The sequence below is a fragment of the Qipengyuania algicida genome, assembly GCF_009828025.1.
Lineage (GTDB): Bacteria > Pseudomonadota > Alphaproteobacteria > Sphingomonadales > Sphingomonadaceae > Qipengyuania > Qipengyuania algicida.
Map to the genome: position 1 here is coordinate 1 of NZ_WTYA01000012.1, position 56,460 is coordinate 56,460.

The window sequence follows — 56,460 nt, forward strand, 5'->3', positions numbered from 1 at the left end:
TGGGATGGCCATCCCACCAAGGCCGGTCCCTTACGGAACAGCACGCAAATAACACGGATCGATAATACAAGGAGCGCATCGCCAGATGCGCGGGACAGAGTGCGTCCAAAGCCCCGCTCGAATTGCGCGCGAGCCCGATGATCCGTCCGACCCCACTGCGGATCGCGGCGGCGGTCCTGGGGCGTCCAAGCAGGCTGAAGACCCCCGGGCGAGCATGAAAAAATGGAGCGGGAACCGCGATCCGGTTCCCGCTCCGCCGAGGCTCAGTAATCCTCGAGCATGCCCCCATGAACCGTGTGAACCACGCGCGACGCCAGATGCGCGGGCAGCGCATTGTAGTCGCCTTCGTCGAGCGCGAAGTATCCCAGTTCGGCATCCTCGACGACATGCTGGTCGAAGAAGCTGTGAAGCGCCCTTTTCTCGGCGGTTTCCAGAGCCTCGAAATAGTTGCGAGACGGCAGCGGGCAATGCGTTGAACAAGCCATGATATTCCTCCTGAAACTGTCGTGAGACGACAGGAGGTCGGCCGATGGTCCGGGGCCTTCCGGGTCACAGGATCGCTCCGCAGGGGCGACCGCGCGAGCGGCGGTGGGGGCAACGATTTTGGGCGCGGCCGGATGCAGTCCGGCGGCGGGCAAAATGGTGGGGCCCCGCACGTCCTTGAGGCGGAAGGGACCGGGCCATCATGCTGGAACAGCCGTGAGCCAGGACCCCACCCACCTTGCGTCAGGCAATAGCGCGCCACGTATCGAAGGAGGCCGGGAACGCCGGCGGACCGCGACCAGGTGGTGGGCACGCCGACTGAATTGTGAACGGGACTGTCGGCAGCATCGATCGACTACGGTCTTCCGCCGCAGCCCTGCCCATTCACGCTGCCAGGCGAGTTCCAGCCTGGTCTATCACGGCAAAAAGAGGCCCTGCCGCCGCGGGCAGGGCCTCTCGGAGAGGTGGATCGGTCGTTCAGTCGATCGGAGGTGCGTCCTGGTTGTCGCCGCCGCTGGCACGGGAGAGGAAGTCGACCTTGTCGGCGAGAATCTCGCAGCCGTAGCGCTTGATGCCGTCCTGGTCTTCCCACTGGGTGTAGTGCACGCGGCCCTGGACCGAAACCAGCTGACCCTTGGAGCAGTACTGGCCGACGGTTTTGGCGAGACCGTTGAAGCAGGTCACCCGGTGGAATTCGCTGTCCTTGGCGGTGTATCCGCTTTCGTCCTTGTAGGTCTTGCCGTCCTTGTCGCGCGCGGGACGGTCGGTGACCACGGTGATCCCGGTGACACTGGTGCCGCCCTGAGTTTCGCGGGCCTCCGGATCGCGGGCGATGCGGCCGGTGAGGATAACGAGATTGGTCATGATGATTTCTCCTTCAGCTTGCCAACCGGAACCCGTTTCCGGCTTGCGAACGTCGATGAGAAACAGGGCATGGGAGGGTCGCACCGCAGGCCGCATGGCCAAGGGAAACCCGTTCGCGACGGGTGGTGCGGGCAGCCCGCGCAGCGGGCAACACGGCCGGAAGCGAACGGGTTGCGATCCCTCAGCTGACCTGGTTCAGACAGGTTCGCATGAAAGCCGGATCGGGTTCGCGTTGCCCCTGAAGGCCGGTATTCGACCCAACCGTGGTGTCCGACCTGCCTCGCTGACCTCGCGTCCGGACCGTCGACCGGATGACGCCCGCCCGATCATCACGCTTCCCGAGCCTCTTCGCGACCAGGCAATCCGGACACGGGTGCGATTGCGGCGCCGGCTGCGCGGCGCTTTATACCTGCCTTCCCGACGCCTCGGCCTACGCGTCCTGGCCGGTGCTCCGACACCGCTATTGAAGGGCGAGTGCGGTGCTCAATGCCCGAGTGCCTGGCGGCCATACGATCGGCCATGCACTGTCACGCAAGTGGGTGCCCCCCGAGCAGCGAATTCAGCCTGGCCGACTCGAAACCTGGTCCGGAAAGAACAGGCAACCGCCTACAGCGAGAGGCCTTTCCCGCGGTGTCTCGCGCCGGGCCTCATTGATAGCACTGAACGTAACCGCGATAGCCGATCTCGTCCTTCGCCCGAGGCGGGACGACAATCATTTCCATCGCCTTCAGACCGGCATTTCCTTCTTCGTCGACAGGCCGCAGCGTCACAAGAAGCCCGGCGTCTTCGTAGCGCGCGTTTCCCGCGTTGGGCAGAACGACCAGCTTCCCATTGAGCTTAATGGCGCCGCGACCCTCGGGCTCGAACAGAAACGACGGGAAAGCCACTTCGGTCAGCTTGATCGCGCAGCGACCCTTCCGTCCGCCGAGCGCCGCGATGTCGGCATCGCTCATCGTCTCGGGTTTTATACTTGCGGTCGCGACGTTCCTCAGGGCCTCAGCAGCCCCCATGATCGGCGCTGGCGTCGGTGCGGGGTCGAGCCTTGCCTCGCGGTCGTTGCCGACCGCGGTGTTCTGGTTGCACGCTGCCAGCGGCAGCGCCAGCGCGGTGATGATAGCCAGCGTTCTCATTGTTGCACCTCCGCGGGCAGACGTTCGCTCGTACGCACGCCATTCTTTTCGATATCGGCGATGAGATACTTCATCTGGGCGATCTCGCGCCGCTGCGCGACGATGATGTCGTGGGCCAGTTTGCGGACGCGCGGGTCGCGGATATGGGCGCGCTCGCTGGTCATGATGGCGATCGAATGATGCGGGATCATCGCCTTCATATACTCGGTATCGGTCACCGTTGTCTGGCTGCGCACCAGCCACAGCGCCAAGCTGAAGACCACCGCAGCGGTGCCGAGGATGATGAAATTCTTGGTCGTATTCTTGTGCATCGACCACATGAACAGCAGCATGATCACCATCATCACCGCGCCCATGACGAAGGTCATCCAGAAGCGCGTCTCGCTCCAGAAGATGTGATCGACACTGTAGGTGTTGGCGTACATCAGGAAGAACATCGCGACGGTCGACGTCGCGATCATCATCATGAATCGGACATAACCCCCGCCCCCTCCGGATTTGTGCGATTGTTGATCTTTGGCCATTCACTCCTCCTGTTTGCTCATGGTTTGATAGACGTACTGGGCGGTGCAACTGATCAGGAGAAAGCCGGTGAGCGATGCAATTCCTGTGATCACCCGTAAATGCTGCGTAGGATAGACGTCTCCCAGCCCCACAGTCGTGACCGTGATCAGCGAGAAGTAGTAGTAATCCATCCAACTCATGGCCGGTTCCTTGTCGAAACCACCCAACCCAATACTTGCAGCCAAGGCGAAGCCGACCGCAAACAGTGCAGCCACGGCCAAGTGGCTCAGAAGGACCAGAAGCGATCCGCCGATCAGACGCGGTCCGCGTGGAGCACACCCGGGAGGCGAAACCCGCTTGGCCAGACCAAGCATTCCCAGATGAACCGACAGACCCAGGACAAACAGCGCAATGCCGATGAGAAGGGCAAGGATCATGCTGCCGCTCCGCTCGCCAATGTAGGAAGGCTAAGTCCGCGCAAGCGGAGGGCGTTCGCAATCACCGAAACCGAGGAGAGGCTCATCGCGGCGGCCGCGATCATGGGACTGAGCAGCAATCCGAAGAACGGGAACAGCACGCCGGCGGCGACCGGGATTCCAAGCGAATTGTAGGCGAACGCGAAGAACAGGTTCTGCCTGATGTTTCGCATGGTGGCGCGCGACAACACGATCGCCTGGACCACGCCGGTGAGGTCTCCGCGAACCAGCGTCACCCCGGCGCTTTCGATCGCCACATCGGTGCCCGTGCCCATGGCGATCCCGACATCGGCGGCCGCCAGCGCGGGCGCGTCGTTGATGCCGTCTCCGGCCATCGCGACCCGGCGACCTTCCGCCTTGAGCTCCTCGATCCGCCGGTGCTTGTCTTCCGGCGAGACATTGGCGTGAACCTCGTCGATGCCCATTTCGCGCGCCACGGCTTCGGCGGTCGCCCGGCTGTCGCCGGTCAGCATCACCACGCGGATTCCGCGCTGGTGAAGCGCCGCAATGGCCTGTGCGCTCGTCGGCTTGATCGGATCGGCGACGGCGAGGAGCCCCGCCGGCTGTCCATCGAACGCCACGAACATCACCGTGCGGCCCTGCTCGCGGCCCTCCCGGGCCGACGCGAGCCAGTCCTCGTCGGTAATGCCCACGCTGTGCATCAGCTTCTCGTTGCCGATTGCTACCCGCCGTTCGCCGACTGTCGCTTCGACGCCCTCACCGGTCGTCGACGCAAGGGCAGTCGCACTGGCAGGCGATATTCCGCGACCGCGCGCACCTTCGACAATCGCGTGCGCCAGCGGATGCTCGCTGCCCATTTCGACCGCGGCCACGGCGGACAGAAACTCGGCTTCGTCGATCCCCGCCATCGGGGTCACGGCAACGAGGTCCGGCTTGCCCATCGTCAACGTGCCTGTCTTGTCGACCACCAGCGTGTCGATCTTCTCGAGTGTTTCGAGAGCTTCGGCATTGCGGATCAGGATGCCGTGCTGCGCGCCCTTGCCCGTACCGGTCATGATCGACATCGGAGTGGCGAGCCCCAGGGCGCAGGGGCAGGCGATGATGAGGACGGCGATCGCGTTGACCAAGGCATAGGCGAGCGCAGGTGCCGGACCCCAGAATGCCCAGACCGCGAACGTGACCGCAGCGATGCCGATGACAACCGGCACAAACCAGCCCGCGACCTGATCGGCCAGCCTTTGTATTGGCGCACGGCTGCGCTGCGCCGCCGCCACCATCTGCACGATCTTGGACAGCATCGTGTCCTTGCCGACGCCCGTAGCGCGCATGACGAAGCCGCCGGTCTGGTTGACCGTTCCGCCGATCACGCGATCTCCGGCTGTCTTGGCAACCGGCAGCGGCTCGCCGCTGACCATCGATTCGTCGACTGCGCTTGCACCCTCCTCGATCTCGCCATCGACGGGGACCTTGTCACCGGGCCGGACCCGCAGCCGATCGCCGGTTCGAAGCTGGTCAAGCGGAACCTCGCGTTCATCGCCTTTGCTGAAGATCTTGACCGCATTGGGCGGAGCCAGTTCGAGCAATGCGCGCAAGGCGCTCGAGGTCGACCCCCGCGCCTTGAGTTCGAGGACCTGCCCCAAAAGAACCAGGGTCGTGATCACGGCCGCGGCCTCGTAGTAAACTCCTACCCGGCCCGAGTGGTCGCGGAACGCGGGGGGAAACAGGGCGGGAGCAAACGTCGCCACCAAGCTGAAGAGATAAGCGACGGCGACCCCGAACCCGATGAGGGTGAACATGTTGAGGTTGCGCGTCCTGAGCGATTGCCAGGCGCGCGTGAAGAAGGGCCATCCTCCCCAAAGAACGACAGGACTGGCGAGGAGCAGCTGCGCCCATTGCGCCCACGCAGGTTCGATCAATCGATCGAAGCTGATCCAGGGTACCATGTCGCTCATCGCGTAGGCGAACAATGGCAACGTGAAGAGCGCGCTGATCCAAAACCGGCGGCGCATGTCGACGAGTTCGGGATCGGGCCCTTCATCGAGGCTGACCGTCTCTGGTTCGAGCGCCATGCCGCAGATCGGGCACGATCCCGGTCCCGGCTGGCGGATTTCGGGGTGCATCGGACAAGTGTAGATCGTCCCTTCGGGCACATCCTCGACCGCATCGAGGTGCCCGCCCGACAAGTAGAGCTGCGGATCGATCAGAAACTTCTCTCGGCAGCGGCTTGAACAGAAGTAATGGCAGGCCCCCTCGTGCTCGGCGACATGCTTGGCGCCCTCGATCGTCACCGCCATGCCGCATACGGGATCAAGAGCGGTGCCGGGGGTCGAAGAGCCGCCCGAGGCCGCAGGATGATGATGATGATGATCTGTCAGGGGTCGTCTCGCTTCATTGTCTTGGATCCCGCTCAAGGAGCAAACGTTAATGGGTGTGCGCAGGTCCCGGGGCATCCACGTGAGCGGATTCGCCGGCCTTTCCCGGTGGATCCTCCATCTCCCGAGCGTCGCCCGATCTCTCCACATGGTGATCTGCGGCGCCGGCAGACTCCGACATTCCTTCCATCATTTCGTCGTGCTCGGCGGGTGCCCGCGCGATCGCAACGGCGTATTGCTCGGGTGTCATTCCGGGTAGCTGGCGAACGAATGCGACCATATCCCAGATCAGCTCGTCGCTGTGGGTCTTGCCCCAGGCGGGCATAGCGCTGAGCTTGATCCCGTGCTTGATCGCCCAGAACTGCTGCGCCGGGGTGTGGGCGCGACCGGCCACCGACAGCTCGGGAGCCGGCGGATAGAGTCCCTGGCTCATCTCGGAGGCTTCGAGACCGGGACCCAGATGACAGCCCGTGCACATCTCCGTGTAGAGACCGGCGCCGGTGGCGATCCGCTCTGGACTGTCGAGGTCGCCCGGAGCCTCGATCCCCTCCGCAGCGCGGGCGATCGAGTTCTCGCGCACGGTATCAAGGGCATTATGGACGAACCGCCAGTGCGGCGCATCGGCCCCGACGTTATAGATGCCTGAATAAACGAACACGCCGGCGAAGGCCGCCAGGACAAGGAAGACCAGCGCTACGAAAGTGACGCTCGGCAGGTGCCGTTTCAGGTCGTAAGGGTTCGTTTTGGCCAATTTTTGCTCCTTGTCCGCACCTGCGACTGTCCGGGACAATGCAGTTCGACTATGGCATCACTTGCCGCACGGAGCAGAGGAGAAGTCGTCTCTGGTCTGCTCTATTCCGACTTTCTGAACGCGCGTTCATCGGTGATACGTCGCCACCGCACCCACCCCTCAAAAATTAATCGAGGGTTGCAGCGCGGGGATGCGTATAGGTTTGACGAATGATCGAGAGTGCAGCCCATGAATGATAGCGCCTTGGACGACACGCTTGCCGGTCTGGCGGCAAGCGAAAGCGCGTGTTGTTGCAATCCCGACTTCTGCGCCTGCGTATGGCAGCGGGTCGGACGACTGCAGGAAGCGCGCGAGCGCAAGACCCGGCTCTGGCTGGGAGCGGGGGTGGCTGTCGTGGCGCTCGGCACAGGCTTCGGTACGGTTGGGGCGCCTTACTATACGCATCCGCAATCACGCATCTCGCTGGAGAGCAGCCAGCTGGCCCCGTCGGCCCTGCTGCATGTGTCGGAATGAAGATTACCGGCCGACTGACCATCCTTCTTCTTGCGCTGGCCCTGATCGCCGGCGGGCTTGGCGCGGGCATCGGGACCTGGCTGATCGCCGAAAACAAGGATCCGGTCGGCTTGCACGCCTTTGTCCATCAGGAGCTCGATCTTAGTCCGGGTCAGGAAGCGAAACTCGCCACGCTCGAGCAGCGCTTCGCGATCGAACAGCGCCGGCTCGAGCTCGAGCTCAAGTCCGCCAATGCGCAGCTGGCCGAGGCAATAGAGAGTGAGCATCGCTATGGCCCGCGTGTCGCCGTCGCAATCGACCGGGTCCATGAGAAGATGGGAGCGCTCCAGAAAGCGACCGTCGATCACGTGTTCGCGATGCGCGAATTGCTAGATCCCCGCCAGCGTGCAGCCTTCGACCGGGAAGTGACCGCCGCGCTGACGGCCGACCCTTCCGATTGAGAACGTGCCGAATGCCGACGACTTCGACGAAGAAAGGCTGATTGCTGCCGCGCAGCAAGGCGATCGCGGTGCCTTCGATCGCTTGATCAGACATCATGGTCCACGGCTGCTTCTCCTCGCGAACCGTATGCTTGGCAATGCCGCGGATGCCGAAGACGCGGTGCAGAATGCCATGGCTTCGGCATGGCTGGCGCTGTCCAGGTTCGACAGGATGCGGCCCCTTGCACCCTGGCTCACGACAATCGCGATCAACAAATGTCGCGACGTCGTGCGGCGCAGGCGGTTCATGCGCCTGCTGCCTTCCGGCGGCGACGAGGCGGTAAAGCTGATCGCCGATGATGCGCCGGACCAGGATCTGCAAATGGAGAAGCGCGAGCTACTCGATCGTGTGGCACGCGAAATAGCCCGCCTCCCGCTGAAGTTGCGCGAGCCGTTCGTGCTGGTCACTTTCGACGGGCGCACGCAGGCAGACGCTGCTGCTATCCTCGGGGTCAGTGAAAAGGCCGTCGAAACGCGAATTTACCGGGCCCGAATGCGATTGCGCGAGAAATTCTCCGAAAGATGAGGGATCGACTGCCTCCAGTCGTAAGGAGGTCGAACAGTCACAACGGAAAGTTGGTACATGCCCGCGCTCGATCGCAGACGGTTTCTCCATGCGAGCGCAACGTCGCTCGCCACCATCGGAGTCATGAGCTCCGTGCCCGCCTGGGCGCGAGGTGCCAGCCTGACGGGGGGGCTGATGCAGCAGGGCTTCGACGAGGTGTCGGGAGCAACCATCGACCTGACGATCGGCGCCGGCCCACGTTCGGTGCAAGGTCGCCGTGGACCGGGTATCGCCGTCAACGGCAGCGTTCCCGGCCCCCTCGTGCGGCTCACAGAAGGCAGCCCGGTGCGGATCAACGTCACCAATACGCTCGACGCCGACAGCTCGATCCACTGGCACGGGTTGCTGGTACCTTTTCAGTTCGACGGAGTTCCGGGGGTGAGCTTCCCCGGCATCAAGCCCGGACAGACCTTTACCTACGCTCTGCCGCCGATCCGCCAGGCTGGCACCTACTGGTGGCACAGCCATTCCGACCTGCAGGAACAGGCAGGGCATTACGGGCCGATCGTAATCGATCCCGCCGCGCCCGATCCGGTGCAGGCGGACCGCGATTATGTGCTTCTGCTGAGCGAGTTCACCTCGCTGATGCCGCACGCGATCATGGACAAGCTCAAGAAGGGCGAGGGCTATTTCAACTACCAGAAGACGACCTGGACCGATGACTACCCGCTGAGCGGCGCTGACCGGCGCATGTGGGCGAAGATGCGCATGATGCCCACCGACATCCTCGATGTGACCGGTTCGACATACACTTATCTGGCGAACGGGTTCGGGCCGAAGGAAGGGATGGAGTTCCTGTTCAACCCGGGCGAGCGGATCCGCATCCGGGTGATCAACGGCAGTTCGATGAGCTTCTTCAACGTCCGCATCCCGGGCGCGACCATGCATATCGTCGCCGCCGACGGCCAGAACGTGCGCCCGGTGCCGGTGGAGGAGTTCCAGATCGGCACCGCGGAAACCTATGATTTCATCGTGGAGCCGACCGGCGAGGCGATGACCATCGTCGCGGAATCGATGGACCGGTCGGGCATGGCGGTGGCGACCCTCGCCAGCCGTCCCGGCGCGCGCGCGCCGGTCCCGGCGCTGCGCGATCCGCCCCTGCTCACCATGGCCGACATGGGCATGAGCGGAATGGGCCATGGCGGAATGGCCGGCATGCAAGGTGGCGGCGGTGCGATGGCAGGAATGGACCATTCCGCCATGGGCCACGGAAACACCGATAGCGCTACAATACCGGCAATGACCACCGCGTCCGAGCCGATGGGTGGGATGGACATGGGCGGCATGAACATGCGGGACACTTCGATGCTGCCGCCTGACGTCAAGGTGGGACCGGGACTCGACATGGTCGCGATGAACCCGGTCGACCGGATGGGTGATCCCGGCATCGGGCTCGCCGGGCTGCCGCACAAGGTGCTCACTTACAAGGATCTCGTCGCGCTCGAGCCGAACGACGATCTGCGCACACCTTCGCGGCAAATGGAGATCCACCTGACCGGCAACATGGAGCGGTTCATGTGGTCCTTCGATGGCAAGAAGTTCAGTGCCGTGAGCGACGATCCCATCCGGTTTGCCAACAACGAACGGGTGCGGGTGAAGCTGGTGAACGACACGATGATGGCGCACCCCATCCACCTCCACGGGCACTTCTTCGAACTGGTCAACGGCTCGCCGGCCGATCGGCAGCCGCAAAAGCACACGGTGATCGTGCAGCCAGGCGGGAGCGCGATGTTCGACCTGACCGCGGACGAGCCTGGCGACTGGGCGTTCCACTGTCACCTGCTCTACCACATGCATGCCGGGATGTTTCAGATCGTCACCGTCGCCGGGGCGCCCGATACGCCGCACGACGAGCGCGGGGGAGAAAGCGAATGAAGCCGCTCCTCGCCCTACTGCTGCTGGGCGCCGCCACCCCGGCCATAGCCCAGCACACCGGGCACACCATGCCGATGGGCATGCCGATGCCTAAACCCACGCCGACGCCAACCCCGAAAGCGAGCCCCAAACCGGCTGCGCCAACAAAAAAGGCAACACCAGCCCCAGCCAGGAAAGCCGCTCCCGCCAAGAAACCCGTCACGCGACCGCAAACGGATCCAGCCGATTCCCGGGCCTCGCCGCCGCCCGCCGAAGGCGCGATGGACCACAGCACAATGGACCATGGCGCGATGGATCAGGGGCAATTGGATCAAGGCACGGCCGGGTCCGCCGACCCCTCGATGCCCGAAGACCATGCCAGGATGGACATGGGCGCAATGGACCATTCCCAGATGGACATGGGCGCGATGGCCATGCCCATTCCCGCAACCGCCCCGCCGGCTGCGGCCGGGTCGGGACCGCCGCGCGCCGCCGACGCAATCTGGGGCGCCGAAGCCATGCGCGCGTCCCGCGAGGCCCTTCGTGACGAGCAGGGAGGACAGAAATTCCTCTGGTTCATGGCGGACCGCGCCGAGTACCAGATGCGCGAGGGCAAGAACGGCTATCTATGGGATGTCCAGGGCTATTACGGCGGCGACATCGACAAGTTCTGGTTCAAATCCGAGGGCGAAGGAAGCTTTGACCAGAAAGCCGAAAGCGCCGAGGTCCAGGCCCTCTACAGCCGGGCAATCAGCCCCTGGTTCAATCTGCAAGCGGGTGTTCGCCAGGACTTTGCACCACGCGATCGCACCTACGCTGTCGTGGGCGTTCAGGGGCTCGCGCCCTATCTGTTCGATATCGACGCAGCGGCGTTCCTGTCCGACGAAGGTGATCTAACCGCACGCTTTGAAGGCGAACTTGACCAACGCATCACCCAGCGTCTGATCCTGCAGCCTCGGGCCGAAGTGAACCTGGCAGCCCAGGACATTCCGGAACTGGGCATCGGAGCGGGTCTCGATACCCTCGAGCTGGGTGTGCGGCTGCGCTACGAAGTCGCCCGCGAGTTCGCACCATATGTAGGCGTCGAGCAAAGCTGGAAGATCGGCAAGAGCGCGGATTACGCAAGGCTGCGCGGGGAGGATCCGGGCGTGACCAACTACGTCGTCGGCATCCGGCTCTGGTTCTGAGCGACACGTCGCAAGGATCGTTCGCCCAAAGTACGGGCCACCTCATCTATCCAAGGATTTTCATGAGAAAAGTGATGTCTGGAATACTCGCTATCATCGGCAGTGCGTCGCTTCTCACTGCTGGTCCGGCTTTCGCGCACGCCAAGCTGACATCCTCTAATCCTGCCGATCATGCTACGGTCTCCGCAGCGCCGAAGGTCATCTCTTTGACCTTCAACGAACAGCTCGTGCCGGCCTTCTCCAGGTTCGAAGTGACGATGCCCGAGCATGGAATGGCGGTTCCGGTGAAGACGTCGGTCGCAAGCGACGGTAAAACGATCGTCGGAACGCCTGCACGGGCTCTCCCGCGGGGCGCCTACAAGATTGTGTGGAGCGCGGCGACTGCCGACGGCCACAAGATGCAGGGCGAGCTGAACTTCAAGGTCGGCTGACATGATCGAGCCGGTGGTCGTCGGCCTCAGGCTCCTGCAATATCTGGGAGCGATACTTCTGATGGGAGCATCGCTCTTTTTCGTCTATTCCGGTAGTCCAGCAACTAACCGGGAGAGTAGACTAACGGCACCGCGCCGCCTTCTCCTGATTGTTGCCGCCGCGGTTCTCGCGGTCGCGAGCCTCGCCGCCATTGTAGCCCAGTCCAGTCTCTTCGCGGGTTCGCTGACGGGCGGTATCGATACGAACGCTTTGCGTGCAGTCGGGTTCGGAATGAAGCTCGGCTTAGCGGCGCTGGTGCGGGCAGGCGCGGCGACTGTAGCGCTGGGATTGCTCCTAATCCTGCCCTCCGGCCGCGTTACCTGGATGGCCACAGCCGCTCTTGGCTCAGTGGCCACGGTGAGTCTGGCCTGGCTGGGTCACGCGGCCGCTGCAGAGGGCTCTCTCGGTGCCGTCCATTTGGCCAGCGACGTTCTTCACGTTACCGCGGCAGCCGTCTGGATCGGTGCGCTGTTCGGATTGCTGCAGCTGCTCCTCGCCAGCCCGCAAGGCATTGGCGACCGCCAGGAGGTGCATGCAGCCTTGCATCGGTTTTCCGGCATCGGCTCGCTTGTCGTCGCGATCCTGCTGCTCACCGGTCTCGTCAACAGCTGGATGCTTGTCGGCCCCGACCATCTCGCCGGGCTTTGGACAACCCGCTATGGCCAGTTTTTGATCGTGAAGATCGTCTTGTTCGGCGCCATGATCGGCCTCGCCACCGTCAATCGTCTCCGGCTTACGCCCGCACTGGGTGACGCGATGAGCGCTGCAACTCCATCCCGCCACGCGACATCTGCGCTCCGGCGCAGCATCGCGTTGGAAACCATCCTCGGAGTAGCGGTGCTTTTCCTGGTTGCATGGTTCGGCACCATGGCGCCGCCTGCCTCGACGTAGCCACGGACGATTTCGCACAGAGCTTCATCTTGAGGTGGGGCCCGAGCGGAGAAGCGTGCCGCCGTTCGGGCCTCCAGAGGACTACTTCTTGTCGATGGACGTGATTTCACCACCGTCGTCGGTTTTGCGGAATGCGAACGTCACCTCGTCGCCCTTCGCCACCTTCTGGCGTGCCGCTTCATCGGCCGAGAAGGACATGGTCATGGCAGGCCAGGCCACTTCGGGGATCGGACCATGATCGATGGTGATCGTTTCAGTGCCCACTGCTGTGACAGTCCCTTCACCATTGCCCATCTGCTCGCCCTGGTCCGACGGCATCCTCGACATGTCCGCGCCGCCCGTTGCCGTCTGGCCGTCCGCCATCTGGCCCTCCGCCATTGGTATATCGGCGGTTTGCTCGCTGTCGTTGCCGGCATCGCAGGCGGCAAGCATTAGCGGTGCGACAAGCATCATCAGGCAGGTCGAGGTACGCATTCTTCTTCTCCTTCGGATGGTTCGGACGCTTTTGTCCGGGGGCGCCGCATCAGCAGGTAGGCGGCGGGAAGCACGAACATCGACAGCAGCGGCGCGGTGATCATGCCGCCGATCATCGGCGCGGCGATGCGGCTCATCACCTCCGATCCCGCGCCGGTGCCGATCAGGATCGGGAACAGGCCGGCAAGGATCACTCCAACCGTCATCGCCTTGGGCCGCACCCGCAGCAGCGCGCCTTCGCGGATCGCCTCGTCGACCTGCTCGGCCGAAGGGTTGGCCGGTCGTTCCTGCAGCGCGCCCTTCAGGTAGATCAGCATGACCACGCCGAACTCGGCCGAAACCCCCGCGAGCGCGATGAATCCCACCGCGGTCGCGACCGACTGGTTGTAGCCGAGCAGGTAGAGCAGCCAGAAGCCGCCGGTCAGCGCGAAGGGCAGCGTCCCCATGATCAGCAGCGCCTCGTCGAAGCGGCGGAAGATCAGGTAGAGCAGCAGGAAGATGATCGCGAGCGTCGCGGGTATGACGATCTTCATCCGCTCGGCCGCGCGGGTCAGATACTCGAACTGACCGGCGTAGGCGATGCTCACGCCCGCGGGGAGATCGATTTCGGCGCCGATCCTGCCCTGCAGATCGCTCACCACCGAGGTGAGGTCGCGCCCGCGCACGTCGACATAGACATAGCTGGTCGGCCGTCCCTGCTCGCTCTTGAGCATCGGTGGTCCGCTGCTGACACCGATCCGGGCCACGCTGCCCAGGGTGATCTGCTGCCCCGACGGTGTCAGGACCGGCAAGGCCCTGATTTCATCGACGCTGTCGCGGATCTCGCGCGGATAGCGAACGTTGACCGGATAGCGCGCCAGACCTTCGACCGTGCGCGCGACATTGGCCCCGCCGATCGCGCCGGACACGATCGTCTGGACATCGGCGATACTGAGACCGTAGCGGGCCGCCGCGAGGCGATCGATCTCGACATCCACATAGCGCCCGCCGGACAATCGCTCGGCGAGCGCCGAACTCACGCCAGGCACTTGCCTGGCGACCTGTTCGATCGCCTGCGCCACCCGGTCGATCTCCTTGAGGTTTTCCCCGGAGACCTTGACCCCGATCGGGCTCTTGATCCCGGTCGCCAGCATATCGATCCGGTTGCGGATCGGCGGCACCCAGATGTTGGCGAGGCCCGGCACCCGCACCGTCCGATCGAGCTCGTCGACCAGCTTGTCGGGGGTCATGCCCTCGCGCCACTGCGCGCGGGGCTTGAAGCGGATGGTCGTCTCGAACATCGTCAGCGGGGCCGGATCGGTGGCGGTGTCGGCGCGGCCCGCCTTGCCGAACACGGTGTCGACTTCGGGCACCGACTTGATCAGCCGGTCGGTCCGCTGGAGCAACGCCGACGCCTGTCCCGGCGACAGGCCCGGCAGCGCGGTCGGCATGTAGAGCAGGTCGCCTTCATCGAGCGGCGGGAGGAATTCTCCGCCCAGTCGGCTCAGCGGAATCGCCGCGGTCAGGAACACCAGCCCTGCCATGATCAGCGTGACCTTGGGCCTGCGCATGACCCAGTCCAGGCCCGGCCGATAGGCGCGGGTCAGCCCGCGGTTGACGGGATTGCGCTCCTCAGGCGGAATCTTACCGCGGATCATCCAGCCCATGAGCACGGGCACGAGCGTGATCGACAGGATCGCGGCACCCGCCATCGCGTAGGTCTTGGTGAAGGCGAGCGGTGCGAACAGCCGCCCTTCCTGGGCCTGGAGCGTGAACACCGGAATGAAGGACAAAGTGATGATCAGCAGGCTGTAGAACAACGCCGGCCCGACTTCCTTTGCGGCATCGCCAATGACGCGCCAGCGTTCATCGCCCGCAAGTACGCCATCGGGGTTCGCATGCGTCCAGCGTTCGATGTGCTTATGCGCGTTCTCGATCATCACGATCGCCGCATCGACCATCGCGCCGATCGCGATGGCGATGCCGCCCAGCGACATGATGTTGGCGTTCACCCCCTGGAAGCGCATCACGATGAATGCGGCGAGCACGCCCAGCGGCAAGGTCACGATGGCGACCAGAGCCGAGCGCACATGCCACAGGAACAGGGCGCAGATCAGACCGACGACGATGAACTCCTCCGCCAGCTTGTGCGTCAGGTTCTCGACCGAAGCATCGATGAGCTTCGACCGGTCGTAAGTGGTGACGATGTCGACGCCCTCGGGCAGGCTCTTCTTGAGCACCTCGAGCCTGGCTTCGACCGCGGCAATCGCCGAGCGTGCGTCGGCGCCCTGCCGGAGAATGACGACGCCGCCCGCGACCTCGCCCTGGCCGTTGAGCTCGGCTATCCCGCGGCGCAGCTCGGGCCCGATCTGGATCGTCGCGACATCGCCGAGCGTGACCGGAATCCCGCCTCCCGCGACCCGCAACGGGATGGCGCGGAAGTCGGCGAGATTGCTCAGGTACCCCGACGAGCGCACCATGTACTCGGCCTCGCCCATCTCGATCACCGACCCGCCGGCTTCCTGGTTGGCGGCGCGGATCGCCTTGACCACGTCGGCGTGGGTCACTCCCAGCGACGCCATCCGGTAGGGTTCGAGCACGACCTGGTACTGCTTGACCATGCCGCCGATGCTGGCGACCTCGGCGATGCCGGGAATGGTCTTGAGCTCGTAGCGCAGGAACCAGTCCTGGAGACTGCGCAGGCCGGCCAGATCGTTGCCGCCGGTGCGGTCGACCAGCGCGTATTCGTAGATCCAGCCTACACCCGTGGCGTCGGGGCCGAGCGCGCTCGTCACGCCTTCGGGCAGCCGCCCCTGTACCTGATTGAGATATTCGAGCACGCGCGAGCGCGCCCAGTATAGGTCGGTTCCGTCCTCGAAGATCACGTAGACGTAGCTGTCGCCGAAGAACGAATAGCCGCGCACCGTCTTGGCGCCGGGAACCGACAGCATCGTCGTGGCGAGCGGATAGGTGACCTGGTCCTCGACCAGTCGGGGCGCCTGCCCGGGATAGTTCGAGCGAATGACGACCTGGACGTCGGACAGGTCCGGCAGCGCATCGACAGGCGTGGTCCGAACCGCCCAGAAGCCGGCGAGCGCAATCGCGACCGAGGCCAGGACGATGAACAGCCGGTTGGCGATCGAGCCTTCGATGATGCGGGCGATCATCGGTTGTTCGTCTTCGTGATGGCAGTAATGCGCGGGCTCTTGTCCTCTTGCACGAACCGGAAGCTGACGGTGTCGCCGGGCTTGAGGCCGCGCAGCTGCGTCGGTCCCCGGGCCGCAAACGTCATCGTCATCGCCGGCCAACCGAGCGCTTCCACCGGACCATGGCGCAAGGTTACGCTACGCGCGGTAATCTTCTCGATCGTGCCGTTTGCGCTGTACTCCTTCGGCCCCTGCCGCGGCGCCTGCTTGGTGTCGCCGCCGGAAGCACCCGCGGGCGCCACGTCGATTCCGCGGACGTCCAGCCCCGCCAGACTGGCTTCGGAATCGAGCAGGAACTGGCCCGAGGTTATGACCTTCTCACCCGGTGCGAGGCCGGCGAGCACTTCGGTCCGGCCATTCGCCTCGCGGCCGATGCGTATTTCCGCGGGGCGATAGCCGCCGCCCCGCTGCGCCAGCATCACCAGCGCGCGTTCGCCGGTGCGGATGACCGCTTCGGACGGGATGAGCACCGCCTCGCGGCGTGCAGGCGAGAGCGACACCTGCGCGAACATTCCCGGCCGTAGCCGCAGGTCGGGATTGCGCAGCTCGGCGCGGACAGTGAGAGTGCGGCTCTGGGCCTGCGCACTGGGCAGGATGGCCGTGATCCGGCCGGCGAATTTCTCGCCGGGAAAGGCGGTCAGGGTCGCGCTCAGCGGCTGTCCCACGTGTACATCGCCGGCGAGGATTTCGGGAACCGCCGCTTCGAGCCAGATCGGATTGAGGCCGGTGATCTCGGCGAGGGTCTGGCCGGCGGACACGCTCATGCCCGACCGAACGCCGAGCATGGTGACAGCGCCCGAGGAGGGCGCGGTGATCGTGATCGTGGAGCGCGGGCTGCCGCTGCGCGCGACCGAGGATATGACCCCGTCGGGCATACCGAGGAGCCGCATCCGCTCGCGCGCCGCGCGGGTCAGCGCTTCGTCACCTGTCGCGGCGACCGCGAGGTACTCGCGCTGGGCGCCGCCCCATTCGGGGATCAGCAGATCGACGAGCGGTGTTCCCTGGCGAATGATATCGTCGGGCGCGAGGCCGTAGGTGCGCTGCACGAAGCCGCTCGCGCGCGGTTGCACGATCGATACCTGACGGGCGTTGTAGGCGAGCGTGCCGGTCACATTCGTCTCGGGCTCGAGCACGCCGATCTCGGCCTGCGCCGTGCGTACGCCGAAATTCTGCACCAGCGTGGGATCGATGCTGACCCCGCCCGCGCTCGCCGCGTCTCCGCCGGTGCATTTCGCCACCAGCTGCATGTCCATGAAGGGCGATTTGCCCGGCTTGTCGAAGTGCTGGTCGGGCTTCATCGGGTCGTACCAGTACGCCACCTGCTCGCACCCCGATTCGGCTGCGGCCTTGCCGCCGCCGGAATTGCCGCCCGGCTCCTGACCGAGCGTTGCAAGGCCGTAACCGGCGCCAAGGCTCACGAGGGCGATCCCGGCGGCAAGCGTGTAGGACTTCTGACGCGGTGTCAGGCGTTGCCAGGCGGCCTTCATTGCATATGCTCCCGGTAGGTCAGTCGCAGTTTGGCGGCGGCTGCAACGGTCGCCTCTTCGCGCTCGAGGATTTCAAGTTCGAGCAGAGCCAGCGCGGTCTTGGCCGATACGACATCGATCAGTTCGGCGCGGCCGGCGGCGAAGCTGGCGGTTTCGAGGTCCGCCCGATCGCGGGCCAGAGGCAACAGCTCCTCGCGCGCGCGCTGCCATTGCCGGGCCGCGCTGCGCCAGGCCGCGAGGTCGGCGGCGAACTGCGCTTCGAGCGCGCGCAGCATGTCGGCCCGCTCGGCGCGAGCCGCCGCCGCCTGCGCTTCGGCCGCGGCTATGCGCGGCTCCTGCCGCCGACCGGCGAAGATCGGCAAGGTCACCGAACCCATGACCGAGACCACGCTTCCGAAATCGGGGTTGCGCCGGCCAAGGCTCACGTTGACGCCGAAGTCGGGCCGCTTGTCCGCACGGGCAAGGTCGATCGCGGCTCGCGCGCGATCCTCGGCCGCGTCGGCCAGGATGATCTCCGGGTTTCGCGAAAGCGTCGCCCGCAGCGTCACGGGATCAATGTCGGCCGATGGGACTGGTCCTTCTGCGACGGGTTCGGTCCCGGCGATGTACCGCCTCAGGCGAGCCTGCGCCGCTTCCCGGTCGGCTTCGATCCGCGTCCGCGCATCGTCGATGTCGAGCAATGCGCGGCGTATTTCCAGACTCTCCGCGGGACGCGCCGAGCCGGCCGCCACGGCGCTGCGCGCGACCGGCACCAGCTTGTGCAGGTCGTCCTGGGCCCTCGCGGCGAGCGCCAGTCGCTGCTGGGCATATGCGAGCGAGATCCAGGCCTCGCCCGTTTCGATCCGAACCATGTGTTCGGTATGCGCCAACCGGGCATCGGCCACGCGGATGTCCGAGTCCGCGACTCCCGTCCTGGCGTGGCGCTTGGCGAGATTGGGGAAGTCCTGCTCCACCCCGACTTGGACCTGCGTCGGAAGCTGCCGGTCGAGATCGAACGCAGCAGGTCCGGTCACCGGCAAGTTGACGATGCCCGCGCGCAGCCGCGGGTCGGGCAGTTCGCCGGCCGCTTCCGCGGTCCTCTCCAGGGCCTCGATCTCGAGCTCGCGCGCCTGCAGCACGGGCTGCTGCGTTTGCGCTGCCCGCAATGCCTCATCGTAGCCGACCGACTGCGCTTGGGCAGCCTGCGCGGCAAGCGCGGCTGCCATGGGCAGCCAGCAAATGCGCCAAAACATGCGATAAACCTCACTCGTTCAGAGCGCGCCGGGAAGACGGTTGGCGTTAGCAACGGCCGCAAGGACCGGTCAGACGCAGTCGTCCGCCCAGCTCGCGATCCGGCGCGTCGCGCATCGCGCGGCGCCGTTCGAAACTAGACGGTGAGGCAGGTTTGGGGAGGGGGCGACTCCGGACGCGCGGGCTCGCTTTCGAGCCGCACTGCGTTCGCAAGACCGTAGATCCGGGCGGCTGGAAGCGGGGTCGGCTGGGCCGCACCGGTATCGGGCAGCGCAAGCGGCGGCAGGCAGTTCATGGCGATCAGACACTCGATCGTCATGTCGAGGCAAGAGCCCTTGTGATCGGAGGAGTCCGCCATGCCCTTCATACGGTGCCCGGACATCGCCTGCTCAGCGTGAGTGCAATCGCCCATCGTCGCCATTTCGACCTGGGGCACCGCCGCGGCATTGGCCGCGACCTGGACGAACAGTCCGAAGCCGAAACAAACCAGAGCCAGGGCGCGCAGGAACTTCACCCCGGCGCGATAGACCGGGCATCCGGCAAGAGCAAGGCGAACACGATCCGGTTTGCCGCAGGTCGGCGCCTATCGGGACGTTTTCGTTCGATCCGCGGGCGGGTCATGCAGCGCGAGAGCGGCGGCTGAATCGCGCCATAGGTCCGGATCGGCCAGGAAAGCAGCGCATCAGTCTGCGGCCACGCGGCGACGATTGACCGCAAAGCCGAGGACGAGCGCGAGAAGGACGAGAATCTGCGCCGCGACCGTCTCGAGCGTGGGGAACAGGCCGACGATCGAAAGGCGCGGCACGAACGAGACGGGTGCGATATCGATCCAGCCTGCCTCCTGCAATGCGGCGACACCCTTGCCCGCGAGCACCACTGTCAACGCGGCCATCAGCCAGGAGCTGTAGCGGAAGAAACTGGCGATCGGCAGTTGCCGGCTGTACCGCAACATGGCCCACGCGACGCCGGCGAGCACGAGCACGGCGGCGACCGTTCCAGCGAGCATTGCCGCTCCGTTGCCCTGCGACCACAAGGCGGCAAAGAACAGGATCGTCTCGAACACCTCGCGGTATACGACCACGAAGGCGAGGCCGAACAGCAACCAGCCCGACTGGCCGCCAAGCGCCCTGGCGAGCTTTTCCTGAATATACCTCTGCCACTGGCCGGCCTGCGCCTTGCCGTGCATCCAGATGCCCACCGACAGCAGCACGACCGCCGCAAACAGGGAGCCGAACCCTTCGGTCAGCTCGCGGCTCGCGCCGCTGATGCCGATCGCATAGGTGGCTACCAGCCAGGTCGCTCCTCCGGCAACGAGAGCGCTCGTCCAGCCGCCGTGGACGTAGCGCAACACGTCCTTGCGGTCGGCCTTCTCCAGAAATGCCAGCATCGCCACGACGATGAGCAGCGCTTCGAGGCCTTCGCGCAACAGGACGGCAAAGGCGCCGGCGAACGTGGTGACGGCGCTCGACGCGCCGGGCGCGAGGGCGCGCTCGGCGTCATCGAGGAGCGTATCGATTGCTCCCGCCTGCGTCGCCAGGGCATCGGGCGCTATTCCGTCGCCGATCGCTGCCCGGAACGCGCCCATGCGCGTCTCGATATTCGCCATCAGTCCGGCGTCCTTGGCGCTGAGCAGCGGCTCGATGGGTTCGAAGCCGTCGAGATAGGCCGACAGGGCGAGCGCCTTGGCCCGTTTCCTGTCTCCGGAGCGGTAGGCGTCGACGCTTTCGCCGAGTCTGGCGCGGGTCGTGGCGATGGCTTTGCCGGCATCGCCCGAAGCCCGCGCCGTCACGGCTTCGGGATGGGCGCGGAGATAGGCCATGACGGCATCGGCCCGCGCTTGTCCGATCTGCTCGCCCAGCGCTTCGGGGGTGGTCGTGACCAGAGCCTTGAGGTCGGGAATTCTGGCGCGAATGTCGGCGCTGCTCTGCCACAACGTTTCGCCGCGGCGCACATCGGCCTGCGAAAAGGCGAACGCTCCGGCGCGGAAGGCGAGCGCCCAGCGATCCTCGGCAGGAAGGTCGCGAAAGCTCTGCATCGCGGTGCCGTCGATCCCTTGCGAGATGACCTGCTCGAGTGCCGCGAGGCTGCGCTTGCGCGCGCGGGCCGTGTCGGTGAACGCAATCGGCGGCGTTTCTAGCCCGGCAGCATCGGGCCCCTTGCCGTTCCCGCTCGCGCCATGGCAGGCGGCGCAATTATCGGCGAAGAGAGCCGCACCGCGCGCGACGTTTGGCGCTCTCGAAGGCGCGACCGGGACGGGATAGGCCTCGAGCAGCACGCCGGAGATCGTGTGGGACGTCGAAGCTATTCGCGCCGCCGGAGCTTTCGCGGCGATCTGGTCGTGCAGCGCGCGTGCCTCGCGAACGAGCTCGGCCTTCCGCGGCCGGTCGGGCAGTTGATCGAGCTCATCCGCGATCGTGGCCGCGAACTCCTGCATCTCGGCATATTCGCCGTCGCTGGTGACCTTGCCCCCCGACACGGCGCCCTCGTAGTCGACCGCTATGTAATCGAGGAGCTTCCACGTCGTACCGACCCGTTGGGCGGTCGCCGGCTCGAGCGCCTGGGCTGCCGCAGGCGAGGCCATGAGCCCCGATGCCACGATAATGAGCAGGATTGCCAGAAATCCGCCCAGACGGCGCACCATGCGATTCGATCCGAAATTCGTCATGTGGCGCGCATACACCCTGAAGCCACTACAGGGTCAAGGCTATTGCGACGCATTCTTAGAATGGACCTCGACCAATGTGCCGGACGAACGTGACGCTTCGGCGAGATCGCGCTGCGCGTGCCGCATGATCTGCCACCCGCCGGACAGGCCCAGCGCCGCCATGATCGCGGCGACGATGAGATCGGGCCAGGCCGTGCCGGTTCCGAACACGCCCGCGGCAGCGGCAACCACGGCGACGTTGCCGATCGCGTCGTTGCGCGAGCAAATCCAGACCGAGCGCCGGTTCGCGTCGCCGCTGCGAAAACGGAACAGCATGATCGCTACGGCGCCATTGGCGATCAATGCGATGACCCCCACGACACCCATCAGTTCGGCCCGCGGCACGGTGCCGTTCATCAGTGCGATTCCGGTGGAGACCAGCACGAACAGCCCCAGCAGCGCAAGCGTCGCGCCCTTGGCAAGCGCCGCCTTCGCGCGCCATGCAAGGACCGAACCGGCCACGCCCAGGCTGATCGCGTAATTGGCTGCATCGCCCAGGAAGTCGAGCGCGTCGGCCCGCAGCGCCTGCGAGCCCGATATGAGCCCCGCGCCGATTTCTCCCGCGAACATCGCCAGATTGATCGCCAGCGCGATCCACAGTGCCCGGCGCCACTGGGGATCGTCGGCGGGTTCATCGCTCGGCGCGCAATCACATCCTGCCATTGTCGTACCTGTCGGTGTTGGAATCGGTCATGGCGCCACCATATGCACCCTGAAGTCACTATAGGGTCAAGGGGCCGGATCAATGCGCATCGGTGAACTGGCACGCCGGACAGGCGTCCGTGTGGAAACGATCCGCTGGTACGAGAAAGCGGGGCTGCTCGAAGAGCCGGATCGCAGTGCCAGCAACTACCGTGAATACGACAAGGCGTCTCTCGACCGGCTCACCTTCATCAAGCGAGGGCGCGATCTCGGCTTCTCGCTCGATCAGGTCAGCCAGCTGATGAATCTCACGCGCAGCCCCGGGGAAAATTGCGCCACGGTCGATGCGATCGCGGTTCATCACCTCACCGCGATCGACCGCAAGATCGCCGACCTCACCGCCTTGCGACGGGAATTGACCGGGCTCGTGGACTCCTGCGCCGGCGGTTCGATCGGAGATTGCGATATATTGCGGGCCCTGTCTCCGGAAGGCGATCACGAATCAGCCCCATGAATTCGCAGGGAACGATCACGCCGCCCGAAGATGAGGATGCTCATGCACGCAACGGTGAACCTCGACGGTAATGTGGACATATTCGGCGTGCACCGCCAGCCGCGCAGCGTATTGCTCGGGCGATGCGGGATCGGCTGCGATCACTGAGGCAATCACGGCATATTTGCCCGGCCCGATCCGCCAGATGTGCAGATCACCCACCGCGGTATCGCCGTCTTCGAGTGCTTCGCGCACTTCACTGTAGCGTTCCGTCCCCGCGTCGGCATCCACGAGTACCGCCGCCGTGTCGCGCAGCAGCGTCCACGACCAGCGCGCAATCACAAGCGCTCCCACGATGCCCATCGCCGCATCCATCCACGCCCACCCCAGATAGCGGCCGGCGAGCAGCGCGGCGATCGCGAGGACAGAGGTCAGGGCGTCGGCCAGAACGTGGAAATAGGCAGACCGCAAATTGTTGTCGGCATGCGCATGGTCGTGATCGTGGTGATTATGGGCTTCGTGTTCATGCCCATGCCCATGTCCATGATCGTGGCCGTGGTGATGATCGGCTCCGAGCAGCCAGGCGCTCGCCAGATTCACCAGAAGACCCAGAACCGCGATCCAGATCGCTTCGGTGTAGGCGATCGCCAGCGGACTGAAGATGCGCTGGATCGATTCAACCGCAATGCCGACCGCGAAGATCGCCAGAACCAGCGCGCTGGCAAAACCGGCCAGATCGCCGACCTTGCCCGTGCCGAAGGTGAACCGCGGATTGTCTGCGTGGCGGCGCGCAAACCAGTAAGCGAAAGCCGCAACTCCGAGCGCGCCCGCGTGCGTCGCCATATGAATGCCATCGGCCAGGAGCGCCATCGAGCCGGTCCACAGGCCCGCGGCGATTTCCAGTACCATCATGGCCGCGGTGAGGGCGACCACATACCGAGTGCGCTTCTCGTGCGCGTCGTGCGAGGCGCTGAGGAAATTGTGGTCGTGGCTCAGTGGATTGGGATCGGAATGATGCATCTGCCCGCCATAGACGCGCGCGGGTTGCAGGCCAATCTCGAGTTCGCATGACACATCGCCTGCCGCGCGGATCCCCTACCGTGTCGTTGAGGAACTGGGCGCACCAGCGCCCGGATTGGTGCTGGTGCGCCAGGAAGCCGAATAGTCAGCGATCCGATTTCGAGACGCTCCCGGTCAGACCGCGCCGATCGACGACGGTGATACGTCGCGCCTTGGCCTCGATCACGAGCCGCTCGAGTACGCCGTTGCCGGGGAACGCGATCACGTAGCGCGGTTCGAGCTTGAGCATCTGCTCGTTGCGCTTGAACCCGGCGCGGGCGCCCAGCCTTCTGTCGAGCGAGAACACCAGCTGCTGGACATCGTGACGCTCGGCCCAGCTCGCGGCGATCCGGTCGACGCCCTTGCTGTCGCCGCCGTGCACGACGAACAGGTCCGGGACCCGGTCGCGCACCTTGTCCAGCGTGGCCCAGACATTTGCGGCGAATGCCTTGGCTTCGTCGGTCGTGGGAAAGGACGATCGGCCGCCGGCGAATACGACCGGCGTGCCTTCGGGCGTATGGGCCGCGCGGCGACGCTCGGCGCGAACCCGCAGAAAATCTCGGGCATTGATGACTGCGGAGGTAACCTGGGCGGAGTGGTTGGACCGGGAGCCGGTCATGGGACGCCAGGACGTTCCGATCTCGTCGAGATAGAGAGCAGCAGCGGTTTCGCGCATCCGTTCGAAGGCGATCATGGTCGCTTCGGCCGCCTGCGCGCGCTCGATCTGCTCCTCGAGATTGCTCGAATGGACTTCCGATCCGTCGGCACAGGCGAGCAAGGCGCGAATTTCGTCGCTCGCCCGGTCGAGCTGGGACGACTTGCGGCTGGCGGCGCGGTGGAAGAGATTGACGAAGCCCCAGGCGATATCCTCGGCATCGGCTTCGAGAGCGGTATCGGCGAACATCGCGAAGAGGTCCGACCAGGCCCCGGCAAGCGTCTGGTCGATCGCGTCGTCGCAGGGAAAATCGGTCTTGTCGAAAGGCGCGGGCTTGATGCTTAAGCCGGACAGGTCGAGGCCGGCGAGCTGTTGGATGAAGCTGTCGTACATGGTTCAATCTCCTGATCTGTTCGGAGGATCGGAGACGGTTCCTGATGGCCCCGGTCCGATCCGCCGGAGCCCGATCAGGGCCGGGACAAGGGGAAGGCGCACCGCGGGAGCGGGGAACCTGCGGCCCTAGGCTGGCGCGGGCCACACGGGCCGACGGGCCGCAGGTTGCGCCTTGACCCGACCGGCCCAGGGCCTCTCCCGGCGGACGGGCCGGAGCCGAATGATCGGCATCCTTTTTCGAAAGGATCGGGAGCGAGAATTTCAGCGGCGGAAGCACAGCGGTGAGGCACCGACCTCACAGTGAGGCGTCGCCGCGCCTGAAGATCGCTTCTCCGTTCGAGAAGCGTCCGACCATATGCAGCTCGCCGAACAGTTCGATGAACCTATCCGACACCTGTTCGAGCCATCGCCGCGCGCGCCCCGATCTCGGGTGCCGCCAGTCGGCGTCCCGATACGGGCCGTCCTCGCGCTCGACGAGCCAGATGGCGGCAAGTCCACCATAGGTCGAAACGCCGCAATCGGCGAAGGCGTTGCGCAGCACGATGCGGTCTTCGCGCCCGCGCCAGCCCTCGAAAGGCTGGAGCGACGGAAAGGTGCTTCGGGCAGTTTCGACGATATCGTCGACAAGGCAGTGATAGGCCCACGCCGCGTCGTCCTGCGTCTCGCCGACCAGACGAAACGCGACGATGGCCCCGTTCGGGTAGCTGACAGACCGTCCCATGGCGCCTCTCCCTCAGGCCGCCGCATCGAACCGGCCGGCTTCATCGGACGACGGCCGCTCTTCGATCCCGCCAAGGCGCATGAGCAGACTGGCGGCTTCCTCGGCCTTCGCAGCGGCGGTGAGGATGGCCCGGTCGTCGGATTTCAGCAGCTCAAGCCAGGACGCGATGTAGCTCGCATGATGATCGAGATGAGCGACCGGGAGGCCCAGTTCGGCCCCCAGTATCGCCGAGGACAATTCGGCGACGAGCTCCTCGGCGGCGTAGGCTGCGCTGCCGAACCGGTTCTTCAGATCGCGATCGAGCCGCGATGCGTGTCCCGTCCAGTGCGAGAGTTCATGCGCGAGCGTGGCGTAATAATGGTCGTAGGTGTCGAACAACCCGGTGGGTGGCATCGTGATCCGGTCGAATCTCGGTTCGTAGTAGGCCTCGCAGCCGTGATGGCGCACGGTCGCGCCGATGGCCGCAAAGAAGCGGTCGAGCCGCTCAAGTCGCCCCTCGGGCTCGACCGGCGCGAGGAGGTGTTCGGGATGGTACAGGGACGGGAGGCCATCGCACTGGTCGGCGTTGAAGACCGCATACGCCTTGAGAACACGGCGGGTTTCGGTGTCGTTCTCACCGCCAGGACCTTCGACCTCTTTCCGGTAGGCCTTGTAGAAGATCGCGATCGTCGAGGTCTCACCCTTGCGAACCTGGCCGCCCAGCGCCTGGCATTGGCGATAGGTCATCCAGTATGGCGAGCCGTAGCCGGCCGCGTCGGCCATGAGCCACAGCCAGAAGGTGTTCATGCCCCGATAGGGGGTTCCACATGCCCGCAAGGGCCGCGTGACCTGCAGGCCGCGCCACGGCCTGATCCAGGGCCTGGTACCCTGCTCGAGCTTTGCGATGATGGTTGCCGTGATGCGCTGTGCGGGAGATCGGGCTGCGGCCGAGCGTCTGGAACCGGACATGTCTGTTCTCCTTGTCGGCGGGACGGGTGTGTCCCGGGTCAAGGGTCCAAAAGCCTCTCTCTCCTCACCGTCTTGCGGCCGCGGCTCCCCAGCCCGGGGGCGCCGGACAATGTCCCCGGCTTGCGGGAGTTCGACCCCAGGCAAGCGCGCAGGGGTGACAGAATGGGGGAGATCGGCTAACCGCGCCGCGCAATGCTTCGCCGGATGGCCTTTCGACGCGCTCCAGCGCTTATTGTCCTGTGGCTGGTCCTGCTGGGATTCGCGACCATCGCGGATGCCGCGACATGCGGCCCGGAAGCCGGGTTTGCCGAGGTCGTCGAGGTCGCCCGGGCCGAAGTGGCCCTCGAGGCGCCCGGCGATACCCACGAGCGAAGCGACTCGGACGGCTCACCGATCCAGCACGGCGGATGCACCCATGGTCATTGCCATCATGGCTCGACTACGACCGACGGGGTCGGGACCGGTGAACGCCTCAGCGCGATCAGCGTCCCCGTGCCCCTGGCGCAATCCTACCTGCATCCGGTCGATCGCGAAATCCTGAGCCCACCCCCCAAAGCCTGAATCGCACGCGCGCGCCGGCACCCGGTGCGTCGGTGTTGATTCAGTTGCTGACGGGAAATTTATGACATCGCTGATCTGGCGGGCGGCCCTCATTCCAGGGCTCGCTCTTGCCGCTGCTCCGCTTGCCGCGCAAGCCGACCGCGGTCTCACTCTTGACGAGGCGCTCCGCCTCTCGGGCGCTATCGAGGCGTCTGCAAGCTCTCCATCGAACCCGCGCATCGTCGGGCCTCAGGAGGACATCGCCGCCGCCGAAGCGGAAATCGCGCAGGCTCGCCTGCGTCCCAATCCGGAGGTCTCGCTCGAAGTCGAGAACGTCGCCGGGACCGGGGCCTTTTCAGGCCTGCGGTCCAGCGAATACACCCTGTCCGCGGGGCTGCCGATCGAACTCGGCGGGAAACGCAACGCTCGCATAGCGGCGGCGCGCGCGGAAGCCGATCTGGCGCGACTGCGCGGAGAGCTTTCGCTGTCCGAGCTGGGATATCTGGTACGGCGGCGCTTCGTTGCAGCTGTCGCCGCCGAAGCGAAGGTCGAGCTCGCGGCCGATATTCTCGAACGCGATCGCGAGCTGCTGCGGATCGCCGATGCGCTGGTCGACGCCGGGCGCGAGCCGCCCTTGCGAGCACTGCGCGCCCGCGCGGCCCTTGCCGAAGCAGAAGCGGAACTGAAGGCCGCGCAAGCCGACGCCCTTGCGACCCGGTTCGCGCTCGGCGCGCTGTGGTCGCAGGATGCAGCCCCCGAGGTGCCGCCCGAATTCCCGGCGATCGAACCGCCGCACGACCTGATCGCGTCCTATTCCGGTCTCGAGACCAGAATTGCCGCGGCCGAGCGGATCGCCGCCGAGACCGAGATCGATCGCCAGCGTTCGCTCGGCGTGCCCGATCCGACCGTTTCGGCGGGTGTGAAGCGCTTCGAGGAAAGCAACGACAACGCCTTCGTCGTCGGGGTCTCGATCCCTCTGCCGCTGCGCAATCGCAACCAGGGCAGCGTCGCGGCCGCCCAGGCCCGCGCCCGGGCGGCAGGGGCACGCGAAGCCGTCGCGATGGCCGATTACCGCCAGGAAGTCGCGCAGGCCCGCGCCGATTATCTCTCGGCAGAAGCGAAATCCACGACGCTCGAAGAGCGGTCGCTGCCGCAGGCCGAAGAGGCGCTGCGTCTGGCCGAGATCGGTTATCGCAACGGCAAATTCCCGCTTCTCGAGGTTCTTGCCGCCGCGGATACGCGCGACTCGATCCGACGCTCGATCATCGATGCCCGCGAAGCGCAGGGCGCCGCCGCGGCAAGGCTCATCCGCCTCGCCGCGCAGTGAAGGACAGATTCATGAACATTCCCACTCTTTTCGATCGCGAGCGCCTCGGCGAGCGCAAACGCCCTGTGCTGATCGGCGCAGCGATCATCGTCGTTGCGCTTCTCCTCTTCCTGCTCTGGCCGACGACCGAGCCGGAGGAGAGCGAACCGGCATCGCAAACCACCGCCCCGCTCGCGCTCAAGCTCGGCGACGCGCAGATCAAGACCGCGAAAATCGGTTTGCAGACGGTGGCGCGCGGAGCGGCGACGCAGCTTCTTCTGCCCGCCACCGTGGCAGCGAGCCCGTCGAGCACCGCGGTGATCGATGCACGCGGCTCCGGCGTCGTTCGCAGCGTCTCGAAGAACCTCGGCGATTACGTGCGCCAGGGCGAGGCCGTGGCCCGGATCGAGAGCGGCGAGGCCGCCGGCCTTGCATCGCAGGTCAGCTCCGCGCTTGCCCGGGTCAATGAGTTGCAGGCCGCCTACGAACGCGAGAAGCGATTGTTCGAACAGAACGTCACCGCGCGCCAGGATCTCGAAGCGGCGCAGGCCAACCTCGCCGTCGCCCGCTCGGAGCTTTCGCGTGCACGCGCGGCAGCCGCCGCGGCCGGGGTCAGCGCGGACGGTCGCTCGATCGCCGTGATCAGCCCGCTCTCGGGCAGAATCACGAAGGCACCCATCGTGCTCGGGTCCTACGTCGCAGCGGGCGACGAGCTCTACCACGTCGTCAATCCCAACGGCCTGCAGATCGAGGTCGCGCTCCCTTCGGCGGATGCGGCGCGTATCCAGCCCGGCGACGAAGCGGCGATCGTGATGGCCGACGGGCGCGAGATCGGCACCCGGGTGCGATCGGTGACGCCGGCGCTCGACCCGGAAAGCCGCAGTGCGACCGCGGTCCTGACGTTGCCGGGCGCGGTCCCGGGAATTCAGCCGGGTGCCTTCCTGCAGGCGCGTCTCAAGCCGTCGGGCGAAGTTCTGACGGATGCGGTGGCGGTTCCCGAAGCCGCCGTCCAGTCGATCGAGGGCGAGAACTACGTGTTCGTTCGCACCAAGAGCGGCTTCGTCGCGCGGCCGGTGCAGATCGGCAGCCGCTCGGGCGGAATGGTCGCGATCCTGTCCGGGCTCGAGCCCGGCACGGTGATCGCCGCCACCAACGCCTTCCTCCTCAAGGCCGAGCTCGGAAAGGGCTCGGCCGAGGAAGAATGACGGACACCGCCAGGAGACACGCGACATGCTAGCCAGACTGATCGACGTGGCGGTGCGCAACCGCTTCCTCGTCATATTCATCGCCGCCGCCGCGGCCGCTTTCGGGCTGTTCCAGCTCGCCAGGCTGCCGATCGATGCGGTCCCCGACATCACCAACAAGCAGGTGCAGATCAACTCGGTCGCACCCGCGCTTTCGCCGACCAACATGGAGAAGCTCGTTACCTTCCCGGTCGAGACCGCTCTCGCCGGGATTCCCGGGCTCGAGAGCACGCGCTCGATCTCGCGCAACGGCTTCAGCCAGGTCACCGCGATCTTCGCCGATGACACGGATATCTATTTCGCCCGCCAGCAGGTGGGCGAACGGCTCGGCCAATTGGGCGGCGAACTACCCGACGGGGTCCAGCCGAGCATGGGGCCGGTGTCGACCGGCCTTGGCGAGGTGCTCATGTGGTCGGTTCGCTACGCCGATCCCGATACGCCCGAAGGCCAGCCGCGCGCCGGGCGGGCCGGGCCGCAGCCCGACGGCTCCTACATCACACCCGAAGGCCAGGTGCTTCGCGGCGAGACCGCCAAGGCTGCTTATCTGCGCACGGTGCAGGACTGGATCGTGGCATTGCAGATGCGCACGGTTCCCGGCGTGGCCGGTGTCGATTCGATCGGCGGCTACGAGAAAACCTATCTCGTCCAGCCGGACCCCGCGAAGCTCGCGACCTACGGCCTCTCGTTCACCGAACTCGCCGAAGCGCTCGAGCGCAACAATCTCTCGGTCGGCGCCAACTACGTCAATCGCGGCGGCGAGGCCTTCCTCGCCCGCGTCGATGCGCGCATCACCACGATGGACCAGATCTCGAACGCCGTAGTGGCGGTGCGCGGGGACGTTCCAGTCCGCGTGTCGGATGTCGCCACGGTCGGCATCGGAGGCGAATTGCGCACGGGCGCGGCCTCGCAAAACGGCGAACCTGCCGTCATCGGCACCACGCTGATGCTGCTGGGCGAGAACAGCCGCACTGTCGCGCGCGATTCACGCGAGCGGCTCGACGAAATCGCCAAGACCCTGCCGCCGGGAGTGACGGTCGACGTCGTTCTCGACCGATCGCAGCTGGTCAACGCGACGATCTCGACGATCGAGAAGAACCTGACCGAAGGCGCGCTGCTGGTGATCGCCTCGCTGTTCCTGTTGCTGGGCAACATCCGGGCGGCGATCATCACCGCTCTGGTCATCCCGCTGTCGTTCCTGCTGATGGCGATCGGCATGAACGAACTCAAGGTTCCGGGGAACCTGATGAGCCTCGGCGCGCTCGACTTCGGGCTGATCGTCGACGGGACGGTGATCATCGTCGAGAATTTCCTCAGACGCATGGCCGAAAGACAGGAGCACCAGGGCCGCCTGCTCCATGTGGGCGAGCGGCTCGAAGAGGTCTCGGCCTCGGTCAAGGAGATGATCCGGCCGTCGCTGTTCGGCCAGGCGATCATCTTCATGGTCTTTGCCCCGCTGCTGACCTTCCAGGGCGTGGAGGGCAAGACGTTCTCGCCGATGGCGATCACCGTGATGCTCGCGCTTCTCGCCGCCTTCGTCCTGTCGCTGACGGTCGTCCCCGCGTTGCTGGCGGTGTTCATCCGCGGCAAGGTCGCGGAGAAGGAAGTCAAGGTGATCGCCCGCGGCAAGGAAGGCTACGCGCGGATGCTCCCGCGGGCGATGGCCCATCCGTGGCGCACGGTCGGCATCGGGGTGGCGGTGTTCGCCTTCGCGGCGGTCGTGTTCCAGTTCGTCGGCCGGGAGTTCATTCCCCAGCTCGACGAAAAGAACCTCGCTGTTTCCGCGGTGCGCATTCCGTCGACCTCGCTCGAGCAATCGGCGTCAATGCAGCGCGAGGTGGAAAAGGCGATCTCGGCGCTGCCGGAAGTGGAGCTGGTGTTTTCCAAGACCGGCACCGCCGAGGTGGCGTCGGACCCGATGCCGCCCAACAAGTCGGACAGCTTCGTCATCCTCAAACCCCAGGAGGAGTGGCCCGACGCGGGAATGTCCAAGGACGAGCTGGTCGAGAAGATCGATGCGCGGGTGAGCAAGCTGGTGGGCAATGCCTACGAGTTCACCCAGCCGATCGAGATGCGCTTCAACGAGCTGATCTCCGGCGTTCGCGGCGACGTCGCGATCAAGCTCTACGGCGACGATCTCGACCAGATGGCCGGGACCGCCGACAACATCGCCTCCACGTTGCGTTCGATCGAAGGGTCCGCCGACGTGCAGGCGGAGCAGACCGGCGGGTTTCCCACGCTCGACTTCGCCTTCGACCGGACGGCGATCTCTGGGCTCGGGCTCCAGGTCGAGGACGTGGCGAACACCGTCGCGGCCGCGCTCGGCGGTCAGGAGGCGGGTGTCGTCTTCGAGGGCGACCGGCGGTTCGACATCGTCGTGCGCATGCCCGATGCGACGCGCGACAACATCGACGTGATCGGCGCCTTGCCGGTGATGCTGCCCGAACACGCCGCCGGTGGCGGACGCTCGGTGCCGCTGCGCCAGTTGGTGAACTTCGAGGAGACCGAAGGGCTGAACCAGATCAGCCGCGAGAACGGCAAGCGCCTGGTGATCATCCAGACAAATGTCCGCGACCGCGACGTGGGCAGCTTCGTGACCGAAGCGCAGCAGAAGATCGCCGCCCAGGTCGATGTTCCCGCGGGCATGTATCTCGAATGGGGCGGTCAGTTCGAAAGCCTCAAGTCCGCGAGCCAGCGCCTTGCGATCGTGATCCCGATCACCGCGGTCCTGATCTTCGTGCTGCTGTTCATGGCGCTCGAAAGCGCGAAGATGGCCGGGGCGATCTTCGCAGCGGTGCCGCTGGCGCTGTCGGGCGGTGTCTTCGCCCTGGCGCTGACGGGTCAGCTGTTCTCGATCTCCGCCGCAGTCGGGTTCATCGTCCTGTTCGGCGTTTCGGTGCTCAATGGGCTGGTGATGATGACCAGCATCCAGGCGAGACTGCGCGACGGTATCGAAGTCGACGAGGCGATCACGGGAGGGGCGATGGAGCGTTTCCGATCGGTCCTCATGACGGCGATCGTGCCGTCGCTCGGCTTCGTGCCAATGGCGCTTGCCCATGGAACAGGCGCGGAAGTCCAGAAGCCGTTGGCCATTACCGTGATCGGCGGCCTGATCACCGCCACGATCCTGACGCTGTTCGTGCTGCCGGCGATCTGCAAGCTGGTCCTCGGCCGCCGGACCGAAGCGGAGCCTGGCCCGGCCGGGCACGAACCGGCTATCGCCAATTGAGGGAGAAGAACGATGCACGATGACAAGCAGATGATGTTGCTGCGCATCTATACCGACGAGAGCGCGCACATCGGCGACAAGCGCCTGGTCGACGAACTCGTCCGCATGGCGCGCACCGAAGGGCTTGCCGGGGCGACCGCGCTGCGCGGTCGTCTCGGGTTCGGCGGGCGCAAGGGCGCCGTGCACCAGCATCACTCGCTCGGCGTGGGCGACAACATGCCGATGGTGGTCGAGATCGTGGACACGGAGCCGGCGGTGCGCCGGTTCGCCGGGACGCTCGGCGATCTGCACCATATCGGTCTCGTCACGCTCGAACGGGTCGAAGTGCTGCACGGCAGCCTGCCGAGTGCGGAACGCCCGAAATGAGCGGCCACCATGACCACGGCGACCATGGCCATGCGCACGGTCACTCGCACGCGCCCGCCAGCTTCGGCCGCGCTTTCGCGGTCGGCATCGCGCTCAACGTCGCCTTTGTCGCCATCGAAGCGGGCTACGGAATATTCGCCAACTCGCTCGCGCTCCTCGCGGACGCCGGTCATAATCTGAGCGATGTCTTCGGGCTGGTCATCGCCTGGGCGGCCGTCAGGCTGGGCAGCAAGGCGCCCAGCGCGCGCTATACCTATGGCCTGGGTGGAAGCTCGATTCTCGCCGCGCTGTTCAACGGCATCTTCCTTATGCTCGCGGCGGGGGCGATCGCCTGGCAGGCCGTGCTTCGGTTCGCCGATCCTCAACCCGTCGCGGGCAACACGGTCATGATCGTCGCCGGCATCGGGATCGCGATCAACACCGCGACGGCGCTGATGTTCATGCGGGGCCGCAAGAGCGACATCAATATTCGGGGTGCGTTTCTCCATATGGCGGCCGATGCGGCGGTGTCGGCAGGCGTGGTGATAGCGGGCCTCGCCATCCGCAACACCGGACTGAGCTGGATAGACCCGGTCACGAGCCTCGCCATCGTGGCAGTGATCGTCTGGAGCACCTGGGGGCTGCTGCGCGAGGCAGTGGCGATGTCGCTGAACGCGACGCCTTCGGGCATCGACACGGCAAAGGTCTCATCGCACCTGTCAGGCCTCGATGGCGTCGCGTCGGTGCACGACCTCCACGTCTGGCCAATGAGCACGACCGAGACGGCGCTGACGGCGCACCTCGTGATGGGCGCGCCGGCCGACCGCGATCGCTTCTTTCAGGAGGCAACGAAGACACTGCACGAACGCTTCGGGATCGATCACGTGACCCTGCAGGTTGAAACCGGTAGCTGTCCGTGCCCCCTGGAGTCACAAGAAGTGGTCTGAAAATGCAGGCGATCCTCTATACGCTCATCCCCCTCGCCGCCGTGGCGATCGGTGCGCTGGCCACGGTGGTGCGCCGACCGAGCGTAGGGTTCCAGGCAGGGGTGCAGCATCTCGCAGCCGGTGTCGTCTTCGCTGCGGCGGCGGGGGAGATCCTTCCCGACCTCAAGCACAGCTCTTCGCTTCTCCCGGTCCTGCTGGGTGCGGGGGTCGGGATTGCCGGGATGCTTGCGCTCAAGAGCGCAACGGAACGGAAGGGTGGACCGACGGGCCTCGCCGTCACCGCCGGCATCGACCTTCTGGTCGACGGGCTGGTCCTGGGCATCAGCTTCGTGGCGGGCATGCAGCAGGGAATCTTGCTGGCCATCGCGCTGACGCTCGAGGTCCTCTTCCTTGGCCTGTCGCTCGCGGGCACGCTATCGGAAAGCATGTCGAAAATGCGAGCGGTCGTGCTGACCTGCGCGATCGGCCTTGCGCTTCCGCTCGGCGCCCTGCTCGGCGCGCCGGTCAGCGCCCTCCCGCAGGCCTGGCAGACCGGGTTCTATGCCTTCGGTCTCATCGCCTTGCTCTATCTCGTCACCGAAGAACTGCTGGTCGAAGCGCACGAGTGCCCGGAATCGCCGCTGACGACCTCGATGTTCTTCATCGGTTTCATGGCAATCCTGACGATCGAGGAACTGATGCAGTGATGGGCATGGGCCTACTCACGGTGGTCACGCTGTTCGCGGTTCCGGCCTTTGCCATCGCCTACGCAAGGGGCTGCAAGGGGCATGGCCGGGGTTGGCGCGACTACGCCTTCGCGGCCGGCCTCATCATTGCGTTGGCATCTTCGACCTGGCCTCTCGAACACCTGGCACGGCACCACTTCGACCTCCATCAAGCGATGTTCCTCGGCCTGCGGATCGCCGGCCCGATGCTGATCGCGCTCTCCCATCCTGCGGGCACACTGCTGCGCGGAACGCCCCGGGGCCTTCGCGGGGGTCTCATTGCCCCGGCGCTCCGGAACCGGACGGTACGCGAGGGCTGGCGCCTCGTTCGCATGCCTGCGACCGCGCTGGGTCTCTATCTCGGCACATTGTTCGCCTGGTCGGTCCCGGCGTGGCAGGACGCGGCGCTGCTCATGCCCGCCATCGCGCTGCTGCTCCATCTCAGCATGTTTCTCGCCGGCATGGTTTTCTGGACTAGGATTTTCGACCGCCGGCCCGCGCCGCACGGGCTGCGACACGGCGTGCGCCTCATGATGCTGTGGCTGGCCATTCTGGGCCAGATCCTGGTGGGTTCGGCGACCACCCTCAAGTCGGTCCCGTGGTATCCTGGCTATGCCGCGGTTCCGGTGCCGATCCTCGACCTGATGCGAGACGAGATGGTCGGTGGCTTCCTGCTGTGGATTCCCAGTAGCCTCGTGACCCTGCTGGGCCTGATCGCGGTGGTCGATATGTGGGGACGCCACGAAACCCGGATGGATGCGCGTCGCACCGCGTGGTCGCCCTCGAACTCCGCCATCCTGCTTTACCCCACCAGCTCGGAGGGTCTGCGGACGATGGCTCAACCCAAAAACCGCGTTCTGGCACTCTCCATGGCGCTGTTCGCCCTGTTCATTCTTTCGGCAACGCTGCTCGTGGGACTGGGCTACCGCTATCTGTGAGTTCGGCGCTAGACCTCCGATTGGGAGGGAAGCAATGCCCGTCGAGAGCTTGGCTCGCCCAAGAGCATGGCCGCCAGAAGAACCCGCCAGGCGAAGCGACTGGCGGCACGAAAGGAAAGCTTAGCGTGACAATCCTCGACAAGCCGGCAGCTCGAGATCTCTACGACCGGATAGCGCAGCGCTATGACGGCTGGCTGAGCACCTTCCGCCTGCTCGGCCTGAACCGATGGCGGCGGCGCTTGATCGATGCACTGAAAATTGCTCCCGGCGACGAGGTCGTCGACCTGTGCTGCGGTACGGGTGAGAACCTCGCCCTCCTGGCCGCTGCGGTGGGGCCAGGCGGGCGCGTCGTCGGTATCGATTTGTCCGAAGGCATGCTCGATCGGGCGCGAACGAAGGTCGTCTCGGCACGCCTCGGCAACGTGGAGTTGATCCGCGGCGATGTTGAAAGCTTCGAAGTCCCTCGCACCGCTTCTGTCGTGCTTTCGACCTTTGGCCTGGAAATGGTCCCGCTTTACGACGATGTGATACGGCGATGCGCACGTGATCTTCCCTCGGCCAGCCGGTTCGGTCTGCTTGGCGTCAAGTTTCCCGAACGCTGGCCCGACCTGCTGGTTACCGCGCTCGAGCCATTGGTTCGGCGATTCGGCGCGACGCGCGAATATCGCGAATTCAGGCCCTGGGTATCGGCCGCGACACACATGAATCAGCTGTCGTATGCGGAACACCTCGCAGGCGCAGTGTATTCGAGCGTTGCGGCCACGAGATGACGAGCTTCGTTGCGACGTCGAAGGTTTGAAGCACGAGGAATGGCGGTCCGTCCCCGAAGGAACGGACCGCCCGCCGAGCGACCATAGCCTGTCAGGAGGGGGTCAGGCGGCCTGCTCAGCGATCACCGCTTGGTGTCCGGCGTCCTGCTCGAGTTGGGCGCCCGGAGGTGTGTCGTCGAGGTCCGAAAATCGCATCATCTGCGGCACCCATGCAAGCGCGCGCTCCTTGGTGCCGGCTTCGCCTATGAAATCGCCCGAGAAGATGCGTTCGGCGGCACTTGCCAGCTCGGCCTTCTTCGAGCCCGCGTATCGGCTGACCAGCTCCGGCCCTCCTACAGCGTCCAGCGCCTCGAGCGTGCGGGCCTTGGCCACGCGATCGAAGTAGTTGGCGGCGGTGGGACGCCACCAGTGCGCGGTCTCCACTTCGAGCAGACCACCCAGTACCTCGTGCAGGGGCACCGAGCGTTCGCCTTCGCATGCCAAACTCGCAATCAGGGTTCGCGAAACGACATGCCCGAGCCAGGCCGAGCGCGCTTCGTCGGAAAGCCCTCGAAACGTCTCGAACCGCTCGACTTGGCTTGTCCCCGAACGCCAGCTTTCGTCCAGCGCTCCGGCGAACTCGGCTAGCGCAGCGCTCGCCGGCGCGTCCTTGGCCTCGAATCCGGCAATCGGACCCGAAGCGTCGGATCCGACAAGCGTCGATGCCTTCTTCGCGCGCCAGTCGTGCCCGTCCGCATCGGCGAGCGTGAAGACCATGAAGTCCAGCGCAAGCGCGGGGTCGTTGGCGAGGTGAATGGCGAGGATGTCACGGCGCTGCATGGCAAGCTCGTCGAGCAGGCGCTGCGAGAGCGAACTGCCCTTGGGCTTCGTCCCACCGCTCTCCTCAACGGCCTCGATCGCGCCATCGTCGTCGGTGATGACCTCCGTCTCGGTGTAATACTGCGGGACCAATGACGGCTCGCCGTTGCGCGAGAGCACGAGAAAGGCACCGGCCTCGGCCTTCAGTTCCTCGGCAAGAACCGGGGGGCGGTCGTTAAGCGCGCGCATGGCGCGGTCGATCGCCACCAGTTCCTGTTCGGCCTTGGCGACCTCGTCTTCGTCGCTGTCCTCGTCTTCGAGCACGGCGGCGACGCGGTCGTAATCGGCCTCGAGTTCGCCAAGTTCCTGCGCTTCCTGTTCGGTCAGCGGAGCAGGCTCGCACGGCAAGCGATTGAGGCCTTCGACGAGATCATGGCTGACATAATTGCCAAGCGTCGGCCGCACCCAGGCAAGGCCATATTCGAGCGCGGCCTTTTCTGCGGCTTCATCCATGACCTTGTGCGCGAGGTCTTCAAGCAGCGCGACATCGATCCAGCTTTCGCTGGCATCATCGTCGAACAGTTCGCGCTCGATCCGGCCACCCGCGGCGAGGTAGGCATCGCGTCCGACGAGAACGGCTCGAGGATCGGAACCGCGCACCGTGGCATCGAGCACCATGCGGCGGATCGTGTCGGGGGTGATCTGGTACCAGGCATCCTGCAGCTCGGCATGGACATGCGCCTGGCGCTCGATGTCGGAGATCGCGCCATAGGCCTTGGCCATGTCGAGCGTGATCGCGCCCTCGGCGAGCGCTTCGAAGACGCAGGGAGCAAGGCTTGCCAGGCGCAGGCGCCCTTCGACGAAACGGACGGTGAGACCGAAGCGACGCGCCACGTCCTCGACGCTCGCCCCCGCCTCGATGATAGCGGCGAAGGCCTGCGCCTCATCGGCCGGGTTCATCGCGAGACGCTGGAAGTTCTCGGCCAGGCTTGCTTCGCGCACTTCGCTTTCCTCGCCTTCGATGACCAGGCAGGTCACTTCGTGCGCTGCGGGCAGCGTGCCTTCTTCGGCCAGCGCCTGCAGAGCGGCGAGGCGGCGGCCGCCGGCTTCGACCTCGAACTTGCCGCGCTTGGCCTTACGCACGACGAGGTTCTGGAGCAGGCCGCGCGCGGCGATGTCTGCTCTTAGCTGGAGGTCGGCCAGGTCATCGGTCGACTTGCGAACATTGCGCGGGCTCGTGACGAGCTTCTTCAAGGGAATCGACTGGATCATGGGTGTTCTCCTGATGGAATGAAGGCGCAAGTGAGGATCACGAGGCCCACAAGCCCAAAGGGCTCCCTCCACTCTCATTGTGGAATTGGGTCCGTCCGATGGATCAGGCGGCAAGCGCGGGGAGGACCGACGACGCTCTCGACACTGGTACGAAGAGCCGCGTGCGGTAACGGATGATCTCGGTGAAACAGCCCTTGGCCTTGTACCACTCGAGCCGCTCGGGCGCGTAGCCGGTGAGCTCGAGCCGCTGCTCACCGCCGACGAGCGACCGCTTGACCATCAGCGCGTCATGGCTGGCGAGCGGCTGGGGCGTGCCGCTTGTCAGAACCAGCTTCCCGACTTCGTCGGGAGCGGGACCGGTCACCCCCGCCAGTCCGAACGTCTCGGCGATCTTGGCAAGGTCGATATCGAGAACTTCGCGGCCAATGATCGACTGGCCATCCTCGGCAACGAGCCGGGTGACCCGGACGTGATCGCCCGGTAAGCGCTTCCAGACCGGCAGTAGAAGCCCCGTGGCGAGATGCACGCGTTCGGTGATCGGAGAAGCCGCAGCTTGCTCCTCCTCGATCCGCCAGCGCCTGGTGAACTCGGCGACGCCGGTTTCCTCCCACAGGCTTTCGCCGAGCGCATCGAGTGTCCAGTTGGCCGATTTGAGCGGACGAAGCAGGCGGCGCCGTTCGATCACCGCGCCATCATCGCCAATGAGACGCCTTGCGGGGACCGACAGGGCGATCCTTCCCGAGCGCGTATTGCGCAGGGGAATGGCGTGCGGGCTTCCGATCTCGTGCATGCGCACGAGCCGCTCCAGCCGCAAGGGCCGAAGGTGCCGTTTTACCCCGAGCGAGACGAGGCGAGTTTGTGCACCGGTGACAGGGTCGGTGCGCAGCAACTCGTCCGCAAGAATCTCGAAGCTGTCGACACGAACGGTTTCCAGACCGAGATCGAGCGTTCCCGCTTCGCGCGCAGCCTCGATGCGCGCTTCGACCAGTCCCAGATATTCCTCGAAGATGCCGTTCTGGAGGGCGATGGGCAGCGCCAGGATGCGGTTGAGCCACCGTTGGATGGTCGGCAGATTGTCGGTCAGCCCGCCGTCGGGGTTTTCGAGCCGGAGGCCGGTCCGCTCGACGAAGTCTTCGAAACGCGTCGCCTCGAGCTTGCCGTCGTAAAGCAACCGGAACCAGCGGGTGAGCGCATCGCGCGCATAATCGCTTTCGAGATTGTCCGCCGGGTCGAACAGGTTCTGGCCGCCGGTCTGACGCTGGCCGCGGGTGAGCGCGCCCAATGCGTCGAGCCTGCGCGCTATGGTAGAGATGAAGCGGCGTTCGCCCTTCACATCGGTGGTCACGGGACGGAATAACGGTGCCGAGGCCTGATTGGTGCGGTTGGTGCGCCCGAGACCCTGGATCGCGTTGTCGGCGCGCCACCCCGGTTCAAGCAGGAAATGAACCCGACGCTGCTGATTTTTCGCGTCGAGATCGGCATGGTAGGAACGCCCTGTTCCTCCCGCGTCCGAAAAGACCAGGATGCGCTTGGTTCCTTCCATGAAGCTTTGCGCCTCGGCGACATTGGCGCTGGGGCTTCGTCGTTCGAGGCGCTGTTGGCCGTCGCGCCCCACGACAAGTCGCCGCGTCCGGCCCGTGACTTCGGCCACGGCTTCGGTCCCGAAATGCTCGATGATTGCATCGAGCGCGGTTGCGATCGGCGGCAGGGCGCAGAGCTGTTCGATCAGCGCGTCGCGCGCAGCGATGGCACGCGGGCAGAAGACGGGATTGCCATCGTCGTCGCTCATCGCTTCGGAGCGAAGACTTCCGTCTTCGTCGGTGAAGACCTGCATCAGGCGCACAGGAAAGCTCTTGGCGAGATAGTCGATCACATATTCGCGCGGGGACAGGTCGATATCGAGCGCTTCGCGTTCCTCGTCGGAAAGGTCGGCAAGGCGCCGGTCGAGCATGGCTTCGGCGGTCGAGACCAGTTGCACGACCACCGAATGCGCCTCGCCGAGTGCTTCCTCCATGGCGGGGATCAGGCTCGGCAGTTTCATCGAAAGCAGGAGCTGCGCGAAGAAGCGTTGCTTGGTACCTTCGAAGATCGAGAGCGCTGCGGCCTTGGCATTGCGGTTGAGCGTATCGCCGCTGTCCTCGTCGACCACGCGCGTCGCCTCCAGCGCTTCGTCGAGATTGCGGTGGATGATCGCCCAGGCGTCGGCATAGGCGTCATAGATGCGGATCTGCGCCTCGGTCAGCCGGTGTTCGAGTATATCGTACTCGACCCCGGCAAACGACAATGCGCGGGCGAGGTAGAGGCCCTGTGCCTTGAGGTCACGGGCGACGAGTTCCATCGCCGCCACACCACCGGCCCGAATATCGGTCATGAACGCCTCGTGGGTCGGGAAAGCGGTTTCCGGTCCCCACAGGCCCAGGCGTGCAGTGTAGCCGAGGTTGGCGATATCCGACGCACCGGTTGCCGAGGCATAAAGAACGCGGGCACGCGGCAAGATATTCTGGAGCCTGAGGCCGGCCATGCCCTGCTCGGAGCCCTTGACCTTGCCGCGTGTGCCCGATGAGCCGAGCGCATTGGCCATGGCATGTGCCTCGTCGAAAGCTATCACGCCGTCGAACGTATCTCTTGCCCAGGCGCGGATTTGGTCGAGCCGCGTGTCTTCGGCGCGACCGGAGCGCAGGGTGGGATAGGTGACGAACAGGATGCCTTCGGGCAGCGTCACGGGGTGTCCGAGCTTCCAGCGCGAGAGCGGCTGGATATCGAGCGCCATGCCGCCAAGCGCTTCCCAGTCGCGGCGCGCATCCTCCAGCAGCGCCTCGTTCTTGGTGATCCAGATATGGCGTCGCTCGCCGGACAGCCAGCGGTCCATGATCAGGGCGGCGATCTGCCGTCCCTTGCCGGCTCCGGTCCCGTCGCCGAGGAAAAAGCCCTGACGGTAGGAATGACCGTCGTTGGACAGCTCCAGCCTTGTCCCTTCCTGGTTAGGCCGGAAATGCCCGGGAAGGTCGCGCGCGAATGCCTGGGCCGCATAGACGAGCGTCTCGCACTGTGCGTCGGACAGCAAACCGTCTGACTGCCAGCCTGCTGGTAGCATCGGGCGCACTTCGGGCCGAGGGGCCGCGACCGAGCCCATGGCAACCGATTCCACGAGCGGCGTGGGATGCGCCGGTGCATCGGCGAATGCGATGCGGCTGGGCCGATAGGACAGGTAGATTCCTGTCTGCTCGGGTGCCGGCGCAGGTTCCGGAAGCACGGAATAGCCCAGTTCTATCGCCGCAGTGCCGTAGGTTGCTTTCGATGCAAACGGCGCCGACGGTCGGATCGGCGCGCCCCGCGTCGTAGCCTTGGCCCCGAGACGCACGGGCTTGCGTGCCGGAAGACGATGAAGGCTCCCGGATGCGCACGCGCGAGCTGGAAGCTTTGCGAGTAAGGCATGGAGTTCGACCAGGCGGCGCGTATCGCCTTCAATCGGCGGTACCGACCCGCTCGGAAGCTTGTCGAACACGACCATACGGACGGCGATCCCCGTGCCCGCCCGCGCAAACATTTTCTGCAACCGGAAATCGAGAAGTAACGAGGCGTCGCCTCGGTCCTTGGCGAAGGGCGTAGCGTCGAAACGTTCGGGCATGATCGCGACGATCCTGCCGCCAGCGGCGGAAGCCCGGATTGCACTGCGCAAGTGACGCCGCGCGGTATCACCATCCTGGCCGCGCTCGTGGCTACGCGCGAACGGCGGGTTCATCATGATGACCGATGGATCCGGCCCGCGATGCAGGTCGGCGATCAGTTCGCCATCATGTGCACTGACCGGAGTTCCGGGAAAGATGCGCCCGAGGCCAGCGCGCCTGTCGGCAGCGATCTCGTTGAGAGCGAGTGACTTCGCACAGGTGTCCGCCCAGATCGCTAGGGCACCGTTGCCGGCGGACGGTTCGAGCACGGTGTCCCGGCTGGAGAGGTCCGCCGCCTTCGCCATCAGCCAGGCCAGCATCGGCGGGGTCGAGAATTGCTGCAGCTCGACCTGGGCCTCGCTGCGAACGTGGCGGGGCGGTAACGCTGCCTCGAGCCAGTCGAAGCGCGCTTCTGCTTCATGCACGCCACTCGCAATGTCTATGCGTGACGATTCACGAAGCCAGAGCAGAGCGCCGATTTCGACCGCATTATTGTAGTCGTCGATGGTCCAGGCACTTCCCCAATCCTGGACGCCGGTTTCTTCGGCGAACAGGCCCGAAATATCGGCGCGGTCAAGGTGACGTCCTGATGCGAGCTCCTCGGCAATCCTGGCACCGATGGCGTATGCCAGAGGCACTGAAAGGGACTGCTCTCTTGCGGGAAACAGGTCTGACTGGTACATGGCTGTTCGTCCTCCTGATTGAGGCATCGGGACGCGCGCCCTCTGCCGGATCAGGAATTCGAGAAGCCCTCTCTCCTCTAGGGCGCCGCCTTGCGGCGCAGCCACGCACGGAGCTCATCGTTCCAGTCGGTGCCGCATGTAGACGGTCTGCGGACGTGGATCGTCCTTCCTTCTCGCGCGTAAGCCGCCCGACCCCGTGCAGCAGCAAGCTCGCCACCGGCGTCATGATCGACGAAGAGATGGAGTTCGGTCACGCTGTCGGGCACGCAGACGAGACCGAAGCGCTCATTGCCCAATGCCGCCCAAGCAGGAATGCCGGTGAGGGCATAGGCTGACATCGCGCTCTCGATCCCCTCGGCCAATCCGAGCTTGCCGGCAACCGGAGCGAAAAGGCGGACAGCAGCTCCGCCCAGCGAGCCGAGCGCGCGTTTCGGCTTTGCGAAGCCGGCCTTGGTACCGACATCCTGAGCCAGGAAGGTGCGGTGGATTGCGATTGGTCCCTCGTCGAGACCGACAGCCGCGATCATAGCCGGCAGAAAGCGGGTTCGTCCTTTCGGGCCAAGTGGCGTTCGTGGATGAAAACGAAGAGCCGACGATGCGGCGACGATACCGCGGCCCTCAAGGTAGGCCTTTGCCGGACTCGCGGGCAGCGGTTGCGCTCCGCGCCAGATCCTCAGGGCTGCGGCCGAGGCTTTGAGAGTCTTGGCCGGCTCGGAATGGTCCCCAGTCGCGGAACCTGAAAATAGCGAGGTCGCATCGAAGCCTTCGCGTGCCAGTGCAGACAGCACACTGCGCTGATCGCATCCTGCGAAGCAATGGAAGAGAATGGCCTGTCGTCCAAGCGACACACCGAGCGACGGTGTACGGTCGTCATGCGCAGGGCAGCAAGCCATCCCCTTCGTGCCCGCCCATTTGCCGCCGCGCGATTCGCAGATCCGACGTGCTGTATCGTCGAGAGAAGAATTGTGATGTGCAGGGATGCAGACGGACATTCTCGGCTCCTTCGCAACGCAGTGGCCGTCCTCCGCCGCAGCCTCTCCTCCCGCCTGTGATCCCCGCCCGTCCATTTTCCGAAATTGTGATACATTTTTCGGACATCTTGATGATCGACTCTACTGTGGCCGTCTATACGTTTCGCATGACATATCATGCCAATTTGCATAAACTCGCATGATATGTCATCTAATAGCCCATGCCACGTGCTTCACGAGCCGCCAGCGGACTGCCGCCCCAGAGCCAGCGCGCGATTGTGCGACTGGGCAGGGACCTTGCGGTCGCGCGCCGCCGCCGGAAATTACCCCAGCGTCTGATGGCCGAGCGTATGCTCGTATCGGTCCAGACACTCCAGCGTCTCGAAGCTGGCGATCCGACTGTAGGTCTGGCAGTCCTCGCCAGTGCGCTCCACGTCCTGGGGATGACTGAGCGCCTTGCCGGGCTGGTCGCTCCCGACAGCGATCGGGCCGGGATCAGCGAGGATCTTTCGCGTCTGCCCAAGACTACCCACGCAGCCAGCGACGACGAGTTGGACTTCTAGCCTGCCATGCCGACGGTCCGCACCTATGTGTTCGCGCATCTTGCAGAAGGTCCGGTCCCCGCCGGCCTTCTCACGATGACCGACGAGCCGCGCAACAAATACGCGACCTTTGCCTACGGCCGCCGCTATCTTGAGCGACCCGACAAGGTTGCCGTCGATCCGGTAGCCCTCCCCCTCCATGACGCGGGAACGGCGCGAACTTACCAGACGGAGGAAGGCTTTGCCGTCTTTAACGGGATCCGGGATGCGGCACCCGACGGCTGGGGCCAGTACCTCATGTACAAGGCGATGGGCGATCGCCTGCCCGGCGATGCCGATCTCATTCTTGCTTCAGGCGATCACCGGGTGGGCGCGCTGGCCTTTGGGCCCACTCCAGAGCGACCGGAGCGCATCACCCCGTGGGGAGACGGGCCAGCTCCAGGGGAAGAGTTCACGCTTGCCGAACTCGCTGAAGCCGCCGAGCGCGCGCAGCACGTAGACGAGTTGGACGAGAACCTACGCGCGCTCCTGTCGGCCGGCTCCTCGCTGGGCGGAGCGCGACCCAAGGCCGCTACCACGATCGGCCTGCAACCATGGATCGCTAAGTTCCAGATGCGCGGTGACAGCTTCCCCGAGTGCCGGGTCGAATTCGCGACAATGCGTCTTGCCGCGGAATGCGGTCTCGATGTGCCGTCGCTCGATTTTCGCAGGGTTCTCGACCGCGACATCTACCTGATCGAGAGGTTCGATCGAATTCCCCATGGCAATCGGCTTGAGCGCCTGCCGTTCGCTTCGGGCCTGACTATTCTTGGGGCGCACGAGAGCGAGGTCAGCCGCTACAGCTATGCCGATCTGGCAGGATCGATCCGGCAGTTCGGCACTCAGGTGCGCAAGGATCTCCACGAGTTGTTTCGCCGCATGGTGCTCAACATCCTCGTCACGAACGACGATGATCACCTGCGCAACCATGGCTTCCTGTTCGATGGGACGGGTTGGCGACTGTCGCCACTCTACGACGTCGTTCCGAAGCCCCAGGTTGGTCTCGAGCGCCGGCTCGTTCTCGGAGTGGGGCCGGAGGGTCGCAATGCCACGCTCGAGAACGCCCTTGCCGGGGCTGCCGTCTTCGATCTGGGGGTCGAAGAAGCTGCGGCGATTGTCGACGAGGTAAAGCAAATCGTGAGCGCGAGGTGGGAGGCACTCTTCGCCGAGGCCGGTGTCAGCAGCGCCGATCGCAAGCGCTTTGCAACGTGCTTCCGCCTCGCGATGACAGATGCTTGATGACAGCTCTCTTGCGCTTCTGCCCGTCGCAAAAAAAGCGCATCTGCTCTTTGGTGATTACCCGGTGATTGCCAGAACAGAAATTGGAACCCCAAAAATGCCAGATTATGAAACGAACTCAATATGATAGAGCTTTCGGACGACAAAATCTGGTATTTCAGGTTTCGACGAAAAAGTTGACCGTGCGCTGGGGCAAGCGATCAACGCAATTCAGCGAGCGTCCGATCGATCCAATTTGACGCATCGGCATAGCGCGCCGCGTCGATCCCGCCGTCTCGGGTGATAAAGTCCGCATCGCGTAAATTGGCGGGCGCATCCATGACGCCGGATGGCAGCAACTCGTCCTGAGTGACCAGCGACAGTTCTGCCGCCGTGTCATGCGCATTTGCCGGTGACGATGCCCTCGCAGCGAAATCGACACCGGAATGGCTTGCCGCAAGACCGGCAAAGGCTTCATGATCGGTAGCTTGACCCGTCCCTTCGAATTGCTTGAAATCGCCAAGTCGACGCGCGGCCTGCGCACCATAGGCCGCCGTCAGCCCGGCAGAAAACGCCCAATGCCGGGCAAGATTGGCTGATCCACGCAGTTGCACAGCTTCAGTTGGCAAAGGGCATTCCTTGACGATCGCTTCTGCCCCCGGAAGCAGTACGAACGCGGGCTTGCCGGTTGCCACAACCGCGACCGCCACCAGAGCCGCGCGGTTGTGCTTTGCATCCCAGCTCATAGCCACTGGCAGGAATGCGCGGCGCAGCAACGCATCGAGCGTCGCAGCGGGGCGATTGACCTGCCCGAGCGCCAGGCGGCAGTAGATGTCTTTCGCCAGAGCGAAATCGACTGGAATGCCTTGCGACTTCGGTAGCCGCCCGGCCAGGGCCGACCGATCGAGCCGCAATCGCAAGCTGCCGTCGCTGGCGGAAATCTGCTGTGCCAAGCGGTCCAGCGGCGGCAGACCGGCTCCGCCAGCTCCGGGAATGTGGCGCAAGCCCGACCAGATCCACCCGCACGCCACACCCGACATTTCCAGCCGACCGGCAGCGCAGAACAAGCCAGGACCAGCGCCCTGAGAGCCCGACAGCCGTACGCTGGTATTCAGCCACAGCCCAAACGGCAGCGGATCGCTGGCGCGCATCACCACCCCCGCTCCCTCGATATCCATCGTCAGTCGGTCGAAGCCGCTCTCCTGCCGCGCTATTCCGGCAAGCCCTGCGAGCTGTCCGCTATCGAGCGTCAGCGTGGTGGATTCCGGCTTCCGCGCCTGCCCCGTCAGTGCCGGATATATGGTTTTGGCAGCAACAAGCTCTCGCGGCGATGCCGCCTGTTGGGGGGCAATTGCAGGAGAGGTTTCCAAGACCAGCAGGGCGAGCACGAACACGCCGATAACCAGCAGGATGAACAGGGTCAGCACGATGCGGCCGGTGCGTCTGCGCCGCATCGCCCGCCGCCGCCGTGTGATCGCATCGTCCCCCATCGCCGACCCTTCTATCCCAACCTGCCGACCACGACCAGCAGGCTGTCGCTATCGATCAACCGAGCACGCCGGCGCTCGCCAAAACGGCCAGCGTCAGCACATCGGGCGCAATCGCCGTCATAGGGGCAATCTGGACCGGCTTTTCCATCCCGATCGTCAGCGGCCCGATGGTCGTCTCCCCGCCCAACTCGCGCAGCAGCTTGGCCGAGAGATTGGCGGATTGCAGGCCGGGCATGATCAGCACATTGGCTGGCCCGGACAGGCGGCTGAACGGATAGAGCGCCATGACCTTGGGATTGAGCGCGGCATCGGGTGCCATTTCGCCTTCGTATTCGAAACCCGGCTCCTTGGCATCGAGGATTGCCACCGCATCGCGAATGTTCGTCAGCCACTGACCCGGGGGATTGCCGAAAGTCGAATAGGACAGGAAAGCGACGCGCGGTTCATGTCCCATCCGACGCGCCACCTCGGCCGTCTCGCAGGCAATATGTGCCAGCTGCTCCGCGCTGGGCCGTTCGTTCATCGTGGTATCGGCGAGGAACGTGGTGTGGTTCTTGCCGATCATCATGTGGATACCGAAAGGAAGCGCATCTTCCTTGTGGCTCAACACCCGCCCGACCTCGCGCGCGGTCTGGGCGAAGGTACGGGTCAGCCCGGAAACCATCCCGTCACCATGACCGAGCGCCACCAGCAGGGCAGCGAAGACATTGCGTTCCTGATTGACCATCCGCCGCACGTCACGCTCTGTGTGGCCGCGGCGCTGGAGCCGCTTGTAAAGATAGTCGACCATCTCAGGCACGTATTCGGAATCAGCCGAGTTCTGGATTTCGTAGCTTGAGGGATCGTCCACCGCCAATTTCTCGAGCTGTTCGAGCACCTTCTCGGTCCGCCCGACGAGAATCGGCTCGCCATAGCCGAAATCGCGGAACTGGATCGCGGCGCGCAGCGCGACTTCCTCCTCCGCTTCGGCGAACACCATCCGCTTGGGATTGGCGCGGGCGAGTTCGTAAATGTTGGTGAGCGCCGCCGTTGTCGGGTTGAGCCGCGATTTGAGCTTGTGGCGATACTCGTCGAAATCCTCGATCGGCGCTTTCGCAACGCCGGTATCCATGGCGGCCTTTGCGACAGCGGAAGACACCACTTCGATCAGCCGCGGATCGAACGGCGCGGGGATAATGTAGTCGCGCCCGAACTGATGATCGACCCCGTAAGCGGCGGCTACTTCCTCGGGCACGCGCTCGCGCGCCAGCGCGGCGATGGCTTCGGCAGCGGCAATCTTCATCTCCTCGTTGATGGCGGTTGCCTGCACGTCGAGCGCGCCGCGGAAGATGAAGGGAAAACCCAGCACATTGTTGACCTGATTGGGAAAATCGCTGCGCCCGGTGGCGATGATCGCGTTCGGCTTCACCGCCTTGACCTCGTCCGGCATGATTTCGGGTGTGGGGTTCGCCATGGCAAAGATGATCGGCTGGTCGGCCATCTTGGCGACCCATTCCTGCTTCAACGCGCCTGCTGCCGACAGGCCGAGGAAGATGTCCGCACCCTCCAGTGCCTCGGCAAGACTGCGCGCCTTGGTCTCGACCGCGTGGGCGCTCTTCCACTGGTCGACATTACCACGACCCGGGTAAATCGGCCCCTCGCGGTCGCAGACGATCACCTGATCGTGCGGGATGCCCATGGCTTTGACCAAAGCGGTGCAGGCCAGCGCAGAGGCGCCCGCGCCGTTCACCACCATGCGGCAGTCTTTGAGCTTACGGCCCGTCACGTGGCAGGCATTGATCAGTCCGGCGACGGCGATGATTGCGGTGCCATGCTGGTCGTCGTGCATGACCGGGATATCCATCCGTTCACGCAGGGCCTGTTCGATAATGAAGCATTCGGGCGCGGCGATATCTTCCAGATTGATACCACCAAAGCTCGGGCCCATCAGGGCGACCGCCTCGATGAACTTGTCCGGGTCCTCGGTATCGAGTTCGAGGTCGATCGCATCGACATCGGCGAAGCGCTTGAACAGCACTGCCTTGCCTTCCATCACCGGCTTGGAGGCCAGCGCGCCGAGATTGCCCAGGCCCAGGATCGCGGTGCCGTTGGAAATCACCGCCACCAGATTGGAGCGCGCGGTATACTTCGCCGCATTGGCCGGATCCTCGGCAATCGCTTCGACCGGAGCCGCCACACCCGGGGAATAGGCGAGGCTGAGGTCGCGCTGCGTCGCCATCGGCTTGGAGGCGACGATCTCGATCTTACCGGGCCTGATCGTCTCGTGGTAGAACAACGCTTCGCGCGTGGTGAATCCGGTCTGCCGCTCTTCGGCCATCAATACCTCTCGTCTTGGGGGTTGCGTGGGAGGCCCTAACGCGCCGAGGCGCGAAGTCATAGGGGAAAGACGCAAGCCACGCCTTGCCCGAATCGCAAGACCCCTTGATCGTCGCGCTCGCATGGCTGCCAAACCAACCCCGATGATGGAGCAATATTTCACCCTCAAGCGCGAGGCCGAGGGTGCTTTGTTGTTCTATCGCATGGGCGACTTCTTCGAGCTGTTCTTCGACGATGCCGTCGTGGCGGCAGGCATTCTCGACATCGCCCTGACGAGTCGCGGCGAACACGACGGCAAGCCTGTGCCGATGTGCGGCGTTCCGGTGCACTCGGCGGAAAGCTATCTTGCACGGTTGATCCGGGCGGGCCAGCGGGTGGCGATTGCGGAACAGGTCGAGACGCCCGAGGAAGCAAAGCAGCGCGCCAAGCGGGAGGGCACGCCCAGTTCCAAGACCCTGGTGGCCCGCGATATCGTCCGCTTCGTCACCGCCGGGACGCTGACCGAAGAAGCCCTGCTCGATCCACGCCGCGCCAATGTGCTGGTGGCGCTCGCCCCGCTGCGCGACAGCGTGGGCATTGCCGTTTGCGACATTTCGACCGGGCGGATGGAGTTGGAGGAATGTGCGCCCGATGCGATTGGCGCAGTGCTCGCCCGTTCAGGCGCGAGCGAAGTGGTTGTGCCGGAGGATTGGGACACGCCGCCCCATGAGGCGATCGGCCGACCCCGCGCCGATTTTCGCAGCGAGGATGGCGAGGCGCGGCTCAAGTCGCTCCACGGCCTCGCGACACTCGATGGTCTGGGCGCATTCACCCGTCCAATGCTGGCCGCCGCTGCCGGGTTGATTGCCTACCTCGACTATGCCGGGCGCGGGAAAATGCCGCTGCTGCTGCCGCCGGTCGCAGTGAGCGGCAGCGAGCGGCTGGCGATGGATGCGGCGACACGCGCCAGCCTCGAGGTGCTCGAAGCGCAAGGCGGCGGACGCGCAGGCAGCCTGCTCGCATCTGTCGACCGGTGCAGCACGGGGGCGGGCGCAAGGCAGTTGGCCGAAGATCTGGCGGCCCCGCTCGCCCGGCGCGACGCCATCGAAGCACGGCAGAGTGCGGTGGCGCATTTCCATCGCGATCCACTGCTGCGCGCCGATGTGCGTGCCCTGCTGCGTGGCTGCCCCGACCTCTCGCGCGCCCTGGGTCGGATCGCGGCAGGGCGCGGAAGCCCGCGCGATCTGGGGCAAATCCGCGATGGGCTGGGAGAAGCCGTGCGGCTCGTCACGCTGTTGAACTCAGGCAAGGATATTCCTGCGCTGCTCGGGCAGGCGATCTGGCAGTTGGGCGGCCACGGTGCGCTGACCGATCATCTGGCGCGGGCACTGGTCCCCACACCTCCGACCGAGAGAAACCAGGGCGGCTTTATCGCGCCCGGATACGATGCCGCGCTGGACAGCTTGCGCGAAACCAGCGGCAATGCTCGCAAGGCGATCGCCGCGCTCGAGGCGAAATACCGCGAGGAGACCGAAACAAGCTCACTCAAGATCAAGCACAACAAGGTGCTGGGCTATTTCATCGAAGTGCCAGCGCGCCATGCCGACCGGCTGATGGCGGCAGACAGCGGCTTCACCCATCGCCAGACGATGGCCGGTGCTGTGCGGTTCAATTCGCTTGGCCTGCATGAGGAAGCAACCCGCATCGCCGAAGCTGGCGCGCACGCAGTGGCGGCGGAAGAGGCGCATTTCGAAGAGCTGGTGAGCGAATTGCTGGAACGGCGCGAGGCCATCGCAGCCACGGCATCGGCGCTGGCGCGGATCGACGTCAGCGCAGCGCTCGCCGAACGCGCGGCAGAAGGCGATTGGTGTCGCCCCGAAATGGTCGAGGAATCCTGTTTCGCTGTGACCGGCGGTCGCCATCCTGTCGTCGAAGCCGCGCTCGCCAAGCAGGGCGAACGGTTCGTGGCGAATGATTGCACGCTCGAGCAAACCGACCGACTCTGGCTGATCGGCGGCCCCAATATGGGCGGCAAATCGACCTTCCTGCGCCAGAACGCGTTGATCCTGCTGCTGGCGCAGACGGGCAGCTTCGTGCCCGCATCAAGCGCGAGAATCGGTATCGCGGATCGGCTATTCAGTCGCGTCGGCGCATCGGACAATCTGGCGCGTGGACGCTCCACCTTCATGGTCGAGATGGTCGAAACAGCGGCGATCCTGTCGCAGGCGAGCGAACACAGCTTCATCATCCTCGACGAAGTCGGGCGCGGCACTTCCACCTATGACGGGATGGCTCTGGCATGGGCCGTGGTCGAAGCGGTGCATGAGAATTTACGCTGCCGCTGCCTGTTCGCCACGCACTACCATGAACTCGCGCGCCTTGCGGAAAGCTGCGACGCGCTCAGCCTCCATCATGTCCGCGCCAAGGAATGGAAGGGCGAGCTGGTTTTGCTGCACGAGCTGGCACGCGGTGCCGCAGATCGCAGCTATGGTCTGGCCGTGGCGCGGCTGGCCGGGCTCCCGCCGATGGTGCTCAAACGTGCCAAGACCATTATCGACCGGCTGGAAAAGGGGCGCGCCGAAACCGGCGGTCTTGCCGCGGGACTGGGCGATCTCCCGCTCTTCGCAGCAACAAGCACACAAGTTCAAGAACCGGGCGATGCGCTGCGCGAAGGCTTGCTCGAACTCGATGTAGACGCACTCAGCCCGCGCGAAGCATTGGAAATCCTTTACCGTCTCAAGCAGGAGTGTCTCGCAAGCACTTCTTAACCGATTCCGCCTAATGAAAGGGTGATGATGGGCGGGGGATTTTTCTCGATCAAGCAAAAGCTGCTTCTCGTCGGGGTGTTCCTCATCCTCGTGGTGGTGGCGGTGGGCACACCGGAACATCCTGGCGTGCTCGTGCAAAGTCAGCAGCAGATCGATAGTTCGAACCAGTCACGCCCCGTCAAGCGCAGTACATCGCCCTGGGCGGCAACCGGCAACGACCAAGCGCCGGCGCCAGCCGAACAAGAGAGTGAGCGCCAAGGCCCTCCAATACAGGCAATGAACTGAGCCTCAGCTGCCGTCCGATGTCAGCTCGGGGTCGACCTTGTTCGCCTCACCATATTTGTCTTCATTGTCGTCAAGGTTGGGTTCGCCGCGATAGGCACCCATGTCGATCCGGCCCGAGCTTTCCATATCGCGCATGTGGTCGACGGTATCCTGCGTCGAATCATTCATCAGGTCCGACGAATTCGGGCCTTTTCCACTCTCGGTCGGGCTGCTGGTGTCCGGGGTAAGGCTCTCGGCATCCTGCGCGACGGACTGGGCCTGCGACAGATGATCGTCCTGTTCGTCGTTATGGGTTTCGGGCGCGAGGTTCGCCTGACGTGCTTCCTGGCTTTCGGCTTCAGTCTTGATGTCTGACATGGAATTTCTCCTTTGCCCGACCAACCAACGCCCGCACCCAGGCGTTCCCTCAAATCAACGCGTGGGGACCGGGACGTCGCCGGAATAATCGTAAAACCCCTTGCCGGTCTTGCGGCCGAGCCATCCAGCCTCGACGTATTTCACCAGCAAAGGCGCGGGGCGATACTTGGCGTCCCGGGTCGTCTTGTGCAGCACCATGATGATATCGAGGCAGGTGTCGAGGCCGACGAAGTCCGCCAGTTGCAACGGGCCCATCGGATGGTTGAGGCCAAGGCGGCAACCCTTGTCGATATCCTCGATATTGGCGGTCGACTGGCCCAGCACGAACACCGCCTCATTGATCATCGGCAACAGGATGCGATTGACCACGAAGCCGGGCTCATCCTGACTGAGGACCACTTCTTTACCCAGCCCTTCAGCAAAGGCGACGATGCGATCGGTGGTTTCGGATGCTGTTGCGAGGCCGGGAATCACCTCGATCAGCTTCATCACCGGGACCGGGTTGAAAAAGTGCAGGCCGATGAAACGGGCCGGATCGGGCGAGTAATTCGCCATGCGGGTGATCGGGATCGAGCTGGTGTTGGACGCCATGATTGCGCCCTGCGACAGCACCCCGCCAGCCTTTTCGAAGATCGCCTTCTTGATCTCCTCCTTCTCGGTCGCCGCCTCGATGATCAGGTCGGCGTCGGCCATCGGAGCATAGTCCGCCACAGCAGAAATGCGGCTGAGCGTGGCTTGGGCCTCGGCGATCTCCAGCTTGCCCTTGCCGACCAGCTTACCAAGCGCCTTGTCGATGCCCGCAACCGCCGCTTCCGCGCGCGCCAGATCGACATCGGCAACCATTACCTTCATGCCACTCCCGGCAATCGTCTGGGCAATACCCGAACCCATTTGCCCCGCACCAATGACGCCGATTGTCTCGATCATGATATTCTCTCTCCTCGCATATGCAGCAGACGTTGTGCGGTAGCGAAGGCGCGCGCGCTTGGCCAGAGGCCTGAGGTTATCGGCTGGCGCCCGGCACCCATTTGACATCGCCCTTGCCGCCGTCGTTGGCGAGGCGCGCGAGGACGAACAGGCAGTCCGACAGCCGGTTGATATAGGCCAGCGCCTGCGGATTGACCGGCTCGCTCGCCGCCAGCGCAGTCAACGCGCGTTCGGCCCGCCGTGCCGATGCGCGGGCGAGATGCATTCTTGCCGCCAGTTCGCTGCCACCGGGCAAGATGAAGCTGGTGAGCGGTTCGAGCCGCTCGTTGGCGGTATCGATCGTCCTTTCGAGCCAATCGACCTGCCCCGCCACGATCCGCAGGACCATTTCGGACGGTTCGAAATCATCTCCGGGTGTCGCGATATCGGCACCCAGATCGAACAAATCGTTCTGCATTCGCGTCAGCGCAGCGGCCTGACCCTCATCATCGACTGCAAGCGCGGCAAAGCCGAGCGCGCTGTTGGCCTCGTCGACCGCGCCAATCGCTTCCATCCGCGCGGCGTGTTTCGCCACGCGCGAGCCATCGACCAGTCCGGTCGTGCCATCGTCACCCGTGCGGGTGTAGATCTTGTTGAGCTTGACCACCGCCTAAATCGATCAGTGCGCGACCGCGAGCAGGATCACCACCACCACGATGGCGAGTGCCTGGAACTTGATGCGGTTCATCATCATCCGGTTTTGCAACAGCTGCATTTCGGTCGCGCGGTCGCCACCGCCCGATTCCAGATCGACCTTGGTGCTCCTGATAAAGGCCACCACGCCGCGAATCAGCGAGATCAAGGTCGCGAGCATCAGGCCGATGAGGATGATGACGAGAAATGTGGTCATGCGTTCAATCTAGGGCTTCGACAGCGAAATGCCAGCAGGAAACCGGTTCGCGCGCAAGGCATCGGCCAGTGCGCGACCATCCTCGCCCGCACGCCGAAGTTCGGCAAGCCCGAACCGCGAGGCGCCCGAGCCCCGGCGCTTGGCGAGCTTATCGCCACCATCGTCGAGCAACAGCGGGTGATGATACCAGTCGGGCACGGGCAGGCCGAGCAATTCCTGCAACACGCGATGGATATGGCTTGCGGCGTAAAGATCGTCTCCGCGCGTCACCAGCGTCACCCCGTCTGCCGCATCGTCGAGCGTGGCGGCAAGGTGATAGCTGGCCGGCGCATCCTTGCGCACCAGCACGACATCCCCGAAATCGCGCGGGTCGGCGATCGTTGTCCCGACAAGCTCGTCCTCCCAGACGATTTCCCCAACCTCTGCCATCGTCCGATCCATATTGAGCCGCAGCGATACGGGCTTTGCAGGGTCGAGCGCCTGCCCCTTACACGTCCCCGGATAGACCAGCCCTTCCGGCCCCATTCGCGGATCGAGCGCGGCAATTTCCGATCGCGTACAGGTGCAGGGATACAACAGGCCGCGTTCGAGCAACTCCCGCGCTGCTGCTTCATAGCTCGCCAGCCTGGTGGACTGGGCCGGCACTTCTTCCCATTCCAGCCCAAGCCATGCCAGATCCTCGCGGAATTCCACGGCCAGTTCGGGGCGCGAGCGTTCGCCGTCGATATCCTCGATCCGAAGCAGGAATCGCCCGCCGCGCTCGCGCGCAAGGTCATGCGCAGTCACCGCCGAATAGGCATGGCCGAGGTGCAGCGGGCCGTTGGGCGAAGGGGCGAAACGCGTAACGATCACAGCCGGTCCTTAATTCCACGACGCCGCCCGCCCGTCTTTCGCGCAACAAGCGTCCGGGCACAAGGCTGTGGATATGCTGTTCGTAACAGGGTTGACGCAATCCCTTGCAAATGGTGCCTTCACATCAATCGGGAAGAAGGCGGGACACCCATGTTCAAGGCCGAACTGATCGAAAGAGCGGCGCGTTTCCGCAGTGCGGCGGAGGATCCGGCACGCAATCCGGCGTCCTGTCCATCGCTGGTGCTGAACGCCGACTACACGCCGCTGTCCTATTACCCGCTGAGCCTGTGGCCGTGGCAGACTGCGATCAAGGCGATCTTCCTCGACCGGGTGGATGTGATCGCGAGCTACGACCGGCATGTCCATTCGCCCAGCCTCGACATGAAGATCCCGAGCGTCATTGCGCTCAAGCAATATGTGAAGCCATCCGAATTTCCTGCCTTCACCCGCTTCAACCTGTTCCTGCGCGATCGCTTTACCTGCCAGTTCTGTGGCAGCCAGAGCCACCTGACCTTCGACCATGTGATCCCGCGCAGGCTGGGCGGAAAGACGACGTGGGAGAATATCGCCACCGCCTGCGCTCCGTGCAACATGAAGAAGGGCGGCCGCACGCCCGCGCAAGCGAGCATGATACTCGCCAGCGAACCGATCCGCCCGACCCACTGGCAGTTGCAGCAGCACGGCAAGCAATTCCCGCCAAACTACCTGCACGAAACGTGGCGCGACTGGCTCTACTGGGATATCGAGCTGGAGGAATAGGGGCCGCTTCGCCGCAGAGGAATGCGGCGCGGCAAGTCCAAAAATATGGAACACATGGAACACGGTCCTGAAGAGATTTTTCGGGAGGGTGAAGTCCACCGGCAATTTCTGGAGCATCGCCAGGAAGCCGATGTG

General features: G+C 64.8%; 52 protein-coding genes. 24 read left to right on the forward strand and 28 right to left on the reverse strand.

Annotation, left to right across the window (positions count from 1 at the left end):
- Positions 1-263: 263 nt before the first annotated feature.
- From GRI58_RS13505 to GRI58_RS13535, 7 genes are all read right to left on the reverse strand, one after another.
- Entirely contained in the window at positions 264-485 is a 222-nt protein-coding gene (locus GRI58_RS13505; protein ID WP_160754136.1) for a hypothetical protein, read from the reverse strand.
- Positions 486-960: 475 nt separating this feature from the next.
- Complete coding sequence (locus GRI58_RS13510) at positions 961-1,347, reverse strand: single-stranded DNA-binding protein (protein ID WP_160754137.1); 387 nt, start codon at positions 1,345-1,347, stop codon at positions 961-963.
- A gap of 647 nt (positions 1,348-1,994) precedes the next feature.
- Complete coding sequence (locus GRI58_RS13515) at positions 1,995-2,477, reverse strand: DUF6692 family protein (RefSeq protein ID WP_160754138.1); 483 nt, start codon at positions 2,475-2,477, stop codon at positions 1,995-1,997.
- On the reverse strand, positions 2,474-2,938 hold the full coding sequence (locus GRI58_RS13520; protein WP_160754204.1) for a DUF305 domain-containing protein: 465 nt from the start codon (positions 2,936-2,938) through the stop codon (positions 2,474-2,476). Before GRI58_RS13520 ends, GRI58_RS13515 begins: the two co-directional genes overlap by 4 nt.
- 63 nt (positions 2,939-3,001) lie before the next feature.
- A complete protein-coding gene (locus tag GRI58_RS13525) occupies positions 3,002-3,418 on the reverse strand; it encodes a potassium channel family protein (protein WP_160754139.1) in 417 nt (138 codons plus the stop codon).
- Positions 3,415-5,793 carry a heavy metal translocating P-type ATPase gene (locus GRI58_RS13530; protein WP_272916354.1) on the reverse strand — a complete coding sequence of 793 codons (2,379 nt, stop codon included), beginning with the start codon at positions 5,791-5,793 and terminating at the stop codon, positions 3,415-3,417. Before GRI58_RS13530 ends, GRI58_RS13525 begins: the two co-directional genes overlap by 4 nt.
- Before the next feature lie 46 nt (positions 5,794-5,839).
- A complete protein-coding gene (locus GRI58_RS13535) occupies positions 5,840-6,541 on the reverse strand; it encodes a c-type cytochrome (protein ID WP_202386979.1) in 702 nt (233 codons plus the stop codon).
- Between the two features lie 228 nt (positions 6,542-6,769).
- Between GRI58_RS13535 and GRI58_RS13540 the strand changes: the two genes are divergently transcribed.
- The 7 genes from GRI58_RS13540 (at position 6,770) to copD (ending at position 12,501) form a co-directional block, all read left to right on the forward strand.
- Positions 6,770-7,054 (forward strand): hypothetical protein, encoded by a 285-nt coding sequence (locus tag GRI58_RS13540; RefSeq protein ID WP_160754141.1) that lies wholly within the window; start codon positions 6,770-6,772, stop codon positions 7,052-7,054.
- Positions 7,051-7,494: a periplasmic heavy metal sensor gene (locus GRI58_RS13545; protein WP_160754142.1), complete on the forward strand. Its 444-nt coding sequence runs from the start codon at positions 7,051-7,053 to the stop codon at positions 7,492-7,494. Before GRI58_RS13540 ends, GRI58_RS13545 begins: the two co-directional genes overlap by 4 nt.
- Before the next feature lie 4 nt (positions 7,495-7,498).
- Positions 7,499-8,059 (forward strand): sigma-70 family RNA polymerase sigma factor, encoded by a 561-nt coding sequence (locus GRI58_RS13550; RefSeq protein WP_160754143.1) that lies wholly within the window; start codon positions 7,499-7,501, stop codon positions 8,057-8,059.
- 57 nt (positions 8,060-8,116) lie between these two features.
- Positions 8,117-9,973 (forward strand): copper resistance system multicopper oxidase, encoded by a 1,857-nt coding sequence (locus GRI58_RS13555; RefSeq protein ID WP_160754144.1) that lies wholly within the window; start codon positions 8,117-8,119, stop codon positions 9,971-9,973.
- Positions 9,970-11,139: a copper resistance protein B gene (locus tag GRI58_RS13560; RefSeq protein ID WP_160754145.1), complete on the forward strand. Its 1,170-nt coding sequence runs from the start codon at positions 9,970-9,972 to the stop codon at positions 11,137-11,139. The genes GRI58_RS13555 and GRI58_RS13560 overlap by 4 nt, the downstream gene beginning before the upstream one ends.
- Before the next feature lie 74 nt (positions 11,140-11,213).
- Positions 11,214-11,570: a copper homeostasis periplasmic binding protein CopC gene (gene copC, locus GRI58_RS13565; protein WP_202386980.1), complete on the forward strand. Its 357-nt coding sequence runs from the start codon at positions 11,214-11,216 to the stop codon at positions 11,568-11,570.
- 1 nt (position 11,571) lies between these two features.
- Positions 11,572-12,501 carry a copper homeostasis membrane protein CopD gene (gene copD, locus GRI58_RS13570; protein ID WP_160754147.1) on the forward strand — a complete coding sequence of 310 codons (930 nt, stop codon included), beginning with the start codon at positions 11,572-11,574 and terminating at the stop codon, positions 12,499-12,501.
- 81 nt (positions 12,502-12,582) lie between these two features.
- Here the strand turns inward: copD and GRI58_RS13575 are convergent, their stop codons facing one another.
- From GRI58_RS13575 to GRI58_RS13595, 5 genes are all read right to left on the reverse strand, one after another.
- Entirely contained in the window at positions 12,583-12,975 is a 393-nt protein-coding gene (locus GRI58_RS13575) for a copper-binding protein (RefSeq protein ID WP_237452316.1), read from the reverse strand.
- On the reverse strand, positions 12,954-16,121 hold the full coding sequence (locus GRI58_RS13580) for an efflux RND transporter permease subunit (RefSeq protein ID WP_160754148.1): 3,168 nt from the start codon (positions 16,119-16,121) through the stop codon (positions 12,954-12,956). The genes GRI58_RS13575 and GRI58_RS13580 overlap by 22 nt, the downstream gene beginning before the upstream one ends.
- Positions 16,118-17,647, reverse strand: a complete 1,530-nt coding sequence (locus GRI58_RS13585; RefSeq protein ID WP_160754149.1) for an efflux RND transporter periplasmic adaptor subunit — start codon at positions 17,645-17,647, stop codon at positions 16,118-16,120. Before GRI58_RS13585 ends, GRI58_RS13580 begins: the two co-directional genes overlap by 4 nt.
- Positions 17,644-18,852, reverse strand: a complete 1,209-nt coding sequence (locus GRI58_RS13590; protein ID WP_237452317.1) for a TolC family protein — start codon at positions 18,850-18,852, stop codon at positions 17,644-17,646. Before GRI58_RS13590 ends, GRI58_RS13585 begins: the two co-directional genes overlap by 4 nt.
- Before the next feature lie 161 nt (positions 18,853-19,013).
- Positions 19,014-19,259: a hypothetical protein gene (locus GRI58_RS13595; protein WP_237452318.1), complete on the reverse strand. Its 246-nt coding sequence runs from the start codon at positions 19,257-19,259 to the stop codon at positions 19,014-19,016.
- Between the two features lie 12 nt (positions 19,260-19,271).
- Here GRI58_RS13595 and GRI58_RS15460 point away from each other — a divergent pair, with 12 nt between their 5' ends.
- Positions 19,272-19,520 (forward strand): hypothetical protein, encoded by a 249-nt coding sequence (locus GRI58_RS15460; RefSeq protein ID WP_202386992.1) that lies wholly within the window; start codon positions 19,272-19,274, stop codon positions 19,518-19,520.
- 39 nt (positions 19,521-19,559) lie between these two features.
- Here the strand turns inward: GRI58_RS15460 and GRI58_RS13600 are convergent, their stop codons facing one another.
- On the reverse strand, positions 19,560-21,542 hold the full coding sequence (locus tag GRI58_RS13600; RefSeq protein WP_237452319.1) for a cytochrome c/FTR1 family iron permease: 1,983 nt from the start codon (positions 21,540-21,542) through the stop codon (positions 19,560-19,562).
- Between the two features lie 39 nt (positions 21,543-21,581).
- A complete protein-coding gene (locus tag GRI58_RS13605; RefSeq protein WP_160754152.1) occupies positions 21,582-22,244 on the reverse strand; it encodes a cation efflux transmembrane domain-containing protein in 663 nt (220 codons plus the stop codon).
- Between the two features lie 82 nt (positions 22,245-22,326).
- Here GRI58_RS13605 and GRI58_RS13610 point away from each other — a divergent pair, with 82 nt between their 5' ends.
- Positions 22,327-22,737, forward strand: a complete 411-nt coding sequence (locus tag GRI58_RS13610; RefSeq protein WP_160754153.1) for a MerR family transcriptional regulator — start codon at positions 22,327-22,329, stop codon at positions 22,735-22,737.
- 15 nt (positions 22,738-22,752) lie between these two features.
- On the opposite strand, the gene dmeF is transcribed toward GRI58_RS13610, so the two are convergent.
- The 4 genes from dmeF to GRI58_RS13630 form a co-directional block, all read right to left on the reverse strand.
- Positions 22,753-23,736: a CDF family Co(II)/Ni(II) efflux transporter DmeF gene (gene dmeF, locus GRI58_RS13615; RefSeq protein ID WP_160754208.1), complete on the reverse strand. Its 984-nt coding sequence runs from the start codon at positions 23,734-23,736 to the stop codon at positions 22,753-22,755.
- A 145-nt stretch (positions 23,737-23,881) separates the two neighbouring features.
- Positions 23,882-24,823, reverse strand: a complete 942-nt coding sequence (locus tag GRI58_RS13620; RefSeq protein WP_160754154.1) for a DUF2493 domain-containing protein — start codon at positions 24,821-24,823, stop codon at positions 23,882-23,884.
- 295 nt (positions 24,824-25,118) lie between these two features.
- Positions 25,119-25,544 (reverse strand): hypothetical protein, encoded by a 426-nt coding sequence (locus tag GRI58_RS13625; RefSeq protein ID WP_160754155.1) that lies wholly within the window; start codon positions 25,542-25,544, stop codon positions 25,119-25,121.
- Between the two features lie 12 nt (positions 25,545-25,556).
- Complete coding sequence (locus GRI58_RS13630) at positions 25,557-26,492, reverse strand: ArdC family protein (RefSeq protein WP_160754156.1); 936 nt, start codon at positions 26,490-26,492, stop codon at positions 25,557-25,559.
- Positions 26,493-26,696: 204 nt separating this feature from the next.
- Here GRI58_RS13630 and GRI58_RS13635 point away from each other — a divergent pair, with 204 nt between their 5' ends.
- From GRI58_RS13635 to GRI58_RS13675, 9 genes are all read left to right on the forward strand, one after another.
- Entirely contained in the window at positions 26,697-27,053 is a 357-nt protein-coding gene (locus GRI58_RS13635) for a hypothetical protein (RefSeq protein WP_160754157.1), read from the forward strand.
- Positions 27,054-27,114: 61 nt separating this feature from the next.
- A complete protein-coding gene (locus tag GRI58_RS13640) occupies positions 27,115-28,359 on the forward strand; it encodes a TolC family protein (RefSeq protein WP_160754158.1) in 1,245 nt (414 codons plus the stop codon).
- 11 nt (positions 28,360-28,370) lie between these two features.
- Complete coding sequence (locus GRI58_RS13645) at positions 28,371-29,543, forward strand: efflux RND transporter periplasmic adaptor subunit (protein WP_160754159.1); 1,173 nt, start codon at positions 28,371-28,373, stop codon at positions 29,541-29,543.
- 25 nt (positions 29,544-29,568) lie between these two features.
- Positions 29,569-32,808 carry an efflux RND transporter permease subunit gene (locus GRI58_RS13650; RefSeq protein WP_160754160.1) on the forward strand — a complete coding sequence of 1,080 codons (3,240 nt, stop codon included), beginning with the start codon at positions 29,569-29,571 and terminating at the stop codon, positions 32,806-32,808.
- Positions 32,809-32,820: 12 nt separating this feature from the next.
- Positions 32,821-33,174: a DUF190 domain-containing protein gene (locus GRI58_RS13655; RefSeq protein ID WP_160754161.1), complete on the forward strand. Its 354-nt coding sequence runs from the start codon at positions 32,821-32,823 to the stop codon at positions 33,172-33,174.
- The gene (locus GRI58_RS13660) at positions 33,171-34,100 is read left to right on the forward strand and encodes a cation diffusion facilitator family transporter (protein WP_160754162.1); all 930 of its coding nucleotides are present in this window, start codon (positions 33,171-33,173) and stop codon (positions 34,098-34,100) included. Before GRI58_RS13655 ends, GRI58_RS13660 begins: the two co-directional genes overlap by 4 nt.
- A gap of 2 nt (positions 34,101-34,102) precedes the next feature.
- Positions 34,103-34,786 (forward strand): ZIP family metal transporter, encoded by a 684-nt coding sequence (locus GRI58_RS13665; RefSeq protein WP_160754163.1) that lies wholly within the window; start codon positions 34,103-34,105, stop codon positions 34,784-34,786.
- Complete coding sequence (locus GRI58_RS13670) at positions 34,786-35,742, forward strand: cytochrome c oxidase assembly protein (RefSeq protein ID WP_237452324.1); 957 nt, start codon at positions 34,786-34,788, stop codon at positions 35,740-35,742. Before GRI58_RS13665 ends, GRI58_RS13670 begins: the two co-directional genes overlap by 1 nt.
- Positions 35,743-35,867: 125 nt before the next feature.
- Entirely contained in the window at positions 35,868-36,512 is a 645-nt protein-coding gene (locus GRI58_RS13675; RefSeq protein ID WP_160754165.1) for a methyltransferase domain-containing protein, read from the forward strand.
- Positions 36,513-36,614: 102 nt separating this feature from the next.
- On the opposite strand, the gene GRI58_RS13680 is transcribed toward GRI58_RS13675, so the two are convergent.
- From GRI58_RS13680 to GRI58_RS13690, 3 genes are all read right to left on the reverse strand, one after another.
- Positions 36,615-38,582, reverse strand: a complete 1,968-nt coding sequence (locus GRI58_RS13680; RefSeq protein WP_237452320.1) for a ParB/RepB/Spo0J family partition protein — start codon at positions 38,580-38,582, stop codon at positions 36,615-36,617.
- 103 nt (positions 38,583-38,685) lie between these two features.
- Positions 38,686-42,933, reverse strand: a complete 4,248-nt coding sequence (locus GRI58_RS13685) for a strawberry notch family protein (RefSeq protein WP_160754166.1) — start codon at positions 42,931-42,933, stop codon at positions 38,686-38,688.
- Between the two features lie 77 nt (positions 42,934-43,010).
- Positions 43,011-43,925: a DUF7146 domain-containing protein gene (locus GRI58_RS13690; RefSeq protein WP_160754167.1), complete on the reverse strand. Its 915-nt coding sequence runs from the start codon at positions 43,923-43,925 to the stop codon at positions 43,011-43,013.
- 200 nt (positions 43,926-44,125) lie between these two features.
- Here GRI58_RS13690 and GRI58_RS13695 point away from each other — a divergent pair, with 200 nt between their 5' ends.
- The 3 genes from GRI58_RS13695 (at position 44,126) to GRI58_RS15810 (ending at position 45,851) form a co-directional block, all read left to right on the forward strand.
- Complete coding sequence (locus GRI58_RS13695) at positions 44,126-44,467, forward strand: helix-turn-helix domain-containing protein (protein ID WP_160754168.1); 342 nt, start codon at positions 44,126-44,128, stop codon at positions 44,465-44,467.
- A 75-nt stretch (positions 44,468-44,542) separates the two neighbouring features.
- A complete protein-coding gene (locus GRI58_RS13700) occupies positions 44,543-45,724 on the forward strand; it encodes a type II toxin-antitoxin system HipA family toxin (protein ID WP_237452321.1) in 1,182 nt (393 codons plus the stop codon).
- On the forward strand, positions 45,717-45,851 hold the full coding sequence (locus tag GRI58_RS15810; RefSeq protein WP_272916353.1) for a hypothetical protein: 135 nt from the start codon (positions 45,717-45,719) through the stop codon (positions 45,849-45,851). Before GRI58_RS13700 ends, GRI58_RS15810 begins: the two co-directional genes overlap by 8 nt.
- 73 nt (positions 45,852-45,924) lie before the next feature.
- On the opposite strand, the gene GRI58_RS13705 is transcribed toward GRI58_RS15810, so the two are convergent.
- Both GRI58_RS13705 and GRI58_RS13710 read right to left on the reverse strand, forming a co-directional pair.
- Complete coding sequence (locus GRI58_RS13705) at positions 45,925-47,157, reverse strand: hypothetical protein (RefSeq protein WP_160754170.1); 1,233 nt, start codon at positions 47,155-47,157, stop codon at positions 45,925-45,927.
- A 91-nt stretch (positions 47,158-47,248) separates the two neighbouring features.
- Positions 47,249-49,510: an NADP-dependent malic enzyme gene (locus GRI58_RS13710; protein WP_160754171.1), complete on the reverse strand. Its 2,262-nt coding sequence runs from the start codon at positions 49,508-49,510 to the stop codon at positions 47,249-47,251.
- A gap of 121 nt (positions 49,511-49,631) precedes the next feature.
- On the opposite strand from GRI58_RS13710, the gene mutS reads away from it, so the two are divergent.
- Both mutS and GRI58_RS13720 read left to right on the forward strand, forming a co-directional pair.
- On the forward strand, positions 49,632-52,256 hold the full coding sequence (gene mutS, locus GRI58_RS13715) for a DNA mismatch repair protein MutS (RefSeq protein ID WP_160754172.1): 2,625 nt from the start codon (positions 49,632-49,634) through the stop codon (positions 52,254-52,256).
- A gap of 24 nt (positions 52,257-52,280) precedes the next feature.
- Positions 52,281-52,541 (forward strand): hypothetical protein, encoded by a 261-nt coding sequence (locus GRI58_RS13720; RefSeq protein ID WP_160754173.1) that lies wholly within the window; start codon positions 52,281-52,283, stop codon positions 52,539-52,541.
- Between the two features lie 3 nt (positions 52,542-52,544).
- Here GRI58_RS13720 and GRI58_RS13725 read toward each other — a convergent pair whose 3' ends face one another.
- The 5 genes from GRI58_RS13725 to gluQRS form a co-directional block, all read right to left on the reverse strand.
- Positions 52,545-52,898 carry a hypothetical protein gene (locus GRI58_RS13725; protein ID WP_160754174.1) on the reverse strand — a complete coding sequence of 118 codons (354 nt, stop codon included), beginning with the start codon at positions 52,896-52,898 and terminating at the stop codon, positions 52,545-52,547.
- A gap of 54 nt (positions 52,899-52,952) precedes the next feature.
- A complete protein-coding gene (locus GRI58_RS13730) occupies positions 52,953-53,825 on the reverse strand; it encodes a 3-hydroxyacyl-CoA dehydrogenase NAD-binding domain-containing protein (protein WP_202386981.1) in 873 nt (290 codons plus the stop codon).
- 76 nt (positions 53,826-53,901) lie between these two features.
- Complete coding sequence (locus GRI58_RS13735; RefSeq protein WP_160754175.1) at positions 53,902-54,471, reverse strand: cob(I)yrinic acid a,c-diamide adenosyltransferase; 570 nt, start codon at positions 54,469-54,471, stop codon at positions 53,902-53,904.
- 12 nt (positions 54,472-54,483) lie between these two features.
- Positions 54,484-54,714: an HIG1 domain-containing protein gene (locus tag GRI58_RS13740; protein WP_160754176.1), complete on the reverse strand. Its 231-nt coding sequence runs from the start codon at positions 54,712-54,714 to the stop codon at positions 54,484-54,486.
- 9 nt (positions 54,715-54,723) lie between these two features.
- A complete protein-coding gene (gene gluQRS / locus GRI58_RS13745; RefSeq protein ID WP_160754177.1) occupies positions 54,724-55,566 on the reverse strand; it encodes a tRNA glutamyl-Q(34) synthetase GluQRS in 843 nt (280 codons plus the stop codon).
- Between the two features lie 150 nt (positions 55,567-55,716).
- Here gluQRS and GRI58_RS13750 point away from each other — a divergent pair, with 150 nt between their 5' ends.
- On the forward strand, positions 55,717-56,325 hold the full coding sequence (locus tag GRI58_RS13750) for an HNH endonuclease (protein ID WP_160754178.1): 609 nt from the start codon (positions 55,717-55,719) through the stop codon (positions 56,323-56,325).
- Positions 56,326-56,460 lie beyond the last annotated feature (135 nt).

Excerpts from the sequence above, each read along its gene's own strand:
- GRI58_RS13520 (WP_160754204.1), bottom strand. The coding sequence starts at position 2,938 with ATGATCGCGACGTCGACCGTCGCGATGTTCTTCCTGATGTACGCCAAC.
- GRI58_RS13665 (WP_160754163.1), top strand. The coding sequence starts at position 34,103 with ATGCAGGCGATCCTCTATACGCTCATCCCCCTCGCCGCCGTGGCGATC.
- GRI58_RS13545 (WP_160754142.1), top strand. The coding sequence starts at position 7,051 with ATGAAGATTACCGGCCGACTGACCATCCTTCTTCTTGCGCTGGCCCTG.
- GRI58_RS13685 (WP_160754166.1), bottom strand. The coding sequence starts at position 42,933 with ATGTACCAGTCAGACCTGTTTCCCGCAAGAGAGCAGTCCCTTTCAGTG.
- GRI58_RS13700 (WP_237452321.1), top strand. The coding sequence starts at position 44,543 with ATGACCGACGAGCCGCGCAACAAATACGCGACCTTTGCCTACGGCCGC.
- GRI58_RS13595 (WP_237452318.1), bottom strand. The coding sequence starts at position 19,259 with ATGTCCGGGCACCGTATGAAGGGCATGGCGGACTCCTCCGATCACAAG.
- GRI58_RS13525 (WP_160754139.1), bottom strand. The coding sequence starts at position 3,418 with ATGATCCTTGCCCTTCTCATCGGCATTGCGCTGTTTGTCCTGGGTCTG.
- GRI58_RS13630 (WP_160754156.1), bottom strand. The coding sequence starts at position 26,492 with ATGTCCGGTTCCAGACGCTCGGCCGCAGCCCGATCTCCCGCACAGCGC.
- GRI58_RS13660 (WP_160754162.1), top strand. The coding sequence starts at position 33,171 with ATGAGCGGCCACCATGACCACGGCGACCATGGCCATGCGCACGGTCAC.
- GRI58_RS13740 (WP_160754176.1), bottom strand. The coding sequence starts at position 54,714 with ATGACCACATTTCTCGTCATCATCCTCATCGGCCTGATGCTCGCGACC.
- GRI58_RS13605 (WP_160754152.1), bottom strand. The coding sequence starts at position 22,244 with ATGGCAGGATGTGATTGCGCGCCGAGCGATGAACCCGCCGACGATCCC.
- GRI58_RS13635 (WP_160754157.1), top strand. The coding sequence starts at position 26,697 with ATGGCCTTTCGACGCGCTCCAGCGCTTATTGTCCTGTGGCTGGTCCTG.
- GRI58_RS13620 (WP_160754154.1), bottom strand. The coding sequence starts at position 24,823 with ATGTACGACAGCTTCATCCAACAGCTCGCCGGCCTCGACCTGTCCGGC.
- GRI58_RS13690 (WP_160754167.1), bottom strand. The coding sequence starts at position 43,925 with ATGTCCGTCTGCATCCCTGCACATCACAATTCTTCTCTCGACGATACA.
- GRI58_RS13650 (WP_160754160.1), top strand. The coding sequence starts at position 29,569 with ATGCTAGCCAGACTGATCGACGTGGCGGTGCGCAACCGCTTCCTCGTC.
- GRI58_RS13680 (WP_237452320.1), bottom strand. The coding sequence starts at position 38,582 with ATGATCCAGTCGATTCCCTTGAAGAAGCTCGTCACGAGCCCGCGCAAT.
- GRI58_RS13720 (WP_160754173.1), top strand. The coding sequence starts at position 52,281 with ATGATGGGCGGGGGATTTTTCTCGATCAAGCAAAAGCTGCTTCTCGTC.
- GRI58_RS13555 (WP_160754144.1), top strand. The coding sequence starts at position 8,117 with ATGCCCGCGCTCGATCGCAGACGGTTTCTCCATGCGAGCGCAACGTCG.
- GRI58_RS13575 (WP_237452316.1), bottom strand. The coding sequence starts at position 12,975 with ATGCGTACCTCGACCTGCCTGATGATGCTTGTCGCACCGCTAATGCTT.
- GRI58_RS15810 (WP_272916353.1), top strand. The coding sequence starts at position 45,717 with ATGCTTGATGACAGCTCTCTTGCGCTTCTGCCCGTCGCAAAAAAAGCG.
- GRI58_RS13515 (WP_160754138.1), bottom strand. The coding sequence starts at position 2,477 with ATGAGAACGCTGGCTATCATCACCGCGCTGGCGCTGCCGCTGGCAGCG.
- GRI58_RS13750 (WP_160754178.1), top strand. The coding sequence starts at position 55,717 with ATGTTCAAGGCCGAACTGATCGAAAGAGCGGCGCGTTTCCGCAGTGCG.
- GRI58_RS13640 (WP_160754158.1), top strand. The coding sequence starts at position 27,115 with ATGACATCGCTGATCTGGCGGGCGGCCCTCATTCCAGGGCTCGCTCTT.
- GRI58_RS13710 (WP_160754171.1), bottom strand. The coding sequence starts at position 49,510 with ATGGCCGAAGAGCGGCAGACCGGATTCACCACGCGCGAAGCGTTGTTC.
- copD (WP_160754147.1), top strand. The coding sequence starts at position 11,572 with ATGATCGAGCCGGTGGTCGTCGGCCTCAGGCTCCTGCAATATCTGGGA.
- GRI58_RS13505 (WP_160754136.1), bottom strand. The coding sequence starts at position 485 with ATGGCTTGTTCAACGCATTGCCCGCTGCCGTCTCGCAACTATTTCGAG.
- GRI58_RS13705 (WP_160754170.1), bottom strand. The coding sequence starts at position 47,157 with ATGCGGCGCAGACGCACCGGCCGCATCGTGCTGACCCTGTTCATCCTG.
- GRI58_RS13590 (WP_237452317.1), bottom strand. The coding sequence starts at position 18,852 with ATGGCAGCCGCGCTTGCCGCGCAGGCTGCCCAAGCGCAGTCGGTCGGC.
- GRI58_RS13585 (WP_160754149.1), bottom strand. The coding sequence starts at position 17,647 with ATGAAGGCCGCCTGGCAACGCCTGACACCGCGTCAGAAGTCCTACACG.
- GRI58_RS13600 (WP_237452319.1), bottom strand. The coding sequence starts at position 21,542 with ATGACGAATTTCGGATCGAATCGCATGGTGCGCCGTCTGGGCGGATTT.
- GRI58_RS13725 (WP_160754174.1), bottom strand. The coding sequence starts at position 52,898 with ATGTCAGACATCAAGACTGAAGCCGAAAGCCAGGAAGCACGTCAGGCG.
- GRI58_RS13580 (WP_160754148.1), bottom strand. The coding sequence starts at position 16,121 with ATGATCGCCCGCATCATCGAAGGCTCGATCGCCAACCGGCTGTTCATC.
- GRI58_RS13625 (WP_160754155.1), bottom strand. The coding sequence starts at position 25,544 with ATGGGACGGTCTGTCAGCTACCCGAACGGGGCCATCGTCGCGTTTCGT.
- dmeF (WP_160754208.1), bottom strand. The coding sequence starts at position 23,736 with ATGCATCATTCCGATCCCAATCCACTGAGCCACGACCACAATTTCCTC.
- GRI58_RS13655 (WP_160754161.1), top strand. The coding sequence starts at position 32,821 with ATGCACGATGACAAGCAGATGATGTTGCTGCGCATCTATACCGACGAG.
- GRI58_RS13730 (WP_202386981.1), bottom strand. The coding sequence starts at position 53,825 with ATGATCGAGACAATCGGCGTCATTGGTGCGGGGCAAATGGGTTCGGGT.
- GRI58_RS13610 (WP_160754153.1), top strand. The coding sequence starts at position 22,327 with ATGCGCATCGGTGAACTGGCACGCCGGACAGGCGTCCGTGTGGAAACG.
- mutS (WP_160754172.1), top strand. The coding sequence starts at position 49,632 with ATGGCTGCCAAACCAACCCCGATGATGGAGCAATATTTCACCCTCAAG.
- GRI58_RS13645 (WP_160754159.1), top strand. The coding sequence starts at position 28,371 with ATGAACATTCCCACTCTTTTCGATCGCGAGCGCCTCGGCGAGCGCAAA.
- GRI58_RS13540 (WP_160754141.1), top strand. The coding sequence starts at position 6,770 with ATGAATGATAGCGCCTTGGACGACACGCTTGCCGGTCTGGCGGCAAGC.
- GRI58_RS13560 (WP_160754145.1), top strand. The coding sequence starts at position 9,970 with ATGAAGCCGCTCCTCGCCCTACTGCTGCTGGGCGCCGCCACCCCGGCC.
- GRI58_RS13695 (WP_160754168.1), top strand. The coding sequence starts at position 44,126 with ATGCCACGTGCTTCACGAGCCGCCAGCGGACTGCCGCCCCAGAGCCAG.
- copC (WP_202386980.1), top strand. The coding sequence starts at position 11,214 with ATGTCTGGAATACTCGCTATCATCGGCAGTGCGTCGCTTCTCACTGCT.
- GRI58_RS13670 (WP_237452324.1), top strand. The coding sequence starts at position 34,786 with ATGGGCATGGGCCTACTCACGGTGGTCACGCTGTTCGCGGTTCCGGCC.
- GRI58_RS13510 (WP_160754137.1), bottom strand. The coding sequence starts at position 1,347 with ATGACCAATCTCGTTATCCTCACCGGCCGCATCGCCCGCGATCCGGAG.